This is a genomic window from Wolbachia endosymbiont of Bemisia tabaci (assembly GCF_003999585.1).
GTDB lineage: Bacteria > Pseudomonadota > Alphaproteobacteria > Rickettsiales > Anaplasmataceae > Wolbachia.
In genome coordinates, this window is record NZ_CP016430.1 from 1,034,550 (window position 1) to 1,092,220 (window position 57,671).

Genomic DNA, 57,671 nt, shown 5'->3' on the forward strand with positions numbered 1-57,671 from the left:
TCTATAGTAATCAATCTTGCGGTTAATTGCTCTGCTGACATTTCAAGTGAGAAAAACGCTACGTAGTGTTGTTTGTCTGTTCTTTTTTGCAAAATCTTACAAGCATTAAGTGCGATGTTCAGTGCCAATGCTGTCTTCCCCATTGAGGGCCTTGCAGCTATAATTAACAGATCAGATTTCTGCAAACCACCAAGAAGCTGGTTTAGATCTTGAAGTCCGGTTGTAATACCTAGAGCCTCTGGGTTATTCTTCAGCTTGCTGATCTTCTCAACCACATCTTTAATTGAACTTGCAAGCTTTATGTATGTTTTCTCACCTTGCTTTTTTACTGCTAAATTGAACAATTTTGTCATTGCTTGCTCAATTTGTACCTGTGCAGGATTTTCGATGTCATAGTTATAACTATCGTCAATTGTCTCTTGTCCGAGCTTGATTAAGCATCTCCTTAAATAAGTATCACGGATTATTCTGGTCAAGCTATAGATATCAAGCGCAATACTTGCCTTCGCTGCAAGCTTTGCTAGGTACTCAACTCCACCACATTCGGCAAATGCTTTATCATTTTCAAAAAACATCTTAAGGCTTAGTTCATTGGCAACTATGCCGTGTTTTCTGGTTTTAGATATCTGGGTAAAAATGCTTTGATGTAGTGGATCGTAGAAATTGTCTGCTGCAATTATATCTTCAACTGCATCACAAATTCTATTATCACGAATCATTGCACCAATGAGCATTTGCTCTGCTTCTAAATTATGTGGCAATTTACATATTTCTTCTCTTGAATTAATAAGGTTAACTAATTCATTCATTTTAAGTTTTTAGAGTAATGATTGATTATTGTAGAATATTCAATCTCGACTTAAAAGAGAAAAAATTTGACTAATCCTGTGTTGCTTATAGCATTAAAATAGGCCCCTGTGGTGGAATGGTAGACACGGCAGACTCAAAATCTGTTGCTTGCAAAAGCATGCTGGTTCAAGTCCGGCCAGGGGCACTCAAACATTGGAAAGTGCTTTATGTTACACAAGTTTTTTAATCGTTCATTTGCCATTCTTTCTTCTATAAATGCTATTCAAAGGATAAAGAAAGATGAAAATGGAATATGTTACGTAACGGGACTTAGACGCTATTTGTCAGTACTGCTTGATTTAATCATCATCGTTTTATTTTTACAGTTTTGCGGTCAGGCCTTAAATCAACTCTTTATGAGCTCGGAGAGCAGTAAAATATTAGGCCAAATTGCTGCAAAATATCAAATGCAGGTGCCACTATCTGCAGAGGAAACAGCAATGCAGAGTAAACTAATAAAGTTACTAGTTCTAAATCAGATAGTTCAATTTATTATGCTTTTTAGTTATGTAGCATATATGTGGATAAGATTTGGCGCTACACCTGGAAAATTCTTACTTGGACTTAGAGTTGTAAATGCACAAACTTTTGAAAAATTGACTCTGAAACAAGCAACAAAGAGGTTTTTTTCCTTCATATTGTCAACTGCACCATTATTCTTGGGTTTCATATGGGCAAGTTTCGATAAACGCTGCCAAACTTGGCACGATAAGATTGCAAATACAGCAGTTGTCACAAACAAAAGTCTTAAGTGTGATAAAATGAACTAAATTCGTTTAAAATAAGAAAATTTTAATAGTTTTATTGATAAATTTGATTAAATGCTTAATTAATGATATACTAAAATAGTAGGTAAAAAATATGCCAAGTATTACTCATGATCAAAGTATGGATTCTATTAGCGATAGTATTGTACATATTGATGATAATGAAATAAAAGAATGCGTAATTGAGGCACTAGAAACATTTAAGAACGAATTAGAAGCTCAAAGTTTTGACCTTAATGGGCTAGGAACTTCTGACCTAGTTAAAGCATGGAAGAAGATAAAAGATTTTAAAGGTGCTGAGTTAAAGGATGCTTCTGACTTTGCTGATCTGATAAAAGGGCAAATTGCAGAATTTGATGAAGAAAAATTATGGAAAATGTGTACCTTTAGCAAAATTTCCTATGGTGATGTGGATAGAAAATTAGAGAAAGGTAAATACAAAACTAAAAGGAAGTTTGAAGAAGAAGGTTATCAGATTATAAGATTTTACGATAATGAACTTATTGAAGATAAATATTGCTCAGATGTTGATTATAAATTAGAGCAACACGATGTTGGCTATGCTTTAACTATTCATCCACTTGGACATCATAAAGTATTTGAAAATAACGTTCAAGCTATTGATCAAATGCTCGACTTTTTGCGTTTACATAACGTAACCAAAGTTGGACTTGAAGCAACTGGTGGGTACGAAAAATTATGTGCTTATACTTTATTAAGCCATGGTTTTGAAGTATATGTCATTCAACCAAGATGGGTGAGAGATTATGCAAAAAGCCTTGGTATTGCTACTAAAACTGATAAAATAGACTGTAGCATCATCTCACGTTATGTTAGTAATACAGACATGCGTGTCACTCCTTTAAAAGTTAGTAGTATTGACTGTTTGAAGCAAAAATTATCTCGCAGGAATCAACTAGTAGAAATAGCAAAAATACAAAAAACCCAAGCTCATCAAGTAACCGATTTATCTATAATCAAACAAATGGAAGAGCTACTTGCAGTTTTACAAAATCAAATTCAAGTCTTAGAAGATGAGGTAATGGAATTAGTCGATAAAAATCAAGAGCTTAAAAAAAAGTATATGTCAATAACTAGTATACCTGGTGTAGGTGCAATAACAGCTATTACTTTTATTTGTTATCTACCCGAGCTTGGAACTCTCCAACATGAAGAAATATCCAGCCTTTCCGGAGTTGCACCTTTTAATCGAGATAGTGGTTTTAGTAAGGGAAAAAGGTGTATTCAGGGTGGTAGATCACAAATTAGAAAGATTTTACATATGTGCATTCTTAGTGCGCAAAGGTACAATTCTTATATAAAAATCTTCTTTGATAGGCTATACAATCAATATAAAAAACCATATAAAGTTGCTTCTACTGCTGCAATGAGAAAATTACTTATCCTTGCTAACTCTTTAGTAAGAGACGGTAGACTGTTTACTGAGGAGTATAGCCCTAAAACTGTTTCTATATAGTAATAGCATAGCTGTGAATAAGTACGCCCACACAAATTTTAAGTACTTATTCACAGCTACATCAATTTTTCTATTGACTTTTAACACAACTGCTTCTTGATTACAATTGGTGACTAACTCTTCTAAAATAGCATCACTTGGAACCTTTGCTTCAGCGTATCTAAACATTTCCTTGAAAATTTCCTTTGCTAATGCACGGTAATCTTTTTTGGAGAATAGATGATAAGAGCTTCTCCCTGCGTTATAAAATCTCTCAAATTCCTTTCTATATTCATCAATTTTTTTCTCATCAGCAACTGTAGGGCTATTACAATGATTTTCCCAAACTTCAGATAGTCTATCTTGATCAAGCTCCCTAAGTACTGGTTCCATAAAAGCTTTACCTTCTTCAGAGAGGTTATCAAAATTATCACGGTTAAAAATCTCATTTTTATAATCTTTAGCTCCTTCCTTAAATGCAATAATAAAATTTTTATCTATTTCTTTTTCATTAATAATAAAATTCATTCTTTGAAAATCTAAGAACATTGTTTCACCGGAATTCGCTAATTTATTATCTTGATCTGCTCTTAATTTACTAAAATTGAATTCTTTAGCTGTGGCCTTTAATCTAACTACCGGACTCTTCTTTGCCTCTTTCATAATTAACACCTTACTATAAATATGCTTTGAGGATTGCAGACTAGTTACTCCATTTATCAAATAGTTATAATACTCTGGGGATAATTGCTCACCTTCTAGGCTATCTGATATATGCTCATTCGACGTTAAACTACTACTAACTGTCGAATTTTCTGTTACAGTATTGCAGAATTGATTATCGAATTCAGCAAAACCCGGAAATGGAATTACTGTTTGGCTACATGATTGATTCTCTTTGTCAGAAGAAAGTTCTAGTCTAGTATCAAATGTATGTTCAACAACTGTTTCCTCGAACGCAGGAGATATAAGAGAGAAATGTGCTGCTGGCAAATCATCTCTGTTTTGTACTAACGGTTCATTGGAGTTTTCAGTACTTAAGTTGCTTGAACTCTCTTTATTGCTTAAGTAAAAATTCTTTAGGACAAGCTTAGCTTTGACAGTTGATTTTGTCTCTAAATTTACTTTATAATCTTCTTTTTGTTGGGGATTCAGTTGATTAAATAGAATTTTAAATAAAGTCGATGTGGGATTAATACAATCGAGTGTATTGAAAGCAAACTCTTGAGGTAACTGATTAAAGATAGAAGGTGCTTCTTCCTTGTCTAGTGCATTTAGTATGCCGGATATAGCTTTAGAGCCTTGAGGCTTTGCTTTAACATGCTCTATATATTCATTTTATGGTTAGTGCTAAGGTTATTAAATGCCTTTCTAAGTTTATTTGTTTGGTGAGAGTTAATTAACTTGTTTAAATTTTTCACCACTTCGTTGCTTATACTACCATGCATTTCTTTACCACCATCAAAGTTAATATATTAATATTATATGAGATTTAATGATAAAATCAATATAAAATTTTTAAAAATTAATTATTTTTATTATAAAAACAGGAATTCTATTAATTTTTTTCCTGATTTGTGTCTGTTTTGCTTTCTATAGCTAACCCAAATTAGGTTTACCGGAACAAATTTTATAAATAATTTAAGTTAGCGCGTGAAGCTGGAATGGCTTTGTTGCACCACTCAAGGAAAGAACAGGCAGTTACTGATGGAATTTGTTATAAAATAGATATTTAGCCGACAAAGGAAAAATATGCCAATAAGAATGAAAGTCAGTAACTGCAATGAATATAACAAATTTCTTCAAGAAAGGGGAAATGTTTTTCATTATATCAACGATGCCATTGAAAATTGGTACGAAAATAGTCCAAAAGTAGCAGGTGGCAACAATGTCTACAGCGACAAAGTAGTGATTCTAATTCACATAATAACCTATCTATTCAGGATTGGTCTTAGGCAAACAGTGGGATTTATAGAGAAATATCTTGAGCAAATAGGGAAAATTTTGCAAATTATCAGCTATTCGCAGGCTTCAAGAAGGTTTAAAAAGCTTAATATCAAAATCAACGACTGCAGAGTTGATAAGAACGATATGGAAGATATTGAAATTGCTATAGATAGTACAGGTATCAGCATCTACAATAATATTCCAGGCCATAGTAAGGCAAATCTTTTCTTGTTTATTTTGATCAGAAATTTTGCCTTCTAATGTAGTTTGAGATTTTTTATTACTTTCAAACTCTGCAACTTTTTTACTTGTAAAAACGTCTTTTCCTTCGAATTTTTGTTTAAATCCAGCAATCTTTTTAAAATCTTCAGCTATTTTTTTGGCTGCACGATCCATTCGACCTTCAAGATTATGAATCAATTTTTTAATAATCTTCACTTCATCTTTACGCCCTTTTTGAGCTTTAAGCTCCCGGTGCAATTCAACAATAATTTTTACTTTATCTTCCAATGAAGAATTTTCTGGAAAAACATCTTTAAGTTCCCGATTCAATTCGACGATCTTTTCAAAATCTTTAGCTACTTTTTTAGCTGCACGGTTCATTCGATCTCTAAGACTACGATTTAATTTTGCAATAGTCTTGATTTTATCTCCCAGTGAAGAATTATCTGCTGCAGAAATATCTTTTAACCTTTTCCCGGGATTTTCTTTGGTTACTTGCCTTTTGTAAGCTTTAAGTTCCTGGCGGAAATCATTGATAATCTTCACTTTATCTTCCAGCGACGTACCTTCTGGAAAAGCACCAGCAAAGACATCCTTGAATTTCTTCTCAATATCTTGTGTATCTTTAAGCTGTGTCATACCCAACTAAATAAAAGCTTATACTAAAATCAGTATATTAGTTAATTATGTAAAAATGGTTAAGACACAAGGAGCACCTCATTTATGCTTTTTTCATCAAAATATCATTTACTTATTAACTTAAAATACGTCACAATATAAAAATGAAAAATAGCCCGTTAGCAGTAGTATTCGATTGGGATAATACCTTAGTTGACACTCAAGATAATATTTCTAATGCTATTAAGCATACTTTAGATTTGATGGGATCTGGCAGTAAAGTTGTTGATAGAAATTCTAATGAATCAAGAAAGAGCTACATGGTCAATTTGTTCGGTGATCAGTGGAAAAAAGCGAATAAAATATATCAAAAATACCTAGATAATGCATTGTTACAAAATATTACTCTGAACGAAGGAGTAGAGGAAATGCTGCAGACACTCAAAAGCCACAATATTTACCTAGCGATAGTTAGCAATAAGAAAAATACTAATTTACGTCAAGAAGTTGCCTACTTTAAACTAGATTCTTACTTTGAAAGAATAGTTGGCTCATGTGATACTGCAGAAGATAAGCCATCTGCAACTCCACTGCTATTTGCACTGGAGGAGAGTACGTTACCTATAAATAGAGAAAATGTGTTTTTTGTTGGTGATAGCATCACAGACATTCTATGTGCACAAAATGCAAATTGCTTACCTATTGTATACGGACAATCAATAAGAGGTTATGAAGATTTGTTATATTTTCAACATTTTAATAAACTTACAGAATTCATAGTAAAGTATTTGAAAGATAGGTGGTAATGACAGAGATCGCTAGTGTACACAGGCGCTTTTGCGCATATTTAATAGATGTAGCAATTTTATTAATACCAGCCTTACTAATTGTGTTGTCATTAGGGGATTTTCCATTAATTTTACACCTGTCATACATGTGTATAAATTGTGGCTACTTTACATATTTTATATCTTCAACAGCTCAAGCAACTCCTGGTCAACAGTTAATGAATATATATACTATCACTTTAGATAGTTCTAAAATAGGTTTGAGCTTAGCATTTGATCGCACTATCTCTCAGTTTTTTCTTCCTATGCTAAATAATTCAATTATCACCTTTATCAAACTTTTTCAAACATCAGTAAATGCTTTAAGTACACTGGAAGTGATTATAGTGATGCTTACCTTCAGTTGGTATTTAGTTGCTTGCTTCTCTCAGAGGAAACAGGCATTTCATGATGTGCTATTTGATACGATTGTTGTGAGAAAAATAAATTGATGTGATCTTGATTGTTATGTAGATTACATTGGTATATTAGCTAAAGAAAGGTTATGAATAAAGAAATAGTAGAACATTTGAATAAATTGCTGACTCATGAATTAACTTCCGTACGTCAGTATCTTTTGCATTCTGCGATTCTCAAAGATAAAAAGATTAATAGGTTTGCAGAAAAGATGAGAAACGAGCTTAATGAAGAGCTTGGACATGCAAATAGGTTAGCAGAAAGAATTTTACTGCTTGAGGGTGTACCAAATTTTCAAGATACAAATCAAATCTCAAAGTATGGCGGAAAGTTCACAAAAGATACAATACAGAAAATCTTAGAAGATAATTTAAAGTTAGAAGAAGAAGGTATAAAGGGCATCAGAGAGGCAGTTTCTGTCGCTGAAAAAGAAAAGGATGTGATTAGTGTAATGTTATTAGAAGAACTACTGCAAAACGAGGAAGAGCACTTACATTGGATTAAAGGACAAATTAATCTCATTGAGCTTATAGGTATTGAAAATTACTTGAGAACACAAATATAGAGTGTTAAGAAAAACATTATTTATTTTCATTATACCTTTTTTACTTCTTTTTTCACTCGGGTTATGGCAATTATTTAGGTTAAATTGGAAGAACAATATTATCAAAAATATTATGGATCTTCCAGTTATTCATCTGCTGCCTAGTGATAATCTTTCAAAGTTTAACTACAGAAACGTTAAAATCGACGGAATTTTAAGTGATATAGAACTATATGTTTTCGCAGGTCAACGTGGCTATCATGTGCTGTCTCCTATGTTGCTTACCACTGGAAATTACATGTTAGTGAATAAAGGAATAGTTAGAGAAAAAAAAGAAGAAAAAGCAAAAATTGAAAAAGTAGCTTTAAGTGGAGTTTTATATTGTGATGGTAGCAAAAATTGGTTTATCAAAAATGATATTGCTTCAAATACATGGTTTACCTTAAGTACAGAAGAAATCTCCAATGATCTAGGTATTAAGCTAGAAAAATGTATATTGTGGCAAGACAATTTTGGTGGCAAATTGACTATACAGCCAATAAAGCATCTTGAATACGCAATTACTTGGTTTGCACTTTCCTTGATTTGGCTCATTATGTGCGTATTTTACTATAGGCAAAATATATATAAGTCGTAGAGATACAGTGTGGAAAAAGAAAAGCTACAAATAGAAAAAATGCAACAAAGTGGAAGAAAATACTTATTACAAGGGTTAGTGATATGTCAGTGTTGCAAATCCGTTTATTATGGAATGAGTAATGCTAAGGGAGGAAGAAGTTACTATCGTTGTCCTGGAAAACGTTTTGGTGAATGTAACAGCAAATCAATACGCGCGGATATACTAGAAGAGGTAGTATGGGAAGAAGTTAAGATGGTAAGAGAGCACATAACGAAGGAAAAGTGTGATTTATCAGAGGCAGATTGGGAGACTAAACTTAATATAATAATTAGAAAGTTAGTTCAGCGTATTGAAATTGATGATGATAATGTACATATAGTGTTTCAATTAAAAGAACTCGCTCTCGAAGGACAAAAAGAAGATATTCAACCTTGTACCAGAATTATAAAGAATGTAGTGCTATCAAATGCAATAGGAATGCATAAAGTTAGCAACGCCCTGGCTGCAATATCAGCTGCAGTGAAACTTGGAATTAGTGATGAAGAGATTAAAAAAGGTCTTTTGGAATTTAAAGGAGTAGCAAGGAGATTTTCTTTAATTGCCGATATTAAAGGTGTTAAGTTAATTGAGGATTATGCTCACCACCCAAATGAAATACAGGCAACCCTGGCAGCAGCACGTTCGATTGCTAAAAGAAAGGTAATAGGAATTATCGAGCCGCTTCGTTTTGCTCGTATTCGTAATTTTTTTGATGAGTTCGTACGAATTTTCATGATGTTTGATTATGTAATTCTCACTCCTGTCCATCCTCCAGAAGATAAGCCTATTCCTGGCTGTGGAATTGATGATATACAAAAAGCCTTGATCAGTAATGGGTTTAATAATGTGAAGATTATGAATAATACTTTACTCATTTCACATTTTATTAGTAATTCGACAAATTCAGGAGATGTAGTATTATTTATTGGTGCTGGTAGTAATATAGCTAAACTAGCAAGAGAAGCTGCAAAGCTGCTGCTAGTAAAATAAACTTAAGCATTGGTGATTTATATGATAAAATTGTGTAGTAAAACTGGATCCCAGTGTCTAGGCAAACAACTGTACAGACATTGTGATATGGGGATAGGTTCCATTAAGAATGGTGTCATCCCAGTGCCCAGACACTGGGATCCAGAAAACTTAACTTTAAATAAGTGGCTGTATAATAAAAACTGGATTCCAGTGTCAAGCACTGACCATCCGCTACTCAAATTACCTGTATATTGCAATGTTCATACACTGAAATGTTACAGCGCTGGGGTGACATTTCCCGAACGTGCACACAATTGTGAATCTAGTAGAGGTTTAGCATGATGAAAAAGACAATTAGCAGTGTATTTGCAAGAGAAATTTTAGATAGCAGGGGTTACCCAACAATTGAGGTAGAAATAGAACTATGTGATGGAGCAACAGGTAGAGCCGCTGTCCCTTCTGGGGCTTCGACCGGTAAACTAGAAGCATTGGAGCTGAGAGATCAGGATGAAAAAAGGTATTGTGGTAAAGGAGTGCTGAAAGCTGTTCAAGCTGTAAATGGAGTAATAGCGAATGAAATCATCGGCATGGATGCAACAGATCAAAATGCGATTGATAAAGCATTAATTGAACTGGATGGAACAAAAAATAAATCTAAACTTGGAGCAAATGCAACTTTGGGTGTGTCTCTTGCTGTTGCAAAAGCAGCAGCAAACAGCTTTAAAATGCCGTTATATAAGTATTTGGGAGTGGGGGAAGAGCAGATGCCAGTTCCACTCATTAACGTAATTAATGGCGGAGTACATGCGGATAATAAACTCGATTTTCAAGAATTTATGATTCTTCCGGTCGGTGCTGAGACTTTCAGTGAAGCAATCAGAATATCTGCAGAGGTATTTCATAACTTACGCAGCATTCTTAAGAAAAAAGGTTATAGCACAAACGTAGGAGATGAAGGTGGTTTTGCACCAAACATTGGAAGCACTGAAGAAGCTCTTAATCTGATAATTCAGGCTGTGGAATCTGCTGGTTATTCGATGAAAAATCACTTTGCACTTGGTCTTGATGTTGCTGCATCTACTTTTTATGAAGATGGAGTTTATAAATTTGAAAACAGAGAACTCACTTCAGAGGAATTGGTTCAGTATTATTTTGACCTTGTAGGCAAATATCCAATAATTTCTATAGAAGATGCAATGAATGAAGACGACTGTGAAGGTTGGAAATTACTTACTGTAAAACTTGGGAATAAAGTTCAATTGGTTGGAGATGATTTATTTGTTACAAATTGTGAACTAATAAGTAAAGGAATAGAGGAGAAAATGGCAAATGCTGTACTAATCAAGCCAAACCAGATAGGAACACTTACGGAAACTTTTGCTGCTATTGAAATGGCAAAATCAAATGGCTATAGGGCTATTATTTCGCATCGCTCAGGTGAAACAGAAGATACAACGATATCCCACATAGCGGTTGCATCGAATTGTGGGCAAATAAAGACTGGCTCGCTGTCGCGTTCTGATAGGCTTGCAAAGTATAATGAATTAATGAGAATAGAAAGTTCATTAGGAGAAAACGCTAAATATTATCGCGGGTTAGCATGAACTTCATAGACGAAGTTAAATTATATTTAAAAGCAGGTGATGATGGTGGCGATGGCTGCGCGAGTTTTCGTCGAGAAAAATTCGTTGAATTTGGTGGTCCAAACGGTGGTAACGGGGGCAGGGGAGGAGACATAATTTTCATCAGTGATGCAAATCTCAACACTTTGCTTAATTTTCGTTGTCGAAGACACATTAAAGCGAGTAGTGGAAAAAGTGGTACGAGTAGAGATAGATCTGGCACAGCAGGAAAAGATATTATACTTAAAGTTCCAGTTGGTACACAAATAATCGATGAAGAAAGTGAGGAAATAATAGTAGATCTTGATAAACCTGACATGGAATTTCAAGTAGTGAAAGGTGGAAAAGGTGGGCTTGGAAATACTAACTTTAAATCTGCTACTAATAGGGCACCAAGACATTTTACCCATGGTCAGCCCGGCGAAGAAAGAAATATAATATTGAAGCTAAAAGTTTTATCTGATGTTGGCATTATTGGTATGCCAAATGCGGGTAAATCTAAATTTTTAACCCGCTGCTCAAATTCTGATACGAAAGTAGGCGATTATGAATTTACTACTATAAGACCACATTTAGGTGTAGCAAAAGTGGATTATAGCGAAATTGTGATAGCAGATATTCCTGGAATAATCGCTGATGCTCATCTTGGAGTTGGGCTCGGACACAAATTTTTAAAGCACATAGAAAGGTGCAAAATTTTACTTCACTTAATTGATGTAACTCACGATGACGTTATTTCAGCTTATAATTGTACACATAATGAACTGAAGCTTTACAATAGCGACCTTATCAAGAAGGAAGAAACTGTCGTGTTAAACAAATGCGACTTATTGGAGGAAGCAGAAATTCTTGAGAAGAAGAATCATTTAGCCAATTATCTTGATAGAGAAGTACTGTGTTTATCAATCGACGATGATTTACAGCCCATTCTGAGGTTATTAAGTAAGAAAATGAAAAAAAGCGACCCTAAAAAAATTGATGTGTATGATCCTTTTAAAGCATGAATTTTTCTATTAATAACCTTAAAAAAATAAATTTAACAATTGGAGCTTAAATTTATATTAACACTTATAGCGCTTTAGTCATTGCACCGAATATTTTTATTCTCATATCTCGCTTTTATACTATAGTTAGCATCTAGTCTGAAAAATCGGAGAACATTATGAGTAAATTATCGGCATTAGAAAAAACACTATGGAGAATTAATGATGACAGAAAGCTAGACTCATCTAGCATAATTGAAAAATTAAAAAGTGAGCTGCAGCAGCATGTTAATATATACAATGCGTGGGAAGAAAGTGGATTTGATATAAATGCTAATTCATTTGATGGAAGTAACTTACTATGTTTAGCATCTAGAAGTGGCTGTGCAAAAGTAGTAGAGCTTCTTATAGAGAAGGATGCAAATGTTAATATACAAGATAATGAAGGGAAGACACCATTGCATTTTGCTGTAATTATTCCAGGACAGAACACATATATAGCAAAGGTGCTGCTAGACAAAGGTGCAGAAATTAATATACAAGATAACGAAGGAAAGACTCCTTTGCATCACAAGATCAATATGAAACTCCTCTTTCATATCCGCTTTTTTTCTAACAAGTAGAAAGTTAGAAAGTGCACTGAATTGATTTAATTATGATAAGAAAAACTAATTTGTAGTCTAGTTACGCAGGCAATTTTCCACAGTTGTCTGCATTTTTTGTTCCACAACTCATCTTTTTTTCGGCTTATTTCACTTTTTACACTGTCTCTTACTTGCTTGAATTCAGTAAATTCAATAGCTACACAAGCATTTGAGTAGTTTTTTGTTAAGAATTAGGCATAGAATCCCCCACATTTATTAATAAAGAACAGAAAAAATGTAACGCACATACGACAGAGATTAAGCATATGTGTGCACCCATTTGCGCTGAAGAAGATACGCTACATTCTTTACTGAGTTTGATTATTTGATAAAAAAGTCTGCAGACGAAGATAGATTTTGAGCTCTAAAAATACCTCTACTTTGATTATACTAAGATTAGATAAATAGGCGAAGTAATTTTTATATTAGTTTTTTAGCTTACAGCCGATTTGGTGTTTAGTAACTTGACATTTATTCAATACTACTGTATAATAAACATGTGTATTTTTTATACACTATGGCAATAAAATTACCTTGTAATAGGTGTATTGGACCCGAGGGCAGTACTCGGCGCCTCCACCATATTTTTTGATTGATACGGGGGCGAGTAAGGATCGACATGCATAGTAAAGATGGTAGCTTTGCTCGGTTAGATACCACCGCTAAGAGTTCACAATTTAGATGCAAACGATAACTTTGCTGCTGAAGACAATGTTGCATTAGCTGCTTAATTTAGGCACTATAACTTCATTGCTATAAGCACGGTTTAGGGAACGCCGGGTAACAGAAGTTCCCCCAAACATGTAAGGGTTATATGGATAAAACAGATTATCAGAAGTCGCTTAGTTATGCTAAATTTCAAGTTATCAAAAAGGCTCTAGATACTATATTAGATAATGTTTTTACTCCTCACTTAGAGATACTGTTTTTTACGCGATTTAATGGTGTTGTCATACCAGACTACTTGAAAGAATCATATCCTACTCAAATGCTTATTGTATTACAGCACCAATTTTATAGTCTAAAAGTTTTTGAGGATAGGTTTAGCGTCAGTTTGAGCTTTCGTGGAAAACAAGAACAAGTCACTGTACCGTTTTTTGCTATTAGTGAGTTTCATGATAAAATTTCAGGAGATACTTTAGTATTTAGCGTTGATTCTGATAAAGAATATGAAAGTGAGAAATGTGCTGAAAAGTCATCAAATGGTAGTATTATATCTATAGATCAACTTTACGATAAGTAGTTACTTCATTTTATAAATAAAAAATATTGTATCTGTTCAGGATATCGACAAGGCCATAGAGTAAAAGTGAGTTTATAACAAATGGTATCATTTGAGTAGCTGACATTGACTTTCACATAAAAAACGTTATAAAGCGCTTTCATGTTTACCAACTTAGTGCCAATCTGGATCCCAGTGTCTGGGCACTGGGATGACAACAAAGGGGCTACTTGAACAGAGGCTATTTAGGTAACAAGAGGTGACAAGAAAAGAAGCGCTGGTTTCATACGTACCTGAACACTTATCCTGCATGTAATAAACATGATCAAAAAGCTATTCATACAGTACACATCTCTCCGTTAATTTATCAATAAGTTTTTTATCCACGTGGAACCAAAGATTACAATATCTTATAGCTTATTGTTTACACCTGTTCCAGCATAAAAATTATTGTGGGGCTTGATTTTATAATATATATCACTACACATAATAGACTTTAGTATAAATTAGTAATATGCATCCAATCATATACTTACTTAACCTGCTACTTGATCTTTACAGCTTCATTCTAATATGCTCAGTTGTTCTCGATTTGTTGATTAAATTGAATGTAGTGAACATGTATAATGAAGTTGTAAGCAACATAATGCAAACTTTAAACCGACTTACCCATCCTCCACTAAAGGTTATCAGAAGGTATATACAACCGTTCAATGGATTAGATTTATCCGTGATGATATTGATAATAGCAATTCACTTTGTAAAATATACAATTACTTATTACTTTAAGTAGATGTTAAAAAAACAGCTAAAATCAGCGATATACCTGTTACTCTTAATGTATATATATATATCGATTTTTAGCTATAATTATCAAGATCCATCCTTAAATACAGCTACAAATCAGGAAGTAACAAATTTGGGCGGAGTGGTAGGTTCATATTTAGCTGATATATTGGTTCAATTTCTTGGACTCGCTAGTATTACAATAGCTACAACCATAGTTTACTTTTTGATATCAAAAAGGCTGCTGAAAATTCTCTATTTAATATTAATCAATTTAGGAATATGCTCTACATTAGCGCAACTTTCGCTCGGTATCACTGCAAGGTATGTGCATGGCGGAATGATAGGAAATGCACTAATTAGTAACTACCCATTTTACATCTTTGCAGTAGCAGCATCAATAGGTTTTGTAGGGTTAACTGGTTGGAAAAGAACGGTTTATTCTTTACTTTTCCTATGTAAAAAAATATTTTCCCTTTTTACAAAGGTCCTGTTTTTCAGGTTACGTAAAACTACTGATTATTCAATAGCACCATTAGTAGTAGAAGGAAAATATAGAATCACTAGACAACAACCAAAAGAAAGACAGAAAAAAGCTACCGAAGAGATTTTTAAACCACCTTCTAGCGAGTTTGAGTTTCCAAGCATTCACTTACTTTCTAAAGTAGAAGAATCTGTGCAGAGAAAACAGTTGAATGCATTAGAGAGCAATAAGAATTTATCTCTGCTCGAGCAGGTTCTAAGTGATTTTGGCGTGCAAGGAAAAATTATAAGTGTATGTTATGGACCGGTTGTGACTTTATATAAACTTGAACCACAAGCCGGCACAAAATCTGCAAGAGTGATTGGTCTTGCAGATGATATTGCACGTTCAATGAGTGCACTTTCTGCACGTATTTCAATAATTCGTGGACAAAATGCAATGGGAATAGAATTGCCAAATAAAGAACGAGAAATTGTTATGCTGCGTGATTTACTGGAATCGCCAGAATACCAAAATGCAAACTTAAATCTTCCGATTGCACTAGGCAAGGAAATAAGCGGAAAACCAATTATTGCAGATCTGACTAAAATGCCCCACTTGCTTGTTGCAGGAACTACAGGATCAGGTAAATCAGTTGCGATTAACACGATGATTCTGTCGCTTGTTTATCGATTAAGTCCTGATGAATGCAAGATGATAATGATCGACCCAAAGATGCTCGAGCTTTCAATATATGATGCAATACCGCATCTAATAACGCCAGTGGTAACAGAGCCAAAAAAAGCTGTTATTGCTCTTAAGTGGATCGTGAAAGAGATGGAAAATCGCTATCGTATGATGTCATATTTAAATGTGCGGAATGTAATAAACTATAATCAAAAAATTACAGAAGCGATGCATAGCGGAATAGAATTGGAGCGCGTTGTACAGATTGGGTTTAACTCAACAACGGGTAAACCTTTGTTTGAAAAAATACCGATTAAAATGGAGACATTTCCGTATATTGTGGTGATTGTAGATGAAATGGCAGATTTAATGCTTGTTGCTGGCAAAGATATAGAATGCTCTATTCAACGTTTAGCTCAGATGGCTCGTGCTGCAGGAATACACATCATAATGGCAACACAACGCCCATCTGTAGATGTGATAACAGGTGTGATAAAAGCAAACTTTCCAACGAGAATTAGTTTTGCTGTTACTTCTAAGATAGATAGCCGTACGATACTTGGTGAACAAGGGGCTGAACAATTGCTCGGTATGGGTGATATGCTTTATATGGCCTCTGGTGGTAAGATTATTCGAGTTCACGGTCCATTTGTAAGTGATGATGAGGTGCAAAATATAGTTGATCATCTAAAAACGCAAGGTGAGCCAAACTACATGGAGGAAATCACTCAAGAAGATGAAAATTCTTTCGCGGAATCAGAAGGTGAAACAGAAGATGAAGAGAACGATCTATACAAGCAAGCAGTGGCCATCATTCAGAGAGATCAAAAGGTTTCAACTAGTTACATTCAAAGGCAACTTAGAATAGGCTATAACAGAGCTGCAAATATTGTTGAAAGAATGGAGAAAGAAGGTATTGTCAGTGCTCCGAGTTACTCAGGAAAGAGAGAGATATTGGTAGAATAACCCTTAACTTAAAACAAGGAAAGTTATTTTAAGATCAATGTATAGTGATAGTTAATTTAATAATAATTTAAACATTGGGAATGTAAAATTATAATATATTAATTAGCTAGGGGGTTAAAATGGTAAAAGGAATTTTCCGCAATTGGTTAGGTATAACAGAATTGCAAGAAAGTCAAAAGATAGATGCTGAGAAGTTTGAAAAAGTTTTTGGTGAATTAAAAAAATGGCAAGAAGCTCAAAATATTGATGCTAAACAGTTTGAAGAGGTATTTAGTGCATTAAAAGAGTGGCAAGAAGCTCAAAAGATAGATGTTGAGCAGTTTGAAAAAGTTTTTGGTGCATTAGAAGACAAGATTGGTACTGAGCAGTTTCAAGCTATGCAAGAGCACTTAAGCGGCTTGCAAGAAAAATTTACAGGCTTAGAAGAAAAAGTAGAAACATTTGCAGACATGGTAGGGGGACAAGAACAAGCAATACTAACTTGTGCCATAATCAGTGCTGTTGCTGCAATAGCGGTAACTAGTTTTGTTGCATTCTGTATCTATCAGGGAGTTAAGCTTGATAAAGAGAAGAAAAACGACTTGTCTCAAGATATGCCAAGCGGAAAGTTTAATAATGTGAATGATACCGAAAAACTGAATAATAACTTACAGCAAGGAAGAGTGTAATGCTCTTCTTGAAAAGGTGTTACGTAAAATTTGTAACACCTTAAACTTTCTTTAGATTATGTAGGTTTTGGTAGTAAATTTTTTAGAAAGATGTTTGTATTATAAAGTTGGTAGAGATTCTGATTTACTTGAAGTTTGTTAATTGGTATCTTTTAAAGCACAATATTCACTATAGTATGCTTAAGATCTTTTCTAAAGTTTTATTTATATTAATACTTTTGGTTTCTAGTTTCTTTACTGTACATAATGTTGAAGCGAAGTCTAAGGTAAAGCTCAGTAAGAGGTACATACCTCCTGGTAACCCTGGTGGTACAAATTTTCATGCAGCAGATGAGGAATTTGCTGATTCATATAAACTATACGAAAAGCGTAGGGAGATTCTCAAGAAAAGGAAGTTACAAGGTCAAACTAATGTTAACGTAAATAAAGAAGATCTAATCAAAAAATTAAAAGAAAAAAAAATTGCTAGCCTTGATAACGAGCAAAACAACGTGGGAGCTTGCATAGTTGAAGATGGGGAGGATGCTATGATCAATCAGCATGGTATTAATCTTGCACGTTTAAAGGGTGCTGTATTTATAGATCAAGAGCCAGTTTCTCAGTATGAAAGTAAGCAGCATAAAAAAAGTGAACAACAAAAAGGGAAAAAAGTTACTTCAACACGAGAAAAAAAAGTTTCCCCTATAAATGTTACTATAAAAGAAACTCCGTCAAAAAGAACATGTTCACATGATTCTATTACTGACTTGAATAACGTAGATTCTAATACACATTATAGTTTCAATGGTTCAAATTCATTTGGCAGTGTAGCTGATGCATTAAAATAGTATCACAATTAATAATATGCTAGATAGAAACCTGATATTGAGTGATGATGCATATGAGTCATCGCCGGTTTCCAGGCATAAAACTCATACTGTAAAAGTTGGACAAGTGAAGATAGGTGGAAATAATCCTATAGTTGTTCAATCCATGGCACTTGGTGCACATATAGATTCTGACAACATAAAAAGCAGTGCTCAGAAATATGCAAAAGAAGTAATAGAACTAGCGCATGCAGGTTCAGAATTGGTGCGAATTGCTTTGAACTCAGAGGAAGTAGCAAAAGCAATACCTTATATAGTAGAGGAAATAAATAAAGAAGGCTTTGATGGTAAGATATTAGTAGGCTGTGGACAATATGAGCTCTACAGGCTGATTCAGGATTATCCAGACAACATTAAAATTCTGGGTAAAATTAGGATAAATCCAAGTAATGTAGGCTTTGGTGACAAACGTGATGAAAAATTTGAAAAAATTATAGAGTATGCAATAACGCATGATCTTCCTGTCAGAATCGGAGTAAATTGGGGTAGCCTTGATAAGTACCTTTCACAAAAACTAATGGATGAAAACTCCTTATCTAGTAATCCAAAAACTTCTGATGTTATATTACGTAAGGCGCTTGTAATGTCTGCTCTTGGTAGTGCAAAAAAAGCTGAAAAGATCGGCCTTAATGCAGAGAAAATAATCATTTCATGTAAAGTCAGTAGAGTGCAAGATTTAATTTTAGTTTATACGGCACTTGCAAAATCCTCCAATTATGCGCTGCATTTGGGTTTAACCGAAGCTGGTATGGGTAACAAAGGCGTAGTAAATACCACAGCAGGGCTTACTTATTTATTGCAAAATGGTATTGGAGACACTATCCGGGCTTCTTTAACTCAGCGCCCTGGTGAATCACGCACTAATGAGGTGGTAGTATGTCAGGAAATACTGCAGTCTATAGGTTTGCGTCACTTTAACCCTCAGGTGAGTTCATGTCCTGGTTGTGGACGCACAAGTGGCGATCGTTTTCGTAGATTAACTGAGGAAGTAAATGGCTACATAAAAACTCATATGCCGGTATGGAAGAAAAAGAATCCTGGTGTAGAGTATATGAACGTTGCTGTTATGGGATGCATAGTAAATGGTCCTGGAGAGAGCAAACATGCAAATTTGGGGATCAGCCTGCCTGGGTATGGAGAAAAACCTGTTTCAGCAGTCTACAAAGACGGCAAATATTTCAAAACTTTACAAGGTGATAATATTTTTGAAGAATTTAAGGAAATTATTAGTGATTATGTGGAGAAGCATTACACATGACAGGTTCATGCTTACTGTAAATTAAATTCAAAAAATGGTATCTTTTAATAGATAGTAGCTAACAGGGTTCCTTTTGCCTTTTTTCTATTTAGTAAATTTCTTGAATATTTGTACAGTTATGAAATAGACACAATTTGACATAAAAGCTTTACTTTTTGAAATTTTGGGTTACGTTTAATTTAACATATTTCAGTGGGGAATTTATTGTAAGTAGAAAGGAAGCTTTAAAAATATTAGGTTTTGAATTAAGCGATGCGCCCAGTGAACAAGAAATTAAATCAGCGTATAGAAAATTAGCTTTGAAATATCATCCTGATAAACATTCAGGTGAAAGTGAGGTTGTGAAGAAACAAAATGAGGAGAAATTTAAAAAGCTAGTTACTGCATATGAATTTCTCACTAAGGAAAATATAGAAGGGGTGACAAATCTAACTGACGGAAATTTAAATGGAATTGATTCGCCTGAAGATTTGAGGTTTTACTTAAGTAGGGCTCTATATAATCAGGATATAAAGTTTCTTGAAAAGCTTTTTTCCAAATTCAAAAGCAGTAAAGATGGAAGATTTGGTGATTACATCAATGAAAAACTTATTTATATTTACTTTCCATTATCTATTGCTTTAATGCAAGCTAAAGATTCAAGAAATTATAGTATTTTGAAACTTCTTTTAGAAAATGGTGCTGATCCTAATATAAAGCTATTACATAATGAAGCTTCGTTATACTATTGTAGGGTTATCGATGACAGCAGAATTGTAGAGTTATTGTTACAATATGGTGCTGATCCTAATATGTTAGATAAAAATGGTAAAAATCCGTTGTTTAAAGCGTTTTTGTTTGATGATGATCATACTATGGAAATACACTTTTGAAATATGGTGCTAATCCTAATATGTTAGATAAAAATGGTCGAGTTCCATTATATCAAGCAATCAATTGTGACAACGATAAACGCGAAAAATATGTAGAGTTGCTTCTAAAGTATGGTGCTGATCCTAATCAGAAGGTTAATGGCTCCAGAGTTATAGAGTGTGCTCCATATTTCACTAATAATGGTGTAATGAATTTGATTAAAACGCTTACTCTGCCATACGGTAACAATGATAAAGTTAAAAGGTTGATGGCTGAGTACGGTGGAGTTGATAGACGTTATCTACGTGATCAAACGATACTGACTTGTTGTTGCTTAATAGTCGCTTCTGCTACTTTTTTTAGTATAGCTTCTCCTGTGCGCTATGTACCGACAGCAATATTTGCACTTGCTGCATGTTTTTTTATTAAAAATGCTGTACATGCTGCATTTTTTGCAAAAGAATCTTCTCCTGAGTTTACCGAAGCTAGAGCTTGTCCAGAGATTATTAAAAGAGGCTATAATATCTAAAGTTTTAGTACTGGGTAAAGACGAGAAAAAAGCACCCAGCAGACCTAAGTCAAAGGGAATGGACAAGAATAGAAAGCTATTCCAGAGTATCATACAGGAAAGTAAGAAAAAAATATACTATAGTTAAAAAAATGTGATGGGATACCAAGGAGAAAATTTAAAAATCATATAAAGGAAGAATATGGTATGGATATTGAGATTGTCAAAAGGCCTTCATGTAGGTTCTAAGTCAACAAAGACACACCGCCTTAGCTACTACCAATGAGGGGTTTAAAGTACAGCCAAGAAGGTGGGTTGTAGAAAGGACTTTTGCTTTAGGAATAGAAGACTATCGAAAGAATAAGATTTACTCACTGAAAATTTCATATATCTGGCTATGAGTAGAGTTATGTTAAGGAGAGAAATATGCTTGAGTTTATCAATTCCCGGAAAAGTTGGGAGTGTTAAATAAACTGTGTCAAACTACATTTTAATTCAACTCAATTTTCAATCTATCAGGAAAGAAAATGTCGAGCTGGGACATAGTTAATGCCCAATCATGTACAGGCATCGTCCACTTTTCTTCCACCTTTTTTATAGCACAATATACCAGCTTGTACAAAGCATTTATACTGGTAAATGAGACCTTGGTCTTGCCTAATTTGTCTATGCAACCCCTCAATTGGATTAGTGGTGTAAATTACTCTCCTCATTGGATCAGAATACTTGAAATAACTAGACAAATTTTCCCAGTTACTCTGCCACGATTTTATAACCATAGAGTACTTTGTACCCCATTTTTCATCCAGTTCTAGTAGATAATTCTCAGCAATTTCCTTGCTTGATATACCCTCTTCAAATCACTTAAAAAGCTCTTTATATCTTTGCTAGCCACATACTTCAATGAATTGCGTATCTGATACACTATACATAGTTGTACTTCTGTATTAGGAAAGACGCTGTTTATAGCTGTAAGAAAACTTTTTAACACAGGCTATTAGAATATCTTCTACACTTCTTTCCTTGAGGTCGTTTAGCACACCTAACCAGAACTTCGCTTTCAGCCAAATAGAAGCCTAATACCTCTTTTCTGCCATTCTGATCTATGCCCAATATATTATACATGCACTTGCTTACACATCGTCCGTCTTCTTTTACTTTAAAGAACCATAAAAACTATTGGACTGTAAAGGATGACTGCGCCATTCGTTAATCACTGGCAATAATTTATCAGTAATACTGGATATTTCAGCAACCGATACCTTATTGTCATAAATTTCTTCGACGTGTGACATTATGTCTCTATATCCCATACCGCTGGCAAACATGCTCAAGATCTTTGTTTCAAGTTCAGAATGCAGGCTTGTTTGTCTTTTTTTGACTATTTGTGGCCCAAAACTTCCTTCTCTATCTCTTGGTGTTAGCAGCTCGAATACTTGTTCGTAAAGTCTTTGAGTTTTTGCCGTTTCTGCGATTGTTTTCTTCGTTCCTATTATTTGATAGATGGCTCTCCATTTCACCTTCTAAACTTGCCTCTAGCAGCTTCTTTATCAATGGTGTTAGCGCTCCATCTCTTCCGGTAAGTGGCCTACCTTCTCGTATAGTTGACAGGATATTTGACTCTAACTCTTGATAATTTACTATAGTTATTTGCTATTTTTTCACTCATGTGTAAAACCTCCGTTTTTATATTAACTAAAATACATCATTTCTTGGTTTGACACAGTTTATTTAACATTCCCGACAAGTTCTAATCATTAATGTTATACACGTTCTTTTCTTTTTCTATTCTCTCTTGTTCTTCAATACAATACATAGCAAGCGGATTAGCTTTAAGTCTTTCGACTCCTATTTCTTCTCCCGTTCCATCGCAGTAACCATAAATGCCTAATTTTATTTTTTCCAACGCCTCCTTAATTTTTTCTTTTCTATCTTTTCGGCGCTTAATTAATTCTCCATTTTCACTATCAGAATAAATACTACTATCTTCTAGATCTTGTTTCTCCAGTTCAGAGAGTATTGATTGTAACTTTAAGCTAAAGTATTCCAGTTGTTTTACGTTCATATATTCTTCATTTTCTGAAGGAACGTAATCTTCCGGTAACTTTATTTTTATTAATTTTTCCATAGCATTATCAATAAAATATATTAAAACTTATATAACTTATAAACAAAAAAAATTATACTACCCTCAAAGTAAACACTATAATTTATAATAAACATTTAAAATCCTGGTATGATTAGTTCGGTAAAAAAATTAATAATAAATGATAATAATCTTACTTATATAGTATGTATTTTTATTATAATGTTAAGTTTATCTTCATATACACTTGAAAACAACAGTAAACAAGAAGTCATATTAACATTAACATGGATATGTGCTACATTTGTTTTGCAGATCTCTACAAATAATTTATTTACATCTGATTATCATGATGGAATATTAGAGCAAATCTTTGTACAGCCACTCTCTTCTAGGCTGATAGTTGTTTATAAAATCTTCGCTCACTGGTTGTTATTTGGGCTACCGATTTCAGTGATTTCTTTCATGTTCAGCTTTGCAATTCTAGGCAATAATATTGAACATTCAATAGCAGTTGGAGTGTCTTTATTATTTAATACGCTGATAATCATTAATATTTCAGCTACTGGAAATGCATTGATGATTGGTCGAAATAACTTAGCATCAGTAGTGTCGCAAATTCTTGTTTTGCCAATGATAATGCCAACTTTTGTATATTTCAAATTGCTAACTCAATTTGAAAATTTATCCTTGAATATTTATACACTACTAATCACCATCTTAATTTTTGTCATTTTAATTGTTAACAGCACTATAACTACTCACATAGCATTAAAATTTGCTGTGGAGCAGGATTGAAAAAACTTACTAGTTATTTACTTGTATCTGCTTAGTTAAGGTTGTTAACTTAAGTAGAGATGGAGACATTAGACTTCTTGCATGAATTGAAGAGTTACAGCGTATGAAACCATTATTGGATTTCAGACTGGCTGGTTATGCAAGAAATCTAATATCTATCGAAGAGTCAGAAACTTTTATAACTTACCTTTAATCAACCTAACCCATGCGTGCCAATCTCTCTCACCAAGATTGCTTTCGAAAGACAGAAGATCCTTTACGGCTTTTGAGCAAATTTCTTCACTTGGAATTGACAACTCCCTATTCATTGCTAGCGTCAGGCATTGAGTTTTACAAGCTTGTTCTAAGTGATACGTATAAAACATTGCTTCTTGTATAGTCTGACCACATGTTATAGATCCATGATTGCGCATTAACATCACAAAATTTTCTTTCAAATCAGCTATTAATCTTTTTCCTTCTGTATCATCAAGTGCCAGGGAATTATAATCATGGTAAGATACCTTATTATAAAAGTGCAGCGCCCACTGACTTATTGGGAGTAATCCATCCTTGAGAGAAGAAACTGCTACAATAGAAGGTGTATGTAGATGAAAAATTGCTTGAATATTTTTCCTTGCTTGATAAATGAAGCCATGGATTACATAGCCAGTTTTATTATATTGATATTCTTTGCCTTCAATTATATTCCCATCAAACGATACTTTCATCAATGAACTTTCATCTACTTCATAAAAACGTATACCAAACGGATAAACATAAAATGACTTTTTATCTTCAGAACGTACAGAGAGATGAGTATACGTATGATCATCTAATTTAAGATAAGATAAAATTTGATAGGCGTTAACTAGGTCTCTTTTCAACTCACTATTTGTTAATAACATAGCTCTTGAGTAAAATTTTCTAAAGATTTATACGTAAAAAAAAGTTTATTACAAACTAAAAGGTGAACCTACGTTAAAATACTAAGCACTTTTACTTGCCTTAGGTGATTAGAGTTTACATTTCTAGATTACATAGTATTTTAACTATAAAAGCGGCTTTTTATGTAATATTTCATATGTTTTAAAGCCTTGTTTTTATGTTATTATAATTGTAGGTTTTAATATTAAAAATAATATGGTAAACATTGACATAAAAAAACAGCTAACGAAATTTTTCATATATATCAATGGTCTTCCAGGAAGTGGTAAACTTTCTACAGCAATAGTATTATCTAGTATGATAAATGCAGTAATTGTAAGTGGACTTGAATATAATCAAACTTCCAAAGAAGCTCGAGATAGAATATATAACACTACACATGTTATGTTTCAGGCAATAGAAGCCTATCCTATTGACTCAAAAAATTATATATTTGTTGATGAATTAATTAAAAATAATGATTACAACATAAGAATATATAACTCAGTAGTAGAACTTAGTAAAAAAATGAGCACAAAAATCCTCCCTATAGTACTTAGGTGCAATCCATTGATATTACAAGAGCGTACTATATCAAAAAAGCAAAGAAAAAATAGGAAGGTTACTAATATAAATAGTATTAAATTTAGGGAGGAAGATTTATTTGTACCACAAAATGCTATAGAGGTAGAAAATTCAAATATGAGTATAAAAGAAGTAGCAGAAGAAATAGTAAGTCAGATGTACAAACTTGGCCAAATTAATAGTGTTTACGCAATAGGCAACGATTTCATATACTGAGGCTCATTTAAATATAGAGCCTCAACTCCATTTAATTTTTGTTTATTTTTTAGTCTATAACGGACTAATAGCCCTGCATGGCTAGCATCCAACTTTGGTAAACTGCAATCCATATATGTAATGCAGTGCGTTTCAGGCTGGAGTTCACTTACTACAGCAGGATTTGATAGCGGTAACAAATTGAAATCAAATAACTGCGTATAAAACTTTTGATCATCTTCGATTATAGCTTTAATATTTTTTTTGCTATTTGTACAAAGTAGCGATATTGCATATGCTTGAGCTTCCAGGGCACTAACCCCATATAACGGCTTATTTGTAGCAAGATTTATACCTTGTGCAGTTGATATACCAACTCTGATTCCAGTAAAACTTCCTGGTCCAACTATCACTGCTAAATGGTCTATTTTACCGTAGCTATAATTATGCTTATCAAACAAAGTATTCAGTATTTGAAAAAATGATTCTGCATGACTATTGTTTGCAGAATTGCGTTCTACAAAACAATTACCATCGTAATCAATTACTGCTATTGAACTACCAGCACCTACAGTATTAATTGCTAGAATGGACGTCACTTAAGCTTATCATAGAGCTTTGTAAACATCATAGTGAACGCACCGTTACCCATAACATTTGCTGAAGTTATTATTGGGTCAAACACTATATACAATGCTGTAATTAATGAAAGCATCTCTGGAGAGAATTTAAGATACTTCTCAAGAATAGGCAACATTACCATAATCCCTCCCGCTGGAACTGCAACAATAGCAAATTTAAATAACAGAAAGTAGAGAAGGAAAGTCACATAGTCTGTTGCAGACAATGCACCACCAAAAGTCATTATCATTGATAGTATTATAATAAAAAAGCAATCACCTACTAAATGAAAGCTAGCAGTTATTGGCACAACAGACGATGCTATATCAGGTTGCTTTACATTTTTTTTGCTTCCTTCAAGAGTAAGCGGCATAGTTGCATTACTAGACATTGTGCTCATTGCGGTAATAAATGCCGGTATCATATTGCCTATACTAGCTATCCAGCTTGTGATCTTGAATGAATTTGCTGCTCCATATAAGAGAAAAACGTAAAGATAGGTTGCAAATGCTATAATAATGAAAATTATTGAGTAGTCCTTAAATATTATAGATAAAACCTGATCGTGTTGCATTTTTAAAGCAAGCCCAAGTACAAAAATTGGAATGATTGGCGCCAAAAACGTCTTCAAAATAAAGAAAGTTAGATCTAACATTTTGTTTGAAAGCTCTTTGCTTTTCTTGGGTAAAAGTGTGGACAACACTATGCTGGACACAAATCCACAAGCAAGGGCATAAAAATTAGAAAGGAGTAGCGGCAGCCTAAATGACCATAAAGGAACAATTGTTTCTTCATACGTTATATCTCGTATTGAATAAGTGTTTTGTATGATAAAATGCCAAGCAGAATAAGCTATTAAACTTGAAGCTAGATTCGATAAGAAGATCATTATAATAAGTAACAATATAAACTTTATAGCTGACTGCTTAAGATTGTTAACACTGCTAAAGATTAATGCAAAAACAATAAAAGGCATTATAAATAGTAAGATCTCTTTTATACTAAGGCTTATTGAATACAAGAAGGCTTTCACTTCCATTGGAACTAGATGACCAAAAAATATAACTGAAGTGATAACAGCAAGTAAGGTTAGTAGTTGTAACATATTCTAATATAGCGATATCCTATGGAAATACATATGATAAATTAGCTGCTAAGTAAAGTAAAACTGCTTAAAATATTTACATTACCTTCTAGTACTTGAATGAGATTTCAAATTACAATGTTTCCACAAAGTATATAATTAACATCCACACCTTTGGTCAAGTTCCATTCACGCTTTATTACATTATATTCCATACCAGCCATGTTTTGCAGTGTTACATTGTTCTCTCTTAGATGATTTGCAATTTCTGATGGCTTGAGAAATTTATTCCAATTATGTGTGCCTTTTGGCAGCCAGTTTAATATGTACTCTGCGCCGACTATTGCAAGACAGAAGGATTTAATAGTTCTATTTATTGTCGATATAAAAATTAGCCCTTCTGGCTTCAACAGCTCTATTGCTTTTTTCATGAAAAACCCTAAATTATCGACATGTTCAACCACTTCCATCAACAAAACCACGTCATACTTCTTGTCATTGCTTAGCTCTTCAATGCTAGTGTGTGTGTATTCTATATTTAACCCTACTTTCTTCGCATGCGACTGTGCCACTTTTATGTTTTCTTCACATACATCTATTCCCGCAACGCTAATACCAACACGCGCCATTGACTCTGACAAAATGCCACCACCACAACCAACATCGAGCAATGATAGTTCTTTTAAATCGCATTTTTTTAATTCTTTTATTTTGTCAACGATGTATGATACTCTCACAGGATTCATCATGTGCAATGGCTTGAATTTGCCATTCTCATCCCACCATTCACCTGCTATTTTAGCGAATTTTGATATTTCATCTTCGTTATAAGTTTTTGTGGTTTTTTTCTTGCTAATATTGCTAAGTTTATCAAGGCGTTCTTTATGTCTACTTTCTTTTGAAAATTCTGTTTCGAGGAATTGTTTGACTATGTCTTTTGCTAATCCACTCGCAGTAAACCCTGCACCAAGACAAAGTATATTCGCGTTGCCATGCTCGCGAGCTAATTTTGCGATCTCAACACTATTACATAAAGCAGCGTAGATTCCTTCAAAACGATTTGCCACAGTACTCATGCCCAAACCTGTACCGCAAATTAATATTCCATAATTTGCTTTTTTGTTTGTTATATCTTCTACAACTTCAGCAGCATAGTCAGGGTAGTCTACACTCTTTTGCTCAGCAGTGCAGCCACGGTCTATCACTGTATAACCTAAAGTTTCTAGATAAGGCTTTATTTCTGATTTTAATTCATAACCTGCATGGTCTGAAGCAATTGATATTATATCTGACATGCGAAAAATTGCAACTTAAGGATATTTATATGGGTAATTTATTTTGAGCTTTCTGTCAAGCTCTCCTGATCTTTCTGAATAAATTTCGAGTCAGGTATGCATAAATTCTATATAATTTTTATCCTATCACTACTAATTCGGTAAAATGGATCATATAGATACTATAAAGTCAAAATTATTGTTGTCCGACATAGTAGGTAAAAAAGTTAGGTTAATAAAAAGAGGAGATAGTTTTGTTGGACTCTGCCCATTTCATAGCGAAAAAACTCCATCTTTTTCGGTCAGCAATATTAAGGGCTTATATTACTGTTTCGGTTGTTCAGCTCATGGTGATGCGTTTGAATTTATTTCACAAACTGAGGGCTTAAGTTTTAAGGAAGCGCTGGAAAGGCTGGCATCGGTTGCAGGTGTTAAGTTACCTGAAACCCTTAATATTACCAAAGAGAGCAACAAGTTGTTTTCAACGCTGAATTTAGCTGCAAATTGGTTTACACAAAAAAATCAGAGCGTTGTAGATTATTTAAAGCAGCGTAAGATATCACCCAAAATCATAGATAAATTTAGAATAGGTTATGCACCAAGCTCTGGTTTGAGAGAATACTTGAACTCTTCCGGTATTGAAGACAAAGTTTTGGTTAATGTTGGGTTGATAAATAAAAATTTTCGTGATTATTTCTATGATCGACTCATGTTTCCTATACAGAACATTGCAGGAAAAGTTATTGGCTTTGGTGGACGTGCGCTGAGTCCTGATCAACAACCAAAATATTTAAATAGCCCAGAGAGTCAGCTCTTTAAGAAAAGAGAAAATTTATATGGAATAAACTTTGCTTTGAGCGAAATACGCAAAAAACAACACATATTTGTTGTTGAAGGATATATGGACGCTATAGCACTACATCAAGCTGGAATTAGCAATACAGTTGCTCCGCTTGGTACCGCAATTTCTGCAGAGCAGATAAAAAATCTTTGGAAATTTGCTAAAGAAATTTCCATCTGTATGGATGGCGATAGTGCAGGATGTCATGCTGCTATTCGAATTGCAGAACTTGTTCTGCCGATACTGGAGCCTGGATACACATTGAAATTCGTGACTTTGCCAAACAATAAGGATCCATACGATATATGCAATAAGCTAGAATATAAGACAGAAGACGTACTCTCTGCTTTTAACCACTCAACAGAACTGCACTCTGAATATTTATGGAATCACATAATCGATAGCAATTTGCAAAATTATGACAAATTTGCTCCGGAAAAATATTCAATTCTTGAGCACAAATTCATGGAATATGTAAACGCTATCAGTAACGGCAGTATTAGAAGGTATTATAGAGATTATTTTTACAATAAAGCTAACGAACTGAGAAGTAGATTTAAAAAGCAAATTTTTAAAAGTAGACTCAGAGAAACAAAAGAGGAGTATCTCTATAACAAATCTCCAGAATTAATTGAAACAGAGCAAAATCAAGCTATAACCCTGCGTATAGTAATAGAGTTTCCTGAGCTTTTAAACCATCCTATATTTTTTGAGCAATTTTCTCATTTTGAATTTACTAATACAGAAATGAAAAGATTACAACAGCGTATAATTGATGTAACAAATAGTCGAAGCGAACTCAGTAAAAAAGTTTTATTACAAGAATTACAACAACTTAATGTTATAAAGTTTATACTTGAAAAAACTAATGTACTGAGCAGCCAATTAAACGAGAGAAAATCTGCAGAGATTGTATGGAATAACATAGTCTTGCTAAAAGAATTAAATGTATTACAAGATGAAAAAATCAAAGCAAGGTTGAGCGGTAATTTAGATTTAGAGGAAAAATTGATAGAACAAATAAAACAAATAGAAAGTAGCATACAAGAAATGCAAATGGAGTTTATTCAAAAGTAGATGGCTTAAGATGTTCAAAATTATTAGAAAAACACTGTATTAGTGATTGCTTAAAATAGCTTATTCTAGTATAATTTATTTAATTACGACAAGTATTTGCATTTCTTCCTCTCATTATTTTTTTAGCCTTATATCTTGGTAGTGGTACTTATTTTTCCTTTATAGGACTTGACAATCCTCTTCATCAAATTTCACCGTTAGTTTGCTTATTACCAGCATTATTTTTTGCTATTCTATTCAATAAAAACAAAATTCAGCATAGCGTTGATACTCTTATAAAAGGTATGGGGAATAAAACTACTCTTACCGTGTGTTTGATTTTTCTCCTTGCTGGGGCATTTTCTACTGTTACTCAATCGCTTGGTAGTATAAATGTTATTGCTAGCTTAGCTATTTGCTTTCTTCCAGCACAATTATTACTTCCTGGAATGTTTTTAATTTCTGCGTTTATTGCAAGTGCAATAGGCACATCAATCGGAGTTATTGCACTTATAACACCAATAGCTGTGAATCTAGCACAAAATGGAGCTTTTGATTGTGCGGTGGGCGTTGGAGCTGTGATAGGTGGGTCTATGTTTGGCAGCAACCTTTCAATGATATCTGACACTACTATTGCTGCTACTTCTTCACAAGGAGCTTCAGTAAAGGATAAACTAAAACTAACCCTAAAGACAGGATCTGTTACAGGTTTTATAATACTTACTTATCTAGTAATGATTTCAAATAGCACAGAAGTTGTTTCTTTTTCAAGTCTGAATTATTTATCCATAGTCAAAATTATCCCTTATATATCTTTAATAATTATGGGTTTATTTGAAATAAACACACTGGTAACATTAGCTGTTAATATGGTTGTTGCTGGAATATTAGGAATAGCTTTTTTTGATTATTCTATTATTGATTATTCTCATGATATATGTAGGGGTTTTAATAAGATGAATGAAGTAATGATATTTATTCTTTTCAGTAGTGGATTAAGCCACTTAATGTACGAATACAGTCAGAAAAAGATAGATAAATTCACCGATGAAGTGAATCTTACAAGAAGTCAAGCTGAACTTATGATTGCAGGAATATCATCTATGTTTACTATTTTGGTTTCCAGCAATATTGTTGCTATTTTATTAACTAGTAATAGAGATATAACATTTCACCACACCGTAGTGCGTATTTATTAGAGATATTTACTGCGATCACAAAAAGTATCTTACCTTATGGTTCTCAAATATTGCTAGCAAGCAGCATTGCCTCTCTTTCACCTATTGCTGTACTAACAAAAGTATATTATTGTTTTGTTTTTGCAGCAGTTGCAATAAGTGAAATAGTTATTAATGGCAGACGTCATGCGGTTGTAGCTCCTCAATTACCATAAACAACTCTTTCTGTAGCTTTGTGGAAATTATGCTAACTGATTATGCTGTAAAGGTGAGCCATATTCATATATAAATTAATCTGTTGTTGCTAAACTTTCATTTTCACAACTCATTTTTCTACAAATTTTCACTCAATTTGTTAATAAATTGACAATTATTACAATATTTGCTAAAATGTTTATATGTCAGTACCTGCTTTCATAAAGATGTGGTATTAGTGGTATAATCAAAAATGTATAAAAATAGTGGAGAAACAAATGCCTGATTATTATGAAATATTAGGAGTAAAAAGAGATGCTACTCACGATGAGATAAAAAAAGCATATCACAAATTGGCACTTAAGATTCATCCAGATAAATTGCATGAGGAAGCGCAAGAGTTAGATAGGTTAAAGAAAAAAAAGAAGGACGGAGAGCTACTATCACAGTCGGAAGAAGGTCAAATGGCTGAGCTTAAAGAGAAATTGGGAAAATTCAAGCAAATATCAGTAGCATACGAAATTTTATCTGATCAAACAAACAAAGCTCAGTACGATAAGGGAGAGGATGTTAGTCAACAAGCTTATAAGAGGGAGTCGTCATGGGAAAAAGAAATGAGAAAGTTTTTTGAAGAAGCAGATGAAATAGAAAAAGGAATACATAAGTTAAACAAAAGGGCACTTAAAACCGAGGAAAAAATGAATCAAGTGGAAATTTTCAACAAAATATATATTATATATTGTCGGAAATATTCCGAGTTAAGCAGAGAGCAAGCAGGAAAGCTACCCAAGGGGATTTAACAAACAAATGAGACAGGCGAAGCTAAAGAGACTGAAGGATTCGAAGAGGTTAAAAAAGTAGAACTCAAACCTGAATATATACTCACTATTCTGGGATTGTTGGAAAAGATCGAGTCAGGCAACCTTGAAGATTGTAGCTCTATAATAAAAGAAGTTACCATTGACACTAATGACATTGTATATCTAGTGCAAATTGCTATTGCGTACGATCGTGTGGAAATTTTCAAGCTCTTTGAAGGAAGGATAGAAATATCACCAAATGACATCTTAAACTATGCTTATAAATACCAATCTGAAAAGTTTTTGGATTATTTTTTTAATAAGTACTTAGATCAACTAGATGTCAACTATAAAGATAAAGAAGGAAATACAGCTTTACATCATACATTAAAATGGTTTGTTTGGGATGAATCGAAGAAATACCAAGGTTTTGTCGAGTCACTTCTTATTAAAGGCGCAAAGCTTAATACTAAAAATCACGAAGATAAAACTCCATTTGATCTCTTGGTTAATTATGCTAAACAATTTTCTTCTAAGGAAAAAGCAATAGAAAGATTAAATTATGTTGAGGAGTTTCTTAGTTGTTATGAACCCAATGAGCTGAAGAAGCTAGAAGGTACTTCTGCATTGAATAAACTGGTCAAACTTGCTGCTAGTAAGCATCACAAAGGAATTTTTAATCTCTTGGCCAAAAATAACATACATATTGCATATTTAGGTGATGAAGACGGTAACACAGCCTTACATTGTATATTAAAAAGTATTCATTATAAAGATTATGAATGGACAAATTTTGCCAAATTCCTTCTTAGTAAAGGTGCAAGGCTTGATGTTAAAAATCGTGAAGGTGAAACTCCATTTGATCTCTTGGTTGACTATGTCAGAATGCATTTTTATGATAGGCATAGTTCTGAGAGAAATGCTGATGGAAATTATGACTTTATTTGTCGTGACTCACGTAGTCCACTGCAACGGCTAGATTTAGTTGTAAGGTTACTTAGCGAACATAAAGATAAACTGGAAGATCTAAATGGTACTAGTAAGTTAGGTACATTAGTAAATATTGTTGTTGATTGTAATCATAAAGGAGCTCTAGATCTTCTGCTAGAAAGTAACATACGGATTTCAAGTTATACTTTAAATAAAATTGTTGAATGGGATTTTCATGAAAAGATTTTTGATTGCTTTTTACATAAAAATAAAATTGACTATCAAGATGAAAGTGGGGATACAGCTCTACATCATGCTTTAAGAAAGTTGCACTCCGATAAGTCAATGCTTTGCAAAGTTGAATCACTTGTGAGTGCAGGTGCGAGATTTTATGTTAAAAATGACCAAGGTGAAACTCCGTTTGATCTCTTGGTTGAATATGTTGAGAAGGGGTTTTATGGTCAAGCGTCAAGGTTAAGTTATGCTTGGAAGTTGCTTAACGAATGTGAAAATAAAGATGTACTAAGAGAGCTAAAATATAAAGATGGTACTACTGCATTAGATAAACTAAATGAGCTTCGTATTAAGTGTCGTAATACTTCTATCATAGTTGCTTCTACGTTAGCAGTAGTAGGAGTTGCTTTAGGAGTAGCTATTGCAGTTTACTCAGGAATGTTAGCGTTAGGGATAGGAATTGGAGTTTGTTGTCTTGTTGTTGCTGCAATCATATACCATTGTAATAGTCCTGCAAATTTATTGAAAGATAGCAATGCTGAAGTTGCAATTAATCAAATGGCATTAGTAAAATTATAACTTAAGATCAGAAGAAATGGCAGATCAAGTTTAATAATTTTAATTCAGTAATATATTTAGTAAAATCTAAAACTAAGAAAATTCTATATTTGCAACTCTGTGAGATGCTGGTGGTATCTATCTTACTTTCTTGATAGGAATATAGATGACAAGAGATAGGCAATGGAATTACAAAGAGTTTGCAAATATTAGTTATTATTTGTAGAATATAGAGAAATTAATAGAGATTTTAATAGTATGCCATCCGTTACTTTTATTTTACCTGATGGAAGTAAGAAAAGTTATGAAGCTGCAGAGGGAGAAACTCTTCTTAATTTAGCCCATAGAAGTGATCCAGATCTGCTTGAAGGTGCATGTGAAGGCTCTCTTGCTTGTTCTACATGCCATGTGATTATTGATCCAAAATTTTATGATGTTGTAGAAACACATAATCCTATATCTGATGAGGAGAATGACATGCTGGATCTAGCTTTCGGTTTAGCAGAGACATCGAGGCTTGGATGCCAAATAAAAATCACAAAAGATATTGACGGTTTGTGCGTAACCGTGCCCAGAGGTACAAGAAATATATCATTAGATAAATAAGAGGATAATGCGTAAAATTTTTATCTATATTCTCATCTCCTTACCTTTGTTTATTCCTCTAGCGTATAGTGGTTTTTGGTATTTTTCTGCATTTAAGGTAAAAAGTCTTTTAACTGATTACATTAATGACGAAAAAGTTGATATTTCACATGATTTTAACGGATTTCCTTTTAACCTAGTTTTTCGTGTAACGAATCCAAAATTTTCTAATGAGCAATTAACTGTTTCATCTGAAGCTTTAGTGATAAAAAACAGATTATTTGATAAGTCAGTATATATCTATATACCGAGCAATAAAGTAAATATTGCTGTCCGTAGTGATGAGAAAAAGAATATAAAGTGTCACACACACGTGAGTAGCCACTTTGTTGTTAAACTAAATGATTTACTATCTTCATTAAAATTCAACAGAAATAGCACTGTAATAGAATATATAGATACATTTCGTTACGAAGATTATGGATTAAAATGTGATGTTTTAGAAAATCAGCAAAGTGTTATAACTGAAGTGAATGATAAAAGTAATTACATTCAATTTCACTTTGATAAAGAACTGAATGAAAATACTAAACTAGAATTTGATTTTTATACTTACCGTTATAAACATACTGCAAGTCCTGAAAATTACCTTAGTGTCGACGCTAAATTAGATTATGAATTTGTAAACCATATTTCAGCTTCTAAGATTAATTTCAACATAGAAAAATTTTTGATTGAGAGTAATAACTTTTCTATTGCTGCGAATGGTGGAGTAAGTAATTACAATTTAGTTACATCTTCATTTGAAGATAAAGTCAATGTAGCCATATCAAATTATAAAGAATTAATTTCGTTTGTGACTAATGATTCAAAGACTGCAGATAAATTGGAAAAATCAATATCTTCCTTATCAGAAAAAATCACTGATAACGACATTCAATTTTCAATAAAGTACGACAATAATGTAGGTTCAGGCTTTATTGGAAAATTATCCACTGCTGATTTTATCACTCAATTCACCAAGAATGAGAATAGTAATTAGCTTACTTTTTACATTGATATTCCATTTAAGCATAAATGCTTTTACTTTGGATGATAAACTAAGAGACGAAAGCATGGAAGAGCGAGCAAGTAGCTTATTTGCAGTAATAAAGTGTCCAGTATGCTCTGGTGAATTATTATCCGAATCTGAGTCTCAAGTTGCATATGTTATGCGTAAGACAATTCGCAAGAAGATCAGTGATGGATATACTAACGAGCAAATAGTTTCAGAGTTAAAGAATTCTTATGGAGATTCAATTATCATTGTACCACCTGTAAAATCTAGTACCTACATTTTATGGTTTATTCCTTTTATAATTCTTCTTATTGGATGTTTTCTAATACGAAAATCAGTTCAGAAAATAGATAAAGTAGTAAAAAGATAACTATAGAGTAAAAGTGAGTTTACAACAAATGCAAGTAGCTACTATACGAACATTTGAGTTTAGATCAAAGATTGTAAGGTTAAATCTTCCATCCAAATAACCACGCACTCTACCTGCTTATCTGGGTAGACTTCTTGCACTAAGGTTTTATAGATCAACATTTGCTTTTTTATTTCATTTGATGAGGAAATAGAAACGTTATGGTGTGATTTATAGTCAATTATGATTGCTTTGTCTTCTGTTATACACAGTCTGTCTAGCCGCACTAATACTGGTTTTCCGTCAATTGTTCCACTAAGTGGAATTTCTGATTTGCCCTCCAAGTCGAACAGGTAATCATATTTTACATTAAAGGTTAATATTTTGCTGTAAATTTCATCCTTATCTTCACTAGTGTTTATGCTATCAAGATATTTCCTAACCCAATTTTTTCTCCTGTCTTTCTCTATCTTGGGCATATATTGCAATATACTGTGAATTATTAAGCCTCTTGCATAGCTGTCTGTCGTCCCAATGCTCCTTTTTGTAATTCCAGCATTCTCATCTGTCATCCCAGTGCTTGACACTGGCTTTTTTTCTCCAGGTTCCAGCGTCACGTGCTGCAATGACATTGATAGGTTTGATGGAGGTGAAATCACTGAAACATCAAAATAATCACGTTTTTTATAAATAGAAGGGTAGTTTGCATTCATGCATAGTACTTCAACTTTTTCTTTAAATATCGGCTGTAAGTATAGTTTTTTCCTCTCATATAATGCTCCATATTGAATAACTAGATCATACCAAGAGCCCTTTTGCACTGGCTCTTTGCCTAAAATGTATAACTCATCTTCAGCACGCGTAAGTGCCACGTACAGCAAACGCAAATATTCGTTATAATCCTCTAGTTTTTTCTCTCTTTTTACTTGATTACAATAAGCATTACTATTTTTGCCACACCAAAATGGTGCTTCTGTTGCATCAAACAAAATATTTTCGCTGTTTCTTGGTACTGTATTTGTGTCAACTAAAAACACTATTGGAGCTTGTAGACCTTTTGATTTATGAATTGTCATTATTCGTACAGCATTGAGTTCTGATTGCATATCGTTTTTAATCTCAGGATTATTTTCTTTGATCCACTGAACAAATGCTTGAAGAGATGGGTGCTCAAATTGCAATACGAGGTTCATAAATTCGTCTAGAATCTCGAAGCACTCAAGACCTAGCCTTGCAGCAAATTTCTTTTTACCTGTGCGTAATATATGCGTGAATAATGTAAGAGGGGATTTTGTCTGAGATAAGTTAATCAGATAGTTTAATTCGCTATAAATAACCTCATGATAATCATGAATTTTTTCCCACAACGACTGCTCTTTACGATTATATGCAATATTGAATAAACCGTCCTCAGTAAAGTTAAATAGCGGTGATTTTAAAACATTTGCAAGAGCAAGATCATTTGCCTGAAGGAGCAAAAATTCAGCCAAAGCTATTAAGTCCTGCACAGCTATGTAATCCATAATTCTAAAATAATCTCGGCCTATAACTGGTACATTTACTTTTTTTAGTTCACTTATTATGTAGTCAACTAGCGCATTTCGTTGCCGTACCAAAATCATAATGTCCCTTGGTTCTATATGGCGATCTTTGGCGACTAAAATCCGCCCTTCGTTTAACCAATTGTGAATTCTTTGGGCTATTGCCTGAGCAAGTAATCGATCCTTTACTACATAATCTTTCCTCTGTGTTAAATGAATTTGCAAGGCTTGCTGCTCTTCCTCTTCATATCCTGGCAGTAACGGCCAAATTTCAATGTATCCTTGATCGTTTTCTCTATATGGAATATGTTTTATCTTGTTATCATTGAAAGATATTTCTTCACGAAAATTGTTAAATATTCTGTCTACAAGCATCAAAACTTCTGGAGTTGAGCGAAATGACTTTTCAAGTTGACATGATACCCAATCTCTGCCACCGGTTTTCGTGTGAAAATATTGCTGCATGTAATTAAATAGATGGGGATTTGCTCCTTGAAATCTGTAAATTGATTGTTTTACATCGCCAACAACAAATAAAGTTCTCTTTTCATCACTGCCGGTAAAAAATTCATCGCAGAGACTTGTTATAATTTTCCATTGACTAATACTATTGTCTTGTGCCTCGTCAACAAGAATATGGTCTATTTTTTGGTCTAGATTAAACAATATCCAATCTTTATTGTCTGGATTGCTAAGGAGATTTGTTGCTAAATTGATGATATCATCATAATCAAGCAGTGCATTCTTTGATTTTTCATTATTATATAGATCAATATATACTTTAAATATACTAAGTAAACTACTGGTTCTTGCGAATATTTGATAAGAATTTATGTCCTTTACATGGGTAAACAATGCATTTTGAATGCTTTCTATCATTTGCTCTACGTCTTCAAAATTTTCCAAAACACCCTTTGTTATAATGGATGATATGCTCTTTTTTTCGTACGATTCTGATTTGAGAAATACTTTAGCTAAGTTCTCTATCTTGTTGTCATCCCAGTGCTTGACACTGGGATCCATATTTCTTTTTTTCTGGATCCCAGTGTCAAGTACTGGCATGACAACATTTGGTACGGACGATTTTGTGCTATTACACCAATCATAAAGTATCGCACTGTAACTCTTATCTCTTTTGCTTCCCTTACTTAATATTTTAGCTAATCTTTTTATCTGCTCAATCGTTTCATTCTGTAAATTGTCAATCTTGTCTGGGACGCTTAGTTTATCTTTTATATATCCTAAATTATTTTCTAGAGCTGATCTCTTTATACATAAGGTATAGAGCAAATCACGCAGCTTATTTTCATCAATTTCAGCTGCAACGATATTGATATCGTCCTGCAAAGTTTCGTTATGAAGCGTTTTTTCAAATACGATGGAATGCAATTCTTTACATTCGCTCAACGTACAATTTGGAGCGATACCAGCTTCTGTAGGAAAGCTGGAGATTAATTTGTAACAAAAGGCGTGTATAGTTTGAATATTAAGACCAAGATTTTCCAGTTCAGAAAAAAGCCTTCTTGCTCTTGTTAAATAATCTTTATTTTCTCTGGTCACACACTGGGCTAATTGTTCTAAATCTGCGACCAATATACCCTCTGAACATATTGCCCACTTACTAAGTGTACTGTAAATGCGATTCTCCATTTCATTTGCTGCAGCATTGGTAAATGTTAAGCAGAGAATATTTCTCTTATTCTCTAACAGAAGTCTTAATACTCTGTCTATTAAGATCTTTGTTTTACCTGTACCAGCTGATGCACTTACCCATATAGAGAAGTTAGGATTTATGGCATTTGATCTCATTAGGAATGTATAAAGTTTGACTGAAGTGGCATTTCAAGTATAGTAAATAAGATAGTGTTAGTGAAGATATACAGATGGAAAGTTTTTGTGTAAAGGCTCCTGCAAAGATCAATCTTTTTTTACATATTATAAATAGAGAAGAAAGAGGGTATCATTTAATTGAAAGTTTGGTTATCTTTGCTAAATTTTCTAATTTTTTAGAGATAAAAGTAGGAGAAAAAAACTTTAGATATGATAACTCTACAGTTCAATTTGTAAACTCTGAGTTTAAAATAGATTATCGATATAATACTATAACGAAAGCATTGAGTCTACTGCTTAGGCATGCTCCTGTACGCACTAAAGTCACTGTGAAGGTTGTAAAAAATGTACCAATTGCTGCGGGATTTGGTAGTGGTTCCTCAGATGCTGGAGCTGTGATACGCATGCTGGGAGAGCTTTGGGACATTGATAGGCAAATTTTAAGTGATATAGCTTTAAGCGTTGGTGCTGATGTGCCTGCAAGTGTAGATAGTAAGCCAGTTTTTGTTAGAGGTGTTGGTGAGGAATTATGCCCCATTAAACAATGCTCTTTACCCATAAGTCTGGTACTTGTGAAACCGAAAAAAAAGTTTTTGAATACATCAGAAGTATTTTCCAAGTATAAAGAGGATTTCTCTAAGCCAATTAAGTGGAGTGATAACACTGAGGAGAATTTGTTAGAGCTTCTTAAAGAGACAAAAAATGACCTGCAAGAAGCAGCAATAAGTCTTGTACCTGAAATTCAGAATGTAATATCAACACTAGAGTCACAAGAAGGCTCTATACTTTCTCGTATGTCAGGTAGTGGTGTAGCGTGTTTTGGAATGTTTGATAGTGAAGAAAGTGCAAAAGCTGCAGCGGCAAATATCAAAAAGGAATATCCAGAATGGTGGGTGTGCGACACGGAATTAATAGCTTGATTTATGCCCTTAATTTCCAAGAAGAAAAATCTTATAGATGGTTACAGGGAAGAAAGATTTTGGGTAAATAATCAAGAATATCATGGCTCAATTATAATTTTTCCTGAAAAGGTGATTAAATTGAAAGAAAGTGATATAAATAACAAGGAGTATTTTAAATCTTTTTTAACAGAGGAAATAGAGATTTTGATAATAGGTACTGGTAAGATACGCGATTGTTCGATGAAGTCTTATCTTATGGAGCAAAAGAATTTAAATTTTGAATTTATGACGACGGGTTCTGCATGCAGAACCCATAACGTTTTAATATCTGAAGATAGATTTGTTGTCAGTTATCTGATAGCATGTTAGAGATATTTACACAGAGTTTTTTTATAAACAGTCTAATCGCGGTAATTATGATTAGCTTAGTCACAGGAGCTCTAGGGTCATTTATGATATGGCAAAGGTTATCGTATTTGGGTGATAGTTTGTCCCATTCTTCATTGCTTGGTATTGCACTTGCTTTGATCTTTAATATTAGCCCATCAGTAAGTATAATGCTCATTGCAATTATGTTTGCTATACTACTTTCTCTTAATTTTAATAAATTATACTCTGCTGATACGATATTGAACATAGTTACCAATGTAGTTTTATCATCGAGTTTAATACTTATGTCTTTTCTTCCATCAGGTAATAATAGTATTATTAGCTCACTTTTTGGTGACATATTAATGATTGACCAAAGTAATATAATATCAATTTTTCTAACCTCCGTAATAGTTACTTTGATATTAATATTTAGATGGCGCTATTGGCTGATGATTTCGATTAATCAAGATCTGGCAACAGTTGAGAAAGTAAATGTTAATTTTGTTAGGCTAGAATTTTTGATTATACTCGCTATCTTTATTGCAATTTCTGCTCAATTAATAGGAATATTACTCATTGCTGCATTTTTGTTAATACCTGCTGCATCAGCAAGACTCATTTCAAAAACTCCAATGCAAATGATTATTGTTGCAACAGTTTTTTCTGTGATTTCTGGAGTATCAGGTTTGATATTATCTGCAAGTTTTGACTTATTAACTGGACCTGCAATTATACTTATCGCAGCTGTGTATTTAATCATTGCTTATTTTATAAGATTGGTGTTAAGTAGATCGACTTAATTTTGGTCTCGGAAGTTCATAATTCATTAACAAATGAGTGTAACTATCTGAGCGTAAAGTAGTTTTTGCTACGTTGTTTTATGTGCTAATTGTTAATTTGTGGAGTGAAAGATATGGCCGAAGGATTTTTTTCTAGATATATAGGACAGCCTATAAAAAATTTTTATAATTATGTTGCGGGAAAGAAAGAAGTGTCTGATGATATGCAGAATACAGCAAATCAAGAAAGCTCAGAATTGTTGGAAACTGATGTGCAATCAAATGATGTACCACCAAGTAGTGATAATATAATATAGATGGCATGAGAATCACGCCATCTAAAGTTAAAAAATTCCTTGAGAAACCCGATACTTTAAGTGGTGTATTAATTCATGGGAGTGACAATAGTAAGGTCGATATTTTTGTACAGGAAATAATTGCCAACTTGAATGAGTATTCAGTTCAGGTGATGGATTTTGCAGTAGTGAATAAGTCGCCTGGCTTGTTATTTTCCGAGTTGGCAAACATTTCGATGTTTACTAAGAAAAGGTTAGTTAAGCTGATAAATGTCAGTGGAAGTATATCTAAAGAGTTAAGAAACATATTGGATCATAATATAGGCGATCATTATATAGTAATGATAGCAAATGATCTTCCATATAGTTCTACAACTAAAAGTTATATGGAAAGCTCAAAAATTTTCGGTGTCATTACCTGCTATAAGGACAGCGGTAGTAATCTTTGTGATATTATATCAAGTTACTTGAAACAAAATGATATAGAGTGCACAAGTGAGATAATCTACCACTTGCAGTCTTATTTTAATCATAGCAAACTGCCTATATATTCAGAGCTTGAAAAATTAGTTTTATATCTAGGAAAAAGAAAAGATCTTAAACTTGCTGATATAGATCTATGCTTTTCAACCTCCGGCAATGATTATGTTACACTTGATAATCTGTGCTCTGCAATAGTGAGTAAAGACATGGGACAATTCATCAAAATTTCCGATGTATTGATATTACAAGAGAATTTTTCACCGATAGCATTAATCCGTATTATATCAAATTATTTTCTACGGCTAGAAAGCGTTTTGCTGTTAATACAAAATGGAATGAATGAACAAGCTGCAATTGACCAGCTGAGTCCTCCATTGTTCTTCAAACAATTGCAGAGTTTTAAATCTCATTTGAAAAGTTTGCAACTTTCAGAACTTAAGAAGATCTTAGAAAATTTGATGAGCTTGGAAGTGACTTGTAAAAGAACTGACTTGGACCATAAAATGATCTTTCAGCATGAGATTAACTATTGGTGTTATTCGTTCAGCAGAGTAGTAAAATAAGGTAGACGAGAAAAAACAACTAAATGTTGTCATGAAAGTAGCTGACACTGGGATCCAGAAATATGGGATATGTGTAGAAGTTATTTTAAAATACAACGTTTTGGCAAGATTATGGATTCCAGTGTTAGCTACTTGAATGACAGGAGAGAAACTGGAATGACAAGAAATCTAATATTTTCACATTCCCTGAACAATGCTTATTGGTGTCATTCAAAATACATTCGGTGCATTTAAACCTTTTGTATAATTCTTTGGCTTTCTTCTAACCTTGCAACAATGCTCTCTCTACCGATAAAAATTAATAATTTAGCAAGTTCTGGACCTGTTTCTGTTCCTGTTAAAGCGAGGCGCAACTGCATAAATAGATCTTTTGCCTTTATATCAACTGTCTGTCGAATATTTTTAACCCACTCTGATAATGTGTTTTCATTACAATCACCTTTAGGCAATGAACTTAGCGCTATTTTTATAAACTCTTTATTAAGAACCACAGGCTCTATACCAAATTTGCATGTTTTCCACCATTTGGCCACCTCAGAAAACTTTTCTATATTACTCCTTATAAAATACCAAAACTCTGAGCCAATTTGACTTAAACGATCTTGCACCATTTCAAATGGCATTTGTTGCAGCACTTTGCTATTTAGCTTATACATTTCACTCAAGCTGAATTGTGCAGATGCTGAGCTAAATTTTTTAATATCAAATGAGTTAATTAAAGACTGCATATCAACATGAGCTTCTATCGGATCAGATGTGCCAAGTTTTGCTAATAAATAGCTAATTAGCACCATTGGTTCAATCTCATCTTCTCTTATGGACTTAATATCCAGCCCGCCTTTCTGTTTCGATATTTTGCTATCATCAAAATGTAGTAGAGGAAGGTGAGCAAATATAGGAATTTTCGCTTTTAATGCTTTAATAATTTGGATCTGAACTGCGGTATTAGTTACATGATCTTCCCCGCGTACAACATGGGTTACATTAAAGTCAACATCATCAACAACAGAAGGTAACATGTATGTATAAATTCCATCTTCTCTTTTTACCACAGGATCGCTAATGTGAATTGTTGCAATATTTATTTCACCTTTAACTTCATCATTCCATTTTACAATTTCGTTTCTATTCAATTTAAATCTGAAATGTGGTTTTCGTCCTTCTTGCTCATAACGAATTTTCTCTTGCGTTAGAAGCAACGCACCTCTATCGTAAACAGGGGGAAGACCTTGTTTTAATTGCAATTTTCGTTTAGTGTCTAATTCTTCTCTCGTTTCATAACATGCATAAATATGACCTTCTTTCATTAACTGTAAGAACACCTCGTTATAGCGCTCAAAACGCTCTGATTGCTTGAAACTTGAATTCCAATTTATACCAATCCATTATTTTAGGTCTTCTATGATATTATCTATATATTTAATATCTGAACGCTCAAGATCAGTATCATCAAAACGTAGTAAAAATTTTCCGTTTTGATTACGTGTGTACATCCAACAAATGAGTGCAGTGCGTATGTTTCCTACATGTAGGTAGCCAGTTGGGCTTGGAGCGAATCTTGTTAGCATTTAAATGATTACTTTAGTTTATTTTAATTTTATATAAATGTACTGCTAAAGCAAGATTCTTCTTTGTCTTGGTGTTAGTTGCTACAAAGTACAGCGAACATGAAACCTTTTTGTTAGAGTTCCATGATCTGCCTAAAATACTCTGAAAGCACGGCTTTAGTTATTTACTCTAAATATATTATACGTATACTTGTTATTAAATTAAATTTGAAATGATAAGAAATGAGTGAATTTAAATCAATCCGCAATATTGCAATAATTGCACACGTTGACCACGGAAAAACTACTTTACTTGATAACATGTTAAAACAAAGTGGCACGTTTCGTGAGAATCAAGAAGTTCAAGAACGAGTGATGGATAGTGGTGATCAAGAACGTGAACGTGGGATTACAATACTTGCAAAATGTACGTCAATAATGTGGGGTGATGAGAAAATCAATATCATTGATACACCAGGACATGCGGATTTTGGTGGAGAAGTGGAAAGGGTGCTCTGCATGGCAGATGGTGTATTACTACTGGTTGATGCTGCAGAAGGTCCAATGCCACAAACAAAATTTGTGCTCTCAAAAGCACTAAAGGCAAATTTAAAACCGATTGTGATAATCAATAAGGTTGATCGACCAGACAGCAGAATTGATGAAGTACTAAATGAAATATATGAGTTATTTTTTAACCTTGATGCAACCAACGAGCAACTAGATTTTCCAGTACTCTATGCTTCAGGTAGAAATGGTTGGTGTGCTAAGGAGCTATCTGATGAAAGAAAAGATTTAAGCCCATTATTTTCAACGGTGATAGATTACATAAAACCTTCCGTTTATGATCAAAATGCACCTTTTGCTATGCTAGTTACTTTACTTGAATCTGATAAATTTCTTGGCAGAATATTGACAGGAAAGATTTACCAAGGAATCGCGCAAGTTAACTCAGATCTTAAGGTAATTGATCTTGATGGTCAAGTGGTTGAGCGAGGGAGATTAACTAAGTTACTCTCATTTTCTGGCTTAAAACGCGTTCCAGTAGAGCAAACTGTAGCAGGTGATATCATTGCCATTGCAGGACTTGAGAAAGTTTCAGTTTCAGACACTATAGCAGCACCAGAAGTTACAGCTGCGATCAGCTCAACTCCAGTTGATCCGCCAACAATGGCGATTACTATAAGCGTTAATGACTCACCTTTTGCTGGGCAAGAGGGAACAAAACTTACCTCAACTGTTATAAAAGATCATTTATATGCAGAAGCAGAAACAAACGTTGCAATTACTGTAACTTTGGCTCCAAGTGGTGAAGCATTTGAAGTAGGTGGACGTGGTGAGTTGCAGCTTGGGGTACTGATTGAAAATATGAGAAGGGAAGGTTTTGAACTTTCAGTTTCACGGCCTCGAGTGCTGTTTAAAGAAGAAGATGGCAAAAAACTTGAACCTATAGAGGAAGTAGTAATTGATGTAGATGATGAATATAGTGGAATCATCATGGAAAAACTTAGCTTTCGAAAAGGTGAAGTAACTGATATGAGACCTTCTGGTAGTGGCAGAACTAGGTTGACATTTTTAGTGCCATCAAGGGGATTAATTGGCTATCAAGGAGAATTTTTAACTGATTCTCGCGGCACTGGTATAATCAACCGTTTATTTCACAGTTATGCTCCACATAAAGGTTCAATTTCCGGAAGGCGTAATGGGGTTTTAATTTCAACAGACAAAGGCGAAGCAGTAGCGTATGCAATTTTCAATCTGCAAGATAGGGGAATTATGTTTGTTAAGCCACAAGATAAGGTATATTGTGGTATGATTGTCGGTCAGCATAGTCGTGACAATGATTTAGAAATAAATGTACTTAAAGGTAAGCAATTAACAAACGTAAGAGCTTCAGGTAGCGATGAAGCTATAAAGCTTACTCCACCAAAAATAATGACACTGGAGGATATGATAGCATATATAGACGATGATGAATTGGTAGAAGTAACTCCAAAATCTATACGTTTGCGTAAGAAGTTCCTCGATCCAAATGAGCGTAAACGTGCAGGAAGGGCGAAGAATAAAGAGTAATCAACGTTCCTGATAAAAATCTGGATGGGATAACACCATCATAAAGGGAACTAGTGTCAGTTACTTGAGCAGGTACTGGGATGACAAGAGAAGGCTATTGTCTGTAGAAAGATGTCATTCCAGCGCGTGACGCTGGAATCTAGCTTTTTATAAGAAACGTTGTATTACTTTTATACTTATAAGTTTCTAGGCACTGGATTTGTTGTAGACTTACTCTATCACTTTACCCTCTTATTTTACCACTCTCCTGCCTATATATTTTTATATGAGGCTTTTTGCGAAAGTTTCGCATTTTTTGTAACATGATTTTCAGTATGTGTAACCTAAATGCAAATTGATCACGAAACTAGTGTAATTATTGAGGCCATAGAGAAATTTGGTGGTGAGGCAAGGCTTGTTGGTGGATGTGTTAGAGATTCAATTTTACAGCGTGACATTCACGACATCGATCTTGCTACTAATCTGCTGCCTAATCAAGCAGTTAAAGCGTTAAAACTCCGTAATATAAAAACTATTCCAACTGGCTTAAAACATGGAACTATTACTACGATTTTAAATAAAAGATCCTTTGAGATTACAACGCTAAGGCATGATGTAAAGTGTGACGGTAGACATGCGAAGGTAGAGTTTACTAATGATTGGCAAGCTGATGCTTCAAGGCGCGACTTTACGTTTAATGCTCTTTATGCAGACAAGCATGGCCATATATACGACTACTTTGGTGGCATTCAGGACTTAAAAACACGAAAGTTAAACTTTATAGGTAACGCTGAAGATAGGATTAAGGAAGACTATCTACGTATTTTAAGAGCGTTTCGTTTTCACGCTAAAATATGCATAGGAGATTTAAGTGATGAAATATTGGATGTGTGCAAAAAGCATTCACACATGATTCAAAACCTCTCTGGAGAGAGAATAAGAGAAGAAATATTTAAGTTGTTAGAATGCAATGATCCTGCTCCAACACTTAAGAGCATGCAAAAATCTGATGTTTTACAAAAAATTATTCCAAAAGAAGTAAAATGCGAAATTTTATCTTCACCACTTCTTATCAACACTAAACCTCCTACAAAACCCTCAGCGTATGACCATACTCCTTTTCTAGATCCCAGCTTGAATCTAATCGATGCACTAACAAAATTAGCGTTGCTTCTTAGAACTGCCGAAGATAGAGCGAGTCTTGGGGAAGAAGTGAGCAAGTTTTTACGTCTTTCAAATAAGCAAAAGAAAAAAATATTATTTTTATTATCAAACAATATCAAAACAGAGCTTTCAGAAAAAGAGCAAAAGAAATACATATCTTTATTTGGTAAGGAATTATATTGCGACTTAATGAAGATTTGTGGTATTGAGTCTGGAATAAATGTTGATGAGTATATTTCATTTGCTAAGATGTTTAACATTCCAAAATTTCCTTTATCTGGTGATGATTTAATAACTATAGGTCATCAACCAGGAAAAAATTTAGGTAGAAACTTAGAATTACTACGACAACACTGGGAAGACAGCTCCTACACTTTAACAAAGGAGGAGCTGATACTTTATGCTAAGAGCTTTATTTAAATCTTCCTTTACTTACATTTGTCGTATTGCTGTGACTCATGGAAGAGTTAGGTATGTATTCTTTTTTAGCTTTCTCTGTTAATTGGTATTCATTGTTTTCTTCTGAAGTTTGAACGCACATTTTCTCATCTGGGCATAAAAATTTATCTCTTATACTTGATGCCAGTTCTTGAACCTTACCTGAAAAACAATTCATTCTACCTTTTATTAACTCCTCCGAAACAATTTCTTGGAGATTGCTATTATCTTTGCTATGAAAGTTGTTCAAGACAGAATCTGTAATTGCATTAGCAGCTCCCTCATCCCAACTTAAATTTTTCATGCATTTTTTAATAGAAAGTAACAGCTTTTCTTTTAACACACCATCACGTAACTCCTTATCTATATTTCCAATATTACAATATTTTTTGACAACTCCTTTAACTTCAGCTTCTATGATATCCCTTGCGGATCTTGTCAAATTACTTTTCAACAACTCAAGTAACTGATCACTTTTAAACTTATAACCATTTTGATATTGTAGAGAATTTATAGTTTCACCAAGCACGTTATGGCAAAAGTGTTTTCCTTTAAATTCAGGAAAACCTTCTTTCAACTTTGCATTTTGATCAGATAAAAATTTATCGAGACTCTCATTCACAAAAAGATTTTTGGAACGCTTCAAAAATTTTGAAGCGGTTGATTTTGCGGTAGATACTGTACTAACTGTATCTACCTCTTTAGTTTTTGCTTGTGCTTTAGTTTTTTTATTCATACCTTCTGACTTTTTACCAGCATCTTTTTGCTCGTTTTTTAACTTTTGTTGTCTACCTTCAGCTATTGAACTTTCAATCTGTTGATTTTTTAATGTCAAATTTTCATTAAGTGTTTTTGTACTATCCGTAATAGATAATACTGCAACACTTTTCGCTTTTTCTTGTTCTGCACTCAGATGTTCAACTTTTTTTTGTAACTTTTTATTTTCCCCTTGTGAAGACTCTAATTTTTTCTCTAAATCGGCCTTTTGTTTCTTTATTTCAACGTTACTTTCTTCTAATTTCTGTAATTTTTCCTGCAATTTGTCAACTTCACTTTCTAATTCTTTTTTCTCTTTTTCAATGGTATTTAGATTAGTTTTTTCTTTCTCTAATTGTTGTTTAAGATTCTCTACTTCAGCATCTTTTCCCTTAGCTTTTTCTTTCAATTCGTTAACTTCATCTTCTAATTCTTTTTTCTCTATTTTAGCAGTATTTAGTTTACTACTTGAATCACTTTTGTCTTTCTCTAATTGTTGTTTAAGATTCTCTACTTCAGCATCTTTTTTCTTAGCTTTTTCTTTCAATTCGTTAACTTCACTTTCTAATTCTTTTTTCTCTTTTTCAATGGTATTTAGATTAGTTTTTTCTTTCTCTAATTGTTGCTGAGCACTTTCCAATTTTTTTTCTAAATTTAGTATTTTTTCCTCAGCTTGTGTGAATTCTGCTTGTTTCTCCTTAAGTTGACTTTCTAATTGATTTATTTTAGTATCAGACTCGTTTTTTAATTGACTAAATTTACTCTCAAGTTCTGTGTTTTGCGCTCGTAGGCTTTTATTCTCTTTCTTCACAGTTTCATTTATATCTTTATTTTCATGAAATGACTTTATTAAATCTTCTTGCTCTTTTATTCTGTTCTCTTTTGCAATTATAGTTTGCTGTTGTTCGCTATTTTTAGTCTCCATTTCCTTTTTCTCTTGTTCTAATACTTTATTTAATTCCGTTAAACTGCTTATTTTTCCTTCTTTTTCTTCTATCTCTACTAACCCCTTTTCTTTTTCATTCGCAAATTTTGTGCTGAGGTTAATTAGTTCTTTATTCAAATCTAATATCTTCTCAGACTTCTCCTTCAGCTGTGCTAAAAATTCTTCTCCTTTTTTTTCTGCAACTTCTGCTAATTCTTTATAACTCTTTTTAAGTTCTGCAAGTTTAGACTTTAACTCTTCATTTTCTAATTGTAAGTTTCCAATCTGCTGTGCTTGTGCTGCAAAAAATTTAGCAAATACTTCTTTTTCTTTTCCTAATAATTTTACTTGTTCTTTAAGTTCAATAATTTCTTTCTCTTTTTTAGTTAATTCCTGATTTAAATTTGACTGATTTTCCTCCTTCTTACTACCTTCTTTCAACTTTTCTTTTAATCTCTCATTTTCATCCTTCAATTCCTTTTCTCTGTTAGAATTTAAAAGATCATCAGTCTGAACCCCATTATCTGCAATAATTTTATTGTAATATAGGGTATTCTCTGCCCATTTATTCCATCTTCCTGGCAATATTCGTCCGATTGTTTTTAGATATAGCCAAGCAAGCACAGTGGATAAGCTGTATTTTTTTCCTTTTGTTTAATACTAGTTTCGTAATTATCCTTTTGTTTAATACTAGTTTCGTAATTAACCTTTTGTTTAATACTAGTTTCGTAATTAATCTTATTGTTAGCATTCAGCATAAAATTACCTAATTTTCAAAGTATTGAAGTTATATATATTAATATAATTATTAAATAAATAATAATATAAATGTTAAATTGTGTAAAAATTTTTATAGATTTTAAGCAGAAATATACATGTTCGTAAGCACAGAATTTGCTTTTTCTATTGCTCTTGCTAACATTTCTTGTTCATTGTGCTGATTTTTCACGTTGATTACCTGAGCTGCCAAATTTGCAGGGAAAGTGACCAAACTAACTTCCCATAGCTCCACTTGTTTTAACACTCGAGCTCCGCTTTCATGATCAACATCATACTCTATTGGTATATAGCCAATCGAAAGCCCGTTAATAGTTCCAGTTTTGAGCATTAAATATGCTTCCTCTGCTTTTTGAATACCCAAAAGCAAATGTGCAGTTATATATAGGCCAATATCATTTTGGCAAATATTTGTAATATTACCTATAGGCTCACTTGGGTTGTGCTGCCAAAGAAGTTTTATCTGACTTTTATTTAAGTTGTTCTTAAATGCTCCTGGTAATATCAAATCATTTTGCTTATCAACTATATTAAAAACGCTCGCATAGCCAGAAAATACTCCGTTTTCTTCTATAATTTTTATTGATAATGGTGAATAGAGAAATTTCTTATTCATAAGTCCTCCTTGTAAATTATGGTATTGGGTTGCCAGCGCTCTGGGCCAGCTTAAAATGTTGTATAGATTGTTTTCCTATATCTCAGGATGAGTATAGGACACTGCAATATAATTCTATTGTATGCAGTGCTTTGAAAATGGGGAAGTACTTTTTTAGTTACAAAATTTGTCGTTTTATGTACAGAAGGGTAGGGTTTGTTGCACGTTGGTTTGTTCAACGGCAGCGTTTTCTAGATTTGTAGAAACAGCTTCGTTTGTAGGAGTAATTATTTTTCCTAGAAGGAAGCCAAATCCCAAAGAAACAGCGGCTATAAAACCATTCATTAATGACTCTGTCCATGTTTCTCCCTCGTATTCTTGATAGGTTTTAGAATATATCATTGTGCCTAAGAATACTCCAATCATTGATCCAACCAGTTTACTTATTTCAGCTACTCTCTGTCTTTTCAACTCAACTTCTCTTAGACTTTCATTATTGGCTTCATTCGGGTTTAAATTTCTTTCCAACTCTTCTGATGTTTTCTCACCAGTATCTTGGGATTTTGTCGATGAACTTTTCTTTAAGTTCTCTAACTCTTGTGCGTCCATCACTACCTCACTATTAAAGCTTAAGTGCGAATGATACAGCACTATAATTGTTTAGTCAAGGTAAATACTAGTATATTAAGTAAATATTTACTATATTAATATGATTGCTTAAATTCACAACTAATTGCTTGGGGAAATAAAAAGATTGTGTTTTGTAGGTGATTTGCGTAGCGGGAGGTTAGTTTTACAACACCCGGGGTAACGATAAAGGTAGCTATATGTTCTGTTCTTGAATATTATTTATAATAGTTTGAAACTATTACAAGTTTATATGCTCTGTCCTTGAATATTTGTTTGTTCAATAGTAGTACTTTCCAAATTTTGTAAAGATTCAAATTCTTCTTGCATATCCAGTATGTCTTCTATTACTTGCTGATCTTCATCTCTTTCTTCTAATTGAAATGCTGCTGCCTCTTGAGGTGCTTCTAGCAGTTTTTTTAATATTTCTGTGTGCAGTTTCTCTGTTATTGATTTCCACTGTAGCATTACTAGCATTTCATTGTGCAGCACTGACATTTTCTGTAGTGTTTTCACTTTTTCTGACAGTCCTTTATTTTCTTTTTGCAATGCTTCTATTTTTCTTTGCTGATACTGATTATCTGAATTTGTCATTGGTAATCCATGCATAACCTACTCCAAGTTAAAATTTAGATATTATTAATTAAGTGAGACGGTTTCTTTAGTCAATCAATATATTATAACATTAGAGTTAACAACTAAAAGAATAGAATGAAATATCAGGCAATATTTCCTATAATTAAACTTTTAAGATGGAAAAATGACAATTCGTGTAGGAATTAATGGTCTTGGTAGAATAGGCAGAAGTGTATTGCGTGCTATTTTTGAAGTAGAAAACTATAGCGAGCAAATAGAAGTTGTGGCGGTAAATGGGTCGCTCAGTGCTGAGCAGCATGCACATTTGATTAAATATGACTCTGTTCATGGTAAATTCAGTGGTGATATTGATTTTAACGAGTCTGAAAATTGGCTATCTATAAATGGCAAAAGGTTTTCTTTATATAGAGAACGTAGCCCTGAAAATATTCCTTGGAATGTTGATGTAGTACTTGAATGCACTGGTGCATTCAACAAGCGTGCGGAAGCAGCAAAGCATAATGCAGAGAGAGTAATTGTCTCTGCTCCAGTTTCAGATGCTGATGTAACTATAGTTTACGGCGTAAATAATGATATGCTCAAAAAGGAGCATAAAGTGATCTCAGCAGGTTCTTGTACTACAAACTGTCTGGCTCCGATTGTACAAGTTTTACACTCCAATTTAGGTATAAAAAGCGGTTTTATGACCACTATACATGCCTATACGAATGATCAAAATATTCTTGATGGCAACCATAGAGACTTACGCAGGGCAAGAGCTTGTGGCCTTTCTATGGTGCCAACTACAACCGGAGCGGCAAAAATAATTGGTTCTGTTATTCCTGAGTTAAAGGGTAAGCTAGATGGTACTGCTATTAGAGTTCCGGTTAGCAACGTTTCTATGGTTGATTTTAAATTTTTAGCTGATAAGAGAGCAACAACTAAGGAAATAAACGAAATATTTAAGAATTCAGAAAATCATGTGCTTTCCATATGTAACGAGCCTTTAGTTTCAATAGACTTTGTCCATAACCCTTATAGTGCAATTGTGGATTTAGCTGGTACATATGTCACAGGCGATATCTGTAGAGTTGCAGCGTGGTATGACAATGAATGGGCTTTTTCACTGAGAATGTTAGATATAGCGTTATTGTAAAGTATGAACGAAAACTCACAAAAATATGCTTCATTTTATGAGCACTTTGCGGAACTTAGAAAAAGGGTTATTTTTTGCTTTTTATTTTTTTGTGTTACCTTCGGGTTTTGTTACTACTTTAAAGAAAATATATACCGCTTTTTACTTGCACCTTTAATAGAAGTTACAAAAGATAGCAATGATTTTTCTCTAATCTATACAGACTTAACAGAAGCGTTTTTTGTATATCTCAGGGTTGCAATAATGAGTGCACTGTTGTTTTCTTTTCCTGTGTTTGCATGGCAATTCTACATATTTCTAGCACCTGGCTTATATAAAAGAGAAAGGGCAGTGTTATTGCCATACTTAATTGCAACACCGGTTTTGTTTATAACAGGAGCCGCTGTAGTTTATTATTACATATTTCCCTTAGCTTGGAAATTTTTTATTGCTTTTGAACATAGCGGTAAATCTTTCGGTATACCAATAGAGTTTATGCCTTCAGTTAGTGAATATTTAGACCTTGTTCTTCAGTTCATGTTTGCGTTTGGTACTGCATTTCAAATTCCAGTCATACTAACCTTAATGGTGAGAGTAGGGCTAATCACTGCACAAAGTTTGTCAAATAAACGTAGAATTGCAATAGTGGTAATTTTCATTATTGCTGCAATCTTAACTCCACCTGATGTACTAAGCCAAGTAGGGCTTGCAATTCCAATGTTGGTATTATATGAGCTGTCTATTCTGATATGTAGATATATTGAGAAGAAAGCAAAGGATTAGCTGTTGAAAAAAATGAACACTTGAGTGCTTTTTCTTGTTTGAGTGTTTTTGGCACCACAGCATTTTATTAATTTATTGACTTGTTTGCTTAAATATATAATAATTAAAGTATATTATTATTTTTAATAGGAGAATTTTATATGCCAAGGTATGAGGAGTTAAACGAAGAACAACAAGGATTATATGGTAAGTTACAGGCTGCGATGGAAGAACATGAGAATATTATTGATCTTCTTACAGGATTTTCAAAAGAGGATTTGCTGAAAATTCTTACTACTGTGAAATGTATAGAGTTTGAAGATGGTGAAGAACATACTCTAACACCGCTTGCCTACGCTATAAATCTTAAGAACTCGTTAAATAGTCAGAGACATATTATAAATATTCTAAGTGTAGCTAAAGAGAAAGGTATATTAGAAGAAGTTCTTACTACTGCGAATATAAAGATAAGTAAGATTGAACCTTACCCTAGATTTTATAGCTTCATTTACTACCTGTTCTAGCTGATTTATGTCTTGAACTTCATCTAATTTACAAAGATATTTATCTGGATCTTGCTCATATAGTAGAAAATCCTCCCCCCATAGATTTACACTTTTGCACAAATACTTTTTTCCATTATAGTCAACTTGTGTTTTTTTACGAAAAGTTCCATAAATAACATCATCAGTTAAAAAGTACTCTTTAATATTAAGGTTGGGATTATTAACTGCAAATTCTATTGGGGTTTTACCTTTTTTACCTTTATATCAAGATTAGCTCCTTTCCTTAGAAGCAGTTTGATAATTGTATCACAATGACCAAAACGAGTAGCATAATGCAAAGGCGTTCTTTCTGTGTCATCCTTTTCATTAGGATCAGCACCTGAATTCAACAGTAAATCTATGAATTCTTCTGAATTGCTACATTCCATACTTGATAGAATATGCAGTATTGTCAGTTTAGATTCTCCTCTTTTAAGGTTGAGAATGGTTTTTAGATCTTGATTACTTTTATGATCTAGTAAAAATTTTTTAATTTTTTCAACATCGTTCTTATAATCCTTATAAGTAACATGTGGAAAGTCTTTAAAAGTACTTAAGAATTTTTTATTCAACTCCTTCTGACTCTCTGTTAAGTTGGACATGTCAACAAGCCACGTAGATATCAACTTACCAAATGCACCTCTTTCAGCAATATCAGTTAAAGAACAGTCATTACGAAGTACCAGTGAGTATTTAATCAATTCATATTCATCATCCTCTTGTTGCTGTGTTTCTTCTGCTTTCTTAGAGTGCTTAAAATCATTTTTTATTAATTCAATCAAGAGCTTTAATGTGTTAAAACTTTTATGTCCCAATAAAGGATCTGCTTTGTTTTCAAGTAGAATTTTTGCTATTTCTGGATAGCCATTTCTAATAGCCCAGCATAACGGAGTACGCCCGTATTTATCCGCTATATCAACAGCAGCTTCCTTTTCTATGATAGCTTTTACTATTTCCACTTGGCAATTTTCAGCAGAAACAGCATGATGTAATGCAGTACTCTCAGCCTGACTTACTGCATCAACATTAGCTCCCGTGTCTAATAGGAGTTCTACTATCTCTGTATGTCCATTGTGAGCAGCACAATGCAAAGGAGTACACCCATCTTGGTCTGCTGTATTAACATTACCCCCTTTTTTTATTAAAAGCTCTGCTATCTTTACAAGATCATTTCTAGCAGCTATATGTAACAATGTACTTTGATCATCAAATGTATAATTTATGTTAAATCCATTATCTTGCCACTTTTTATACGTGTCTGGATCTTCTTTTTCCAATTCCTCTTTTACCCTTTCGATTATATTGTTCTCATTTAAATCATTTATTGTACTTAATATTTCTGACAATCGTTCATATGCCATAATTCTACCTCAAACTATTTATTTTTGTACTATAGCTAAAAAAAATTATTGATCCATAATAAAACAACCAATACCAGAGTACGCTGGTTTGCTGCTAAAATACTTAAAAATGTTATGAACTTAATAAGAGAAAAAAACACCCCTGTGATGGAGCAATATTTGAACCTGAAAGCTCAATACAAGGATCATCTGCTATTTTATAGGCTAGGAGATTTTTATGAGTTGTTTTTCGATGATGCTATTAAAGCTGCGAAATTGCTGCATATAGTGCTAACCAAGAGGGGCAATTCAAATGGGCAAGAAATACCAATGTGTGGAGTGCCAGCACACAGTAGTGAATCTTACCTGCATAAGCTAATAGATTTAGGATTCAAAGTAGCAATCTGTGACCAATTAGAAACTGCTGATGAAGCAAAAAAGAGGGGCTATAAATCCATAGTAAAACGTGATGTAGTGCGAGTTGTAACTCCAGGTACAATTATAGAAGATTCACTACTGGAGGATAAAAGCAATAATTATCTCGCGTCCATAGTTGAGCAAAATGACGAATATGCTATTAGTTGGCTTGAATTATCAACGGGAAAATTTTTTCACACTTTAACGAATTTGAAAGCTCTAGATAGCGATTTATTGCGTATATCACCAAGAGAATTATTAATTTCTGAAAAATTCATTGAGGACGAAAAAATTAGATCGATTTTAAAAAATTATAAAATATCAATTACGCAACACGCACAGAGCTTTTTTGAGTATAGTAAATCTCACAGAACATTATGCGAGTTTTATAAAATCAGGGAACTTGGTAGTATAGGAAATTTCAGCAAAGTAGAAATTATGGCGTGCGGTGCACTGCTTGAATATGTCAGAGTAACGCAAAGGGGCTCCATTCCAAGGCTTGAATTCCCAAAAACCTATAAGCAACAAAATTTCATGCTTATTGATGCTTCAGCAAGGAGAAATCTTGAGTTGTTTTCAACTCAATTTGGTGAAAAGAAAGGTTCACTAATTTCAGTTATTGATCATACAGTTACAGCTTCTGGTGGACGCCTGCTCAAACAAATGCTCGCTTCACCCCTTGCTTGCTCTAAGGCAATTAATTTGAGGCTCAGCACCGCTCAATTTTTTGTAAATAATCATGATTCACGCAGAAAAATACGAGAGATATTATCTAACATTCCGGATATTGAAAGGTCTTTATCGCGCTTAATACTAGGGCGTGGTTCACCAAAGGATATGAACCTATTGAAAATAGGCCTAGGAAAGACTTTAGAATTGTCTGAGTTTCTGTCTACCTTGCATAATTATTGTTTAAGTGAAAAATCAGAAATTAACTCTCAGATGTCATTCCAGTGCTTGACCAGAGAAAAGGAACCAGTGTCTACTACTCAGGTGATAAGTAGTGACGAAAGTGAACTAAGCGCAATACATAAAAGCCTTGGCAATCATAAAGACCTGTTTGAACTGTTAAATAGTGCTATACTTGATAATAACCTCAGTTCCGTGAAAGAAGG

51 protein-coding genes, 1 tRNA gene, 1 other RNA gene and 6 pseudogenes (1 of these 59 only partly in view) are annotated in these 57,671 nt (G+C 33.5%); 43 read left to right on the top strand and 16 right to left on the bottom strand.

All coding sequences use genetic code 11. From position 1 onward, the window contains the following. A partial coding sequence (locus tag BBB02_RS06870) for a DnaB-like helicase C-terminal domain-containing protein (protein ID WP_458694616.1) occupies positions 1 to 809 on the bottom strand: 809 nt, incomplete at its 3' end. Between the two features lie 102 nt (positions 810 to 911). Between BBB02_RS06870 and BBB02_RS05085 the strand changes: the two genes are divergently transcribed. The 3 genes from BBB02_RS05085 to BBB02_RS05100 all read left to right on the top strand — a co-directional run bounded on the left by BBB02_RS05085 (position 912) and on the right by BBB02_RS05100 (position 3,093). Further along, positions 912 to 994: transfer RNA gene (locus BBB02_RS05085), tRNA-Leu, on the top strand. 22 nt (positions 995 to 1,016) lie between these two features. After that, positions 1,017 to 1,619, top strand: coding sequence for an RDD family protein (locus tag BBB02_RS05090; RefSeq protein ID WP_007302723.1), 603 nt, complete (start codon positions 1,017 to 1,019; stop codon positions 1,617 to 1,619). A gap of 568 nt (positions 1,620 to 2,187) precedes the next feature. Next, on the top strand, positions 2,188 to 3,093 hold the full coding sequence (locus BBB02_RS05100; protein WP_127464314.1) for an IS110 family RNA-guided transposase: 906 nt from the start codon (positions 2,188 to 2,190) through the stop codon (positions 3,091 to 3,093). Positions 3,094 to 3,189: 96 nt separating this feature from the next. Here the strand turns inward: BBB02_RS05100 and BBB02_RS06755 are convergent. After that, positions 3,190 to 3,735, bottom strand: a pseudogene (locus BBB02_RS06755) (hypothetical protein); the annotation flags it as partial. Positions 3,736 to 4,824: 1,089 nt separating this feature from the next. Between BBB02_RS06755 and BBB02_RS05110 the strand changes: the two are divergent. The 20 genes and pseudogenes from BBB02_RS05110 to BBB02_RS06230 all read left to right on the top strand — a co-directional run. Further along, positions 4,825 to 5,241, top strand: a pseudogene (locus tag BBB02_RS05110) (transposase); the annotation flags it as partial. Positions 5,242 to 6,023: 782 nt separating this feature from the next. After that, a complete protein-coding gene (locus BBB02_RS05120) occupies positions 6,024 to 6,665 on the top strand; it encodes an HAD family hydrolase (protein WP_127464176.1) in 642 nt (213 codons plus the stop codon). Continuing rightward, a complete protein-coding gene (locus BBB02_RS05125; protein WP_127464177.1) occupies positions 6,665 to 7,138 on the top strand; it encodes an RDD family protein in 474 nt (157 codons plus the stop codon). Before BBB02_RS05120 ends, BBB02_RS05125 begins: the two co-directional genes overlap by 1 nt. A 53-nt stretch (positions 7,139 to 7,191) precedes the next feature. Next, positions 7,192 to 7,668 carry a bacterioferritin gene (gene bfr / locus BBB02_RS05130; protein ID WP_127464178.1) on the top strand — a complete coding sequence of 159 codons (477 nt, stop codon included), beginning with the start codon at positions 7,192 to 7,194 and terminating at the stop codon, positions 7,666 to 7,668. Position 7,669: 1 nt separating this feature from the next. Beyond that, positions 7,670 to 8,284 (top strand): SURF1 family protein, encoded by a 615-nt coding sequence (locus BBB02_RS05135; protein ID WP_127464179.1) that lies wholly within the window; start codon positions 7,670 to 7,672, stop codon positions 8,282 to 8,284. Between the two features lie 9 nt (positions 8,285 to 8,293). Beyond that, positions 8,294 to 9,295 carry a glutamate ligase domain-containing protein gene (locus BBB02_RS05140; RefSeq protein ID WP_179948507.1) on the top strand — a complete coding sequence of 334 codons (1,002 nt, stop codon included), beginning with the start codon at positions 8,294 to 8,296 and terminating at the stop codon, positions 9,293 to 9,295. Positions 9,296 to 9,382: 87 nt separating this feature from the next. Beyond that, positions 9,383 to 9,619, top strand: coding sequence for a WPE palindromic element domain-containing protein (locus BBB02_RS05145; protein WP_237398590.1), 237 nt, complete (start codon positions 9,383 to 9,385; stop codon positions 9,617 to 9,619). Further along, the gene (eno, locus tag BBB02_RS05150) at positions 9,616 to 10,881 is read left to right on the top strand and encodes a phosphopyruvate hydratase (RefSeq protein ID WP_127464180.1); all 1,266 of its coding nucleotides are present in this window, start codon (positions 9,616 to 9,618) and stop codon (positions 10,879 to 10,881) included. The genes BBB02_RS05145 and eno overlap by 4 nt, the downstream gene beginning before the upstream one ends. Continuing rightward, positions 10,878 to 11,903 (top strand): Obg family GTPase CgtA, encoded by a 1,026-nt coding sequence (gene cgtA, locus BBB02_RS05155; protein ID WP_127464181.1) that lies wholly within the window; start codon positions 10,878 to 10,880, stop codon positions 11,901 to 11,903. Before eno ends, cgtA begins: the two co-directional genes overlap by 4 nt. A gap of 158 nt (positions 11,904 to 12,061) precedes the next feature. Continuing rightward, a complete protein-coding gene (locus BBB02_RS05160; RefSeq protein ID WP_127464182.1) occupies positions 12,062 to 12,505 on the top strand; it encodes an ankyrin repeat domain-containing protein in 444 nt (147 codons plus the stop codon). 481 nt (positions 12,506 to 12,986) lie between these two features. Next, positions 12,987 to 13,324, top strand: a transfer-messenger RNA (tmRNA) gene (gene ssrA, locus BBB02_RS05165). Positions 13,325 to 13,340: 16 nt separating this feature from the next. After that, entirely contained in the window at positions 13,341 to 13,769 is a 429-nt protein-coding gene (locus tag BBB02_RS05170; protein ID WP_127464183.1) for a ClpXP protease specificity-enhancing factor SspB, read from the top strand. A 493-nt stretch (positions 13,770 to 14,262) separates the two neighbouring features. Beyond that, positions 14,263 to 14,541: a YggT family protein gene (locus BBB02_RS05175; protein ID WP_010401649.1), complete on the top strand. Its 279-nt coding sequence runs from the start codon at positions 14,263 to 14,265 to the stop codon at positions 14,539 to 14,541. Then, positions 14,542 to 16,650 (top strand): FtsK/SpoIIIE family DNA translocase, encoded by a 2,109-nt coding sequence (locus BBB02_RS05180; protein ID WP_127464184.1) that lies wholly within the window; start codon positions 14,542 to 14,544, stop codon positions 16,648 to 16,650. 119 nt (positions 16,651 to 16,769) lie between these two features. Continuing rightward, positions 16,770 to 17,318 (top strand): hypothetical protein, encoded by a 549-nt coding sequence (locus BBB02_RS05185; RefSeq protein WP_127464185.1) that lies wholly within the window; start codon positions 16,770 to 16,772, stop codon positions 17,316 to 17,318. Positions 17,319 to 17,494: 176 nt separating this feature from the next. Next, positions 17,495 to 18,145, top strand: a complete 651-nt coding sequence (locus BBB02_RS05190) for a TRP75-related protein (RefSeq protein ID WP_127464186.1) — start codon at positions 17,495 to 17,497, stop codon at positions 18,143 to 18,145. Positions 18,146 to 18,161: 16 nt separating this feature from the next. Then, complete coding sequence (ispG, locus tag BBB02_RS05195) at positions 18,162 to 19,442, top strand: flavodoxin-dependent (E)-4-hydroxy-3-methylbut-2-enyl-diphosphate synthase (protein ID WP_127464187.1); 1,281 nt, start codon at positions 18,162 to 18,164, stop codon at positions 19,440 to 19,442. Positions 19,443 to 19,597: 155 nt separating this feature from the next. Beyond that, positions 19,598 to 20,314, top strand: coding sequence for a DnaJ domain-containing protein (locus BBB02_RS06510; RefSeq protein WP_410543500.1), 717 nt, complete (start codon positions 19,598 to 19,600; stop codon positions 20,312 to 20,314). 20 nt (positions 20,315 to 20,334) lie between these two features. Further along, on the top strand, positions 20,335 to 20,823 hold the full coding sequence (locus BBB02_RS06515; RefSeq protein ID WP_245970089.1) for an ankyrin repeat domain-containing protein: 489 nt from the start codon (positions 20,335 to 20,337) through the stop codon (positions 20,821 to 20,823). A gap of 104 nt (positions 20,824 to 20,927) precedes the next feature. Next, a pseudogene (locus BBB02_RS06230) lies at positions 20,928 to 21,274 on the top strand (hypothetical protein); the annotation flags it as partial. 18 nt (positions 21,275 to 21,292) lie between these two features. Here the strand turns inward: BBB02_RS06230 and BBB02_RS05205 are convergent. Together BBB02_RS05205 and BBB02_RS05210 are read right to left on the bottom strand one after the other, a co-directional pair. Continuing rightward, positions 21,293 to 22,446: pseudogene (locus BBB02_RS05205) on the bottom strand (IS256 family transposase). Positions 22,447 to 22,552: 106 nt separating this feature from the next. Further along, entirely contained in the window at positions 22,553 to 22,930 is a 378-nt protein-coding gene (locus BBB02_RS05210) for a TraR/DksA family transcriptional regulator (protein WP_007302671.1), read from the bottom strand. Between the two features lie 108 nt (positions 22,931 to 23,038). Here BBB02_RS05210 and BBB02_RS05215 point away from each other — a divergent pair, with 108 nt between their 5' ends. Beyond that, positions 23,039 to 23,686 (top strand): heme exporter protein CcmB, encoded by a 648-nt coding sequence (locus BBB02_RS05215; RefSeq protein ID WP_127464188.1) that lies wholly within the window; start codon positions 23,039 to 23,041, stop codon positions 23,684 to 23,686. A 176-nt stretch (positions 23,687 to 23,862) separates the two neighbouring features. Here the strand turns inward: BBB02_RS05215 and BBB02_RS05220 are convergent, their stop codons facing one another. Then, positions 23,863 to 24,573 carry a class II aldolase/adducin family protein gene (locus tag BBB02_RS05220; RefSeq protein ID WP_127464189.1) on the bottom strand — a complete coding sequence of 237 codons (711 nt, stop codon included), beginning with the start codon at positions 24,571 to 24,573 and terminating at the stop codon, positions 23,863 to 23,865. A gap of 235 nt (positions 24,574 to 24,808) precedes the next feature. On the opposite strand from BBB02_RS05220, the gene BBB02_RS05225 reads away from it, so the two are divergent. Then, positions 24,809 to 25,393: a DEAD/DEAH box helicase family protein gene (locus BBB02_RS05225; RefSeq protein ID WP_179948508.1), complete on the top strand. Its 585-nt coding sequence runs from the start codon at positions 24,809 to 24,811 to the stop codon at positions 25,391 to 25,393. Here the strand turns inward: BBB02_RS05225 and tsaB are convergent. The 3 genes from tsaB to ubiG form a co-directional block, all read right to left on the bottom strand. Then, complete coding sequence (tsaB, locus tag BBB02_RS05230) at positions 25,363 to 25,971, bottom strand: tRNA (adenosine(37)-N6)-threonylcarbamoyltransferase complex dimerization subunit type 1 TsaB (protein WP_127464190.1); 609 nt, start codon at positions 25,969 to 25,971, stop codon at positions 25,363 to 25,365. The genes BBB02_RS05225 and tsaB overlap by 31 nt on opposite strands. Next, complete coding sequence (locus BBB02_RS05235; RefSeq protein ID WP_127464191.1) at positions 25,968 to 27,098, bottom strand: cation:dicarboxylate symporter family transporter; 1,131 nt, start codon at positions 27,096 to 27,098, stop codon at positions 25,968 to 25,970. Before BBB02_RS05235 ends, tsaB begins: the two co-directional genes overlap by 4 nt. A 107-nt stretch (positions 27,099 to 27,205) precedes the next feature. Beyond that, on the bottom strand, positions 27,206 to 28,372 hold the full coding sequence (gene ubiG, locus BBB02_RS05240) for a bifunctional 2-polyprenyl-6-hydroxyphenol methylase/3-demethylubiquinol 3-O-methyltransferase UbiG (protein ID WP_127464192.1): 1,167 nt from the start codon (positions 28,370 to 28,372) through the stop codon (positions 27,206 to 27,208). Between the two features lie 145 nt (positions 28,373 to 28,517). Between ubiG and dnaG the strand changes: the two genes are divergently transcribed. The 7 genes and pseudogenes from dnaG to BBB02_RS05275 all read left to right on the top strand — a co-directional run bounded on the left by dnaG (position 28,518) and on the right by BBB02_RS05275 (position 36,155). Then, a complete protein-coding gene (gene dnaG / locus BBB02_RS05245) occupies positions 28,518 to 30,269 on the top strand; it encodes a DNA primase (RefSeq protein WP_127464193.1) in 1,752 nt (583 codons plus the stop codon). A gap of 113 nt (positions 30,270 to 30,382) precedes the next feature. Then, a pseudogene (locus BBB02_RS05250) lies at positions 30,383 to 31,641 on the top strand (Na+/H+ antiporter NhaC family protein). A gap of 258 nt (positions 31,642 to 31,899) precedes the next feature. Then, positions 31,900 to 32,421 (top strand): J domain-containing protein, encoded by a 522-nt coding sequence (locus BBB02_RS06800; RefSeq protein WP_218937008.1) that lies wholly within the window; start codon positions 31,900 to 31,902, stop codon positions 32,419 to 32,421. A 99-nt stretch (positions 32,422 to 32,520) separates the two neighbouring features. Continuing rightward, positions 32,521 to 34,164 carry a TomO hydrophobic C-terminal domain-containing protein gene (locus BBB02_RS06525; RefSeq protein ID WP_245970090.1) on the top strand — a complete coding sequence of 548 codons (1,644 nt, stop codon included), beginning with the start codon at positions 32,521 to 32,523 and terminating at the stop codon, positions 34,162 to 34,164. Between the two features lie 237 nt (positions 34,165 to 34,401). Then, positions 34,402 to 34,749 carry a ferredoxin family 2Fe-2S iron-sulfur cluster binding protein gene (locus tag BBB02_RS05265; protein ID WP_127464194.1) on the top strand — a complete coding sequence of 116 codons (348 nt, stop codon included), beginning with the start codon at positions 34,402 to 34,404 and terminating at the stop codon, positions 34,747 to 34,749. 7 nt (positions 34,750 to 34,756) lie between these two features. Continuing rightward, entirely contained in the window at positions 34,757 to 35,770 is a 1,014-nt protein-coding gene (locus BBB02_RS05270) for a hypothetical protein (RefSeq protein WP_127464195.1), read from the top strand. After that, positions 35,754 to 36,155, top strand: a complete 402-nt coding sequence (locus tag BBB02_RS05275; RefSeq protein WP_015588473.1) for a cytochrome c-type biogenesis protein — start codon at positions 35,754 to 35,756, stop codon at positions 36,153 to 36,155. The genes BBB02_RS05270 and BBB02_RS05275 overlap by 17 nt, the downstream gene beginning before the upstream one ends. 59 nt (positions 36,156 to 36,214) lie before the next feature. Here the strand turns inward: BBB02_RS05275 and BBB02_RS05280 are convergent, their stop codons facing one another. After that, positions 36,215 to 39,484 (bottom strand): UvrD-helicase domain-containing protein, encoded by a 3,270-nt coding sequence (locus BBB02_RS05280; protein WP_127464196.1) that lies wholly within the window; start codon positions 39,482 to 39,484, stop codon positions 36,215 to 36,217. Between the two features lie 74 nt (positions 39,485 to 39,558). Between BBB02_RS05280 and BBB02_RS05285 the strand changes: the two genes are divergently transcribed. The 5 genes from BBB02_RS05285 to holA all read left to right on the top strand — a co-directional run bounded on the left by BBB02_RS05285 (position 39,559) and on the right by holA (position 42,900). Next, entirely contained in the window at positions 39,559 to 40,425 is an 867-nt protein-coding gene (locus BBB02_RS05285; protein ID WP_127464197.1) for a 4-(cytidine 5'-diphospho)-2-C-methyl-D-erythritol kinase, read from the top strand. Between the two features lie 3 nt (positions 40,426 to 40,428). Beyond that, on the top strand, positions 40,429 to 40,776 hold the full coding sequence (locus BBB02_RS05290; protein WP_017532635.1) for an Mth938-like domain-containing protein: 348 nt from the start codon (positions 40,429 to 40,431) through the stop codon (positions 40,774 to 40,776). Continuing rightward, positions 40,770 to 41,579 (top strand): metal ABC transporter permease, encoded by an 810-nt coding sequence (locus BBB02_RS05295; RefSeq protein ID WP_015588476.1) that lies wholly within the window; start codon positions 40,770 to 40,772, stop codon positions 41,577 to 41,579. Before BBB02_RS05290 ends, BBB02_RS05295 begins: the two co-directional genes overlap by 7 nt. Before the next feature lie 113 nt (positions 41,580 to 41,692). Then, positions 41,693 to 41,875, top strand: a complete 183-nt coding sequence (locus BBB02_RS05300; RefSeq protein WP_108784197.1) for a hypothetical protein — start codon at positions 41,693 to 41,695, stop codon at positions 41,873 to 41,875. Between the two features lie 5 nt (positions 41,876 to 41,880). Then, positions 41,881 to 42,900 (top strand): DNA polymerase III subunit delta, encoded by a 1,020-nt coding sequence (holA, locus tag BBB02_RS05305; RefSeq protein WP_007302689.1) that lies wholly within the window; start codon positions 41,881 to 41,883, stop codon positions 42,898 to 42,900. 230 nt (positions 42,901 to 43,130) lie between these two features. Here holA and gltX read toward each other — a convergent pair. After that, positions 43,131 to 44,468, bottom strand: a pseudogene (gene gltX / locus BBB02_RS05310) (glutamate--tRNA ligase). Between the two features lie 222 nt (positions 44,469 to 44,690). On the opposite strand from gltX, the gene typA reads away from it, so the two are divergent. After that, on the top strand, positions 44,691 to 46,520 hold the full coding sequence (gene typA / locus BBB02_RS05315) for a translational GTPase TypA (RefSeq protein WP_127464198.1): 1,830 nt from the start codon (positions 44,691 to 44,693) through the stop codon (positions 46,518 to 46,520). Positions 46,521 to 46,847: 327 nt separating this feature from the next. After that, on the top strand, positions 46,848 to 48,083 hold the full coding sequence (locus BBB02_RS05320) for a CCA tRNA nucleotidyltransferase (protein WP_127464199.1): 1,236 nt from the start codon (positions 46,848 to 46,850) through the stop codon (positions 48,081 to 48,083). Here BBB02_RS05320 and BBB02_RS05325 read toward each other — a convergent pair. From BBB02_RS05325 to BBB02_RS05340, 5 genes are all read right to left on the bottom strand, one after another. Next, positions 48,076 to 50,406: a coiled-coil domain-containing protein gene (locus tag BBB02_RS05325; protein ID WP_127464200.1), complete on the bottom strand. Its 2,331-nt coding sequence runs from the start codon at positions 50,404 to 50,406 to the stop codon at positions 48,076 to 48,078. The two genes, BBB02_RS05320 and BBB02_RS05325, sit on opposite strands and share 8 nt — an antisense overlap. After that, positions 50,385 to 50,540 carry a hypothetical protein gene (locus BBB02_RS06165; RefSeq protein WP_164741547.1) on the bottom strand — a complete coding sequence of 52 codons (156 nt, stop codon included), beginning with the start codon at positions 50,538 to 50,540 and terminating at the stop codon, positions 50,385 to 50,387. The genes BBB02_RS05325 and BBB02_RS06165 overlap by 22 nt, the downstream gene beginning before the upstream one ends. Before the next feature lie 101 nt (positions 50,541 to 50,641). Next, on the bottom strand, positions 50,642 to 51,175 hold the full coding sequence (locus BBB02_RS05330) for an HK97 family phage prohead protease (protein ID WP_127464201.1): 534 nt from the start codon (positions 51,173 to 51,175) through the stop codon (positions 50,642 to 50,644). A 174-nt stretch (positions 51,176 to 51,349) separates the two neighbouring features. After that, complete coding sequence (locus BBB02_RS06530) at positions 51,350 to 51,763, bottom strand: hypothetical protein (RefSeq protein WP_127464202.1); 414 nt, start codon at positions 51,761 to 51,763, stop codon at positions 51,350 to 51,352. A 267-nt stretch (positions 51,764 to 52,030) separates the two neighbouring features. Then, positions 52,031 to 52,390: a hypothetical protein gene (locus tag BBB02_RS05340; protein WP_017532625.1), complete on the bottom strand. Its 360-nt coding sequence runs from the start codon at positions 52,388 to 52,390 to the stop codon at positions 52,031 to 52,033. A 151-nt stretch (positions 52,391 to 52,541) separates the two neighbouring features. Between BBB02_RS05340 and gap the strand changes: the two genes are divergently transcribed. The 3 genes from gap (at position 52,542) to BBB02_RS05355 (ending at position 54,778) form a co-directional block, all read left to right on the top strand. Then, positions 52,542 to 53,513 (top strand): type I glyceraldehyde-3-phosphate dehydrogenase, encoded by a 972-nt coding sequence (gap, locus tag BBB02_RS05345; protein WP_127464203.1) that lies wholly within the window; start codon positions 52,542 to 52,544, stop codon positions 53,511 to 53,513. A 3-nt stretch (positions 53,514 to 53,516) separates the two neighbouring features. Continuing rightward, positions 53,517 to 54,275 (top strand): twin-arginine translocase subunit TatC, encoded by a 759-nt coding sequence (gene tatC, locus BBB02_RS05350; protein ID WP_127464204.1) that lies wholly within the window; start codon positions 53,517 to 53,519, stop codon positions 54,273 to 54,275. A 140-nt stretch (positions 54,276 to 54,415) separates the two neighbouring features. Then, the gene (locus BBB02_RS05355) at positions 54,416 to 54,778 is read left to right on the top strand and encodes a WD_0033/WD_0034 family tandem repeat-containing protein (RefSeq protein ID WP_245970091.1); all 363 of its coding nucleotides are present in this window, start codon (positions 54,416 to 54,418) and stop codon (positions 54,776 to 54,778) included. Positions 54,779 to 54,993: 215 nt separating this feature from the next. Here the strand turns inward: BBB02_RS05355 and BBB02_RS05360 are convergent, their stop codons facing one another. Then, positions 54,994 to 56,160 (bottom strand): ankyrin repeat domain-containing protein, encoded by a 1,167-nt coding sequence (locus BBB02_RS05360; RefSeq protein WP_245970092.1) that lies wholly within the window; start codon positions 56,158 to 56,160, stop codon positions 54,994 to 54,996. A 114-nt stretch (positions 56,161 to 56,274) separates the two neighbouring features. Here BBB02_RS05360 and mutS point away from each other — a divergent pair, with 114 nt between their 5' ends. Beyond that, on the top strand, positions 56,275 to 57,671 hold the 5' portion of the coding sequence (gene mutS / locus BBB02_RS05365) for a DNA mismatch repair protein MutS (RefSeq protein WP_127464205.1). Its footprint extends 1,114 nt past the window's final position; only the first 1,397 of its 2,511 coding nucleotides appear in the window; the start codon lies at positions 56,275 to 56,277; its stop codon lies beyond the right edge, outside the window.

Coding starts and splice junctions, on each gene's coding strand:
- BBB02_RS05295 (WP_015588476.1), top strand. CDS start 40,770: ATGTTAGAGATATTTACACAGAGTTTTTTTATAAACAGTCTAATCGCG.
- BBB02_RS05360 (WP_245970092.1), bottom strand. CDS start 56,160: ATGGCATATGAACGATTGTCAGAAATATTAAGTACAATAAATGATTTA.
- dnaG (WP_127464193.1), top strand. CDS start 28,518: ATGGATCATATAGATACTATAAAGTCAAAATTATTGTTGTCCGACATA.
- BBB02_RS05090 (WP_007302723.1), top strand. CDS start 1,017: ATGTTACACAAGTTTTTTAATCGTTCATTTGCCATTCTTTCTTCTATA.
- BBB02_RS05185 (WP_127464185.1), top strand. CDS start 16,770: ATGGTAAAAGGAATTTTCCGCAATTGGTTAGGTATAACAGAATTGCAA.
- BBB02_RS05175 (WP_010401649.1), top strand. CDS start 14,263: ATGCATCCAATCATATACTTACTTAACCTGCTACTTGATCTTTACAGC.
- eno (WP_127464180.1), top strand. CDS start 9,616: ATGATGAAAAAGACAATTAGCAGTGTATTTGCAAGAGAAATTTTAGAT.
- BBB02_RS05270 (WP_127464195.1), top strand. CDS start 34,757: ATGCGTAAAATTTTTATCTATATTCTCATCTCCTTACCTTTGTTTATT.
- BBB02_RS05215 (WP_127464188.1), top strand. CDS start 23,039: ATGATTAGTTCGGTAAAAAAATTAATAATAAATGATAATAATCTTACT.
- BBB02_RS05160 (WP_127464182.1), top strand. CDS start 12,062: ATGAGTAAATTATCGGCATTAGAAAAAACACTATGGAGAATTAATGAT.
- BBB02_RS05290 (WP_017532635.1), top strand. CDS start 40,429: ATGCCCTTAATTTCCAAGAAGAAAAATCTTATAGATGGTTACAGGGAA.
- BBB02_RS05220 (WP_127464189.1), bottom strand. CDS start 24,573: ATGTTATTAACAAATAGTGAGTTGAAAAGAGACCTAGTTAACGCCTAT.
- BBB02_RS05210 (WP_007302671.1), bottom strand. CDS start 22,930: ATGGAAAAATTAATAAAAATAAAGTTACCGGAAGATTACGTTCCTTCA.
- BBB02_RS05355 (WP_245970091.1), top strand. CDS start 54,416: ATGCCAAGGTATGAGGAGTTAAACGAAGAACAACAAGGATTATATGGT.
- BBB02_RS05235 (WP_127464191.1), bottom strand. CDS start 27,098: ATGTTACAACTACTAACCTTACTTGCTGTTATCACTTCAGTTATATTT.
- tatC (WP_127464204.1), top strand. CDS start 53,517: ATGAACGAAAACTCACAAAAATATGCTTCATTTTATGAGCACTTTGCG.
- BBB02_RS05125 (WP_127464177.1), top strand. CDS start 6,665: ATGACAGAGATCGCTAGTGTACACAGGCGCTTTTGCGCATATTTAATA.
- BBB02_RS05330 (WP_127464201.1), bottom strand. CDS start 51,175: ATGAATAAGAAATTTCTCTATTCACCATTATCAATAAAAATTATAGAA.
- holA (WP_007302689.1), top strand. CDS start 41,881: ATGAGAATCACGCCATCTAAAGTTAAAAAATTCCTTGAGAAACCCGAT.
- BBB02_RS06530 (WP_127464202.1), bottom strand. CDS start 51,763: ATGGACGCACAAGAGTTAGAGAACTTAAAGAAAAGTTCATCGACAAAA.
- typA (WP_127464198.1), top strand. CDS start 44,691: ATGAGTGAATTTAAATCAATCCGCAATATTGCAATAATTGCACACGTT.
- cgtA (WP_127464181.1), top strand. CDS start 10,878: ATGAACTTCATAGACGAAGTTAAATTATATTTAAAAGCAGGTGATGAT.
- BBB02_RS05170 (WP_127464183.1), top strand. CDS start 13,341: ATGGATAAAACAGATTATCAGAAGTCGCTTAGTTATGCTAAATTTCAA.
- BBB02_RS06165 (WP_164741547.1), bottom strand. CDS start 50,540: ATGCTGAATGCTAACAATAAGATTAATTACGAAACTAGTATTAAACAA.
- ispG (WP_127464187.1), top strand. CDS start 18,162: ATGCTAGATAGAAACCTGATATTGAGTGATGATGCATATGAGTCATCG.
- BBB02_RS06800 (WP_218937008.1), top strand. CDS start 31,900: ATGCCTGATTATTATGAAATATTAGGAGTAAAAAGAGATGCTACTCAC.
- BBB02_RS05320 (WP_127464199.1), top strand. CDS start 46,848: ATGCAAATTGATCACGAAACTAGTGTAATTATTGAGGCCATAGAGAAA.
- BBB02_RS05180 (WP_127464184.1), top strand. CDS start 14,542: ATGTTAAAAAAACAGCTAAAATCAGCGATATACCTGTTACTCTTAATG.
- BBB02_RS05145 (WP_237398590.1), top strand. CDS start 9,383: ATGGGGATAGGTTCCATTAAGAATGGTGTCATCCCAGTGCCCAGACAC.
- BBB02_RS05340 (WP_017532625.1), bottom strand. CDS start 52,390: ATGCATGGATTACCAATGACAAATTCAGATAATCAGTATCAGCAAAGA.
- BBB02_RS05265 (WP_127464194.1), top strand. CDS start 34,402: ATGCCATCCGTTACTTTTATTTTACCTGATGGAAGTAAGAAAAGTTAT.
- ubiG (WP_127464192.1), bottom strand. CDS start 28,372: ATGTCAGATATAATATCAATTGCTTCAGACCATGCAGGTTATGAATTA.
- gap (WP_127464203.1), top strand. CDS start 52,542: ATGACAATTCGTGTAGGAATTAATGGTCTTGGTAGAATAGGCAGAAGT.
- BBB02_RS05280 (WP_127464196.1), bottom strand. CDS start 39,484: ATGAGATCAAATGCCATAAATCCTAACTTCTCTATATGGGTAAGTGCA.
- BBB02_RS05275 (WP_015588473.1), top strand. CDS start 35,754: ATGAGAATAGTAATTAGCTTACTTTTTACATTGATATTCCATTTAAGC.
- BBB02_RS05300 (WP_108784197.1), top strand. CDS start 41,693: ATGGCCGAAGGATTTTTTTCTAGATATATAGGACAGCCTATAAAAAAT.
- BBB02_RS05285 (WP_127464197.1), top strand. CDS start 39,559: ATGGAAAGTTTTTGTGTAAAGGCTCCTGCAAAGATCAATCTTTTTTTA.
- BBB02_RS05190 (WP_127464186.1), top strand. CDS start 17,495: ATGCTTAAGATCTTTTCTAAAGTTTTATTTATATTAATACTTTTGGTT.
- bfr (WP_127464178.1), top strand. CDS start 7,192: ATGAATAAAGAAATAGTAGAACATTTGAATAAATTGCTGACTCATGAA.
- BBB02_RS05225 (WP_179948508.1), top strand. CDS start 24,809: ATGGTAAACATTGACATAAAAAAACAGCTAACGAAATTTTTCATATAT.
- BBB02_RS05120 (WP_127464176.1), top strand. CDS start 6,024: ATGAAAAATAGCCCGTTAGCAGTAGTATTCGATTGGGATAATACCTTA.
- BBB02_RS06515 (WP_245970089.1), top strand. CDS start 20,335: ATGTTAGATAAAAATGGTCGAGTTCCATTATATCAAGCAATCAATTGT.